Origin of the sequence: Streptomyces olindensis (genome assembly GCF_040645895.1) — a bacterium.
Lineage (GTDB): Bacteria > Actinomycetota > Actinomycetes > Streptomycetales > Streptomycetaceae > Streptomyces > Streptomyces olindensis.
Genome location: NZ_JBEYZD010000033.1, coordinates 1 through 57355, shown reverse-complemented (window position 1 = coordinate 57355; position 57355 = coordinate 1). Strand labels below are relative to the sequence as shown.

General features: G+C 71.1%; 50 protein-coding genes and 1 tRNA gene (1 of these 51 cut by a window edge). 28 read left to right on the top strand and 23 right to left on the bottom strand.

What is annotated here, in order from left to right; genetic code table 11:
• Window positions 1-39, bottom strand: the 5' portion of a protein-coding gene (locus ABZ948_RS21965) for a bifunctional DNA primase/polymerase (protein WP_359761975.1). It extends 627 nt beyond the left edge of the window; only the first 39 of its 666 coding nucleotides appear in the window; the start codon lies at window positions 37-39; the stop codon falls past the left edge of the window.
• Window positions 40-541: 502 nt separating this feature from the next.
• On the opposite strand from ABZ948_RS21965, the gene ABZ948_RS21960 reads away from it, so the two are divergent.
• The 3 genes from ABZ948_RS21960 to ABZ948_RS21950 all read left to right on the top strand — a co-directional run bounded on the left by ABZ948_RS21960 (window position 542) and on the right by ABZ948_RS21950 (window position 6693).
• Window positions 542-2053 (top strand): PP2C family protein-serine/threonine phosphatase, encoded by a 1512-nt coding sequence (locus tag ABZ948_RS21960; RefSeq protein ID WP_359761973.1) that lies wholly within the window; start codon window positions 542-544, stop codon window positions 2051-2053.
• A 76-nt stretch (window positions 2054-2129) separates the two neighbouring features.
• The gene (locus ABZ948_RS21955) at window positions 2130-3593 is read left to right on the top strand and encodes an aminopeptidase P family protein (RefSeq protein ID WP_359761972.1); all 1464 of its coding nucleotides are present in this window, start codon (window positions 2130-2132) and stop codon (window positions 3591-3593) included.
• 103 nt (window positions 3594-3696) lie between these two features.
• Entirely contained in the window at window positions 3697-6693 is a 2997-nt protein-coding gene (locus ABZ948_RS21950; RefSeq protein WP_359761970.1) for a glycine--tRNA ligase, read from the top strand.
• Window positions 6694-6809: 116 nt separating this feature from the next.
• On the opposite strand, the gene ABZ948_RS21945 is transcribed toward ABZ948_RS21950, so the two are convergent.
• Complete coding sequence (locus ABZ948_RS21945; protein WP_031115252.1) at window positions 6810-7274, bottom strand: ATP-binding protein; 465 nt, start codon at window positions 7272-7274, stop codon at window positions 6810-6812.
• 269 nt (window positions 7275-7543) lie between these two features.
• On the opposite strand from ABZ948_RS21945, the gene ABZ948_RS21940 reads away from it, so the two are divergent.
• The 9 genes from ABZ948_RS21940 (at window position 7544) to ABZ948_RS21900 (ending at window position 17377) form a co-directional block, all read left to right on the top strand.
• Window positions 7544-8347 (top strand): hypothetical protein, encoded by an 804-nt coding sequence (locus ABZ948_RS21940; RefSeq protein ID WP_359761968.1) that lies wholly within the window; start codon window positions 7544-7546, stop codon window positions 8345-8347.
• A gap of 110 nt (window positions 8348-8457) precedes the next feature.
• Window positions 8458-9201, top strand: a complete 744-nt coding sequence (locus ABZ948_RS21935; RefSeq protein ID WP_359761966.1) for a YcnI family copper-binding membrane protein — start codon at window positions 8458-8460, stop codon at window positions 9199-9201.
• A gap of 91 nt (window positions 9202-9292) precedes the next feature.
• Window positions 9293-9946 carry an SCO family protein gene (locus ABZ948_RS21930; protein ID WP_359761964.1) on the top strand — a complete coding sequence of 218 codons (654 nt, stop codon included), beginning with the start codon at window positions 9293-9295 and terminating at the stop codon, window positions 9944-9946.
• Window positions 9943-10425: a copper chaperone PCu(A)C gene (locus ABZ948_RS21925; RefSeq protein ID WP_359761962.1), complete on the top strand. Its 483-nt coding sequence runs from the start codon at window positions 9943-9945 to the stop codon at window positions 10423-10425. Before ABZ948_RS21930 ends, ABZ948_RS21925 begins: the two co-directional genes overlap by 4 nt.
• A 13-nt stretch (window positions 10426-10438) precedes the next feature.
• Window positions 10439-12493, top strand: a complete 2055-nt coding sequence (locus ABZ948_RS21920; protein ID WP_359761960.1) for a copper resistance CopC/CopD family protein — start codon at window positions 10439-10441, stop codon at window positions 12491-12493.
• A gap of 6 nt (window positions 12494-12499) precedes the next feature.
• Window positions 12500-13786 carry an iron uptake transporter deferrochelatase/peroxidase subunit gene (efeB, locus tag ABZ948_RS21915; protein WP_359761958.1) on the top strand — a complete coding sequence of 429 codons (1287 nt, stop codon included), beginning with the start codon at window positions 12500-12502 and terminating at the stop codon, window positions 13784-13786.
• A gap of 62 nt (window positions 13787-13848) precedes the next feature.
• Window positions 13849-14781 carry a prephenate dehydratase gene (gene pheA / locus ABZ948_RS21910; protein WP_359761957.1) on the top strand — a complete coding sequence of 311 codons (933 nt, stop codon included), beginning with the start codon at window positions 13849-13851 and terminating at the stop codon, window positions 14779-14781.
• Window positions 14782-15299: 518 nt separating this feature from the next.
• Window positions 15300-16577, top strand: a complete 1278-nt coding sequence (gene serS / locus ABZ948_RS21905) for a serine--tRNA ligase (RefSeq protein WP_359761955.1) — start codon at window positions 15300-15302, stop codon at window positions 16575-16577.
• The gene (locus ABZ948_RS21900) at window positions 16574-17377 is read left to right on the top strand and encodes an HAD family hydrolase (RefSeq protein ID WP_359761953.1); all 804 of its coding nucleotides are present in this window, start codon (window positions 16574-16576) and stop codon (window positions 17375-17377) included. Before serS ends, ABZ948_RS21900 begins: the two co-directional genes overlap by 4 nt.
• Before the next feature lie 21 nt (window positions 17378-17398).
• Here the strand turns inward: ABZ948_RS21900 and ABZ948_RS21895 are convergent.
• The 6 genes from ABZ948_RS21895 to ABZ948_RS21870 form a co-directional block, all read right to left on the bottom strand.
• A tRNA-Ser gene (locus ABZ948_RS21895) sits at window positions 17399-17485 on the bottom strand.
• A gap of 338 nt (window positions 17486-17823) precedes the next feature.
• Window positions 17824-18072, bottom strand: coding sequence for an SGM_3592 family protein (locus tag ABZ948_RS21890; RefSeq protein ID WP_359761951.1), 249 nt, complete (start codon window positions 18070-18072; stop codon window positions 17824-17826).
• Window positions 18073-18179: 107 nt separating this feature from the next.
• Window positions 18180-18899 carry an ABC transporter permease subunit gene (locus tag ABZ948_RS21885; RefSeq protein ID WP_031115241.1) on the bottom strand — a complete coding sequence of 240 codons (720 nt, stop codon included), beginning with the start codon at window positions 18897-18899 and terminating at the stop codon, window positions 18180-18182.
• Between the two features lie 9 nt (window positions 18900-18908).
• A complete protein-coding gene (locus tag ABZ948_RS21880) occupies window positions 18909-19820 on the bottom strand; it encodes an ABC transporter ATP-binding protein (protein ID WP_359761949.1) in 912 nt (303 codons plus the stop codon).
• A complete protein-coding gene (locus ABZ948_RS21875; protein WP_359761947.1) occupies window positions 19817-20734 on the bottom strand; it encodes an ABC transporter permease in 918 nt (305 codons plus the stop codon). Before ABZ948_RS21875 ends, ABZ948_RS21880 begins: the two co-directional genes overlap by 4 nt.
• Window positions 20724-21692 carry an ABC transporter ATP-binding protein gene (locus ABZ948_RS21870; protein WP_359762047.1) on the bottom strand — a complete coding sequence of 323 codons (969 nt, stop codon included), beginning with the start codon at window positions 21690-21692 and terminating at the stop codon, window positions 20724-20726. The genes ABZ948_RS21875 and ABZ948_RS21870 overlap by 11 nt, the downstream gene beginning before the upstream one ends.
• Window positions 21693-21860: 168 nt before the next feature.
• Here ABZ948_RS21870 and ABZ948_RS21865 point away from each other — a divergent pair, with 168 nt between their 5' ends.
• The 4 genes from ABZ948_RS21865 to ABZ948_RS21850 all read left to right on the top strand — a co-directional run bounded on the left by ABZ948_RS21865 (window position 21861) and on the right by ABZ948_RS21850 (window position 26376).
• Window positions 21861-23618 carry an SDR family oxidoreductase gene (locus ABZ948_RS21865; RefSeq protein WP_359761945.1) on the top strand — a complete coding sequence of 586 codons (1758 nt, stop codon included), beginning with the start codon at window positions 21861-21863 and terminating at the stop codon, window positions 23616-23618.
• Window positions 23619-23757: 139 nt separating this feature from the next.
• The gene (locus tag ABZ948_RS21860) at window positions 23758-24306 is read left to right on the top strand and encodes an RNA 2'-phosphotransferase (protein WP_359761943.1); all 549 of its coding nucleotides are present in this window, start codon (window positions 23758-23760) and stop codon (window positions 24304-24306) included.
• A 113-nt stretch (window positions 24307-24419) separates the two neighbouring features.
• The gene (locus ABZ948_RS21855) at window positions 24420-25322 is read left to right on the top strand and encodes an LLM class flavin-dependent oxidoreductase (protein WP_359761941.1); all 903 of its coding nucleotides are present in this window, start codon (window positions 24420-24422) and stop codon (window positions 25320-25322) included.
• A gap of 166 nt (window positions 25323-25488) precedes the next feature.
• Window positions 25489-26376, top strand: coding sequence for a Cof-type HAD-IIB family hydrolase (locus ABZ948_RS21850; RefSeq protein ID WP_359761939.1), 888 nt, complete (start codon window positions 25489-25491; stop codon window positions 26374-26376).
• Window positions 26377-26420: 44 nt separating this feature from the next.
• Here ABZ948_RS21850 and ABZ948_RS21845 read toward each other — a convergent pair whose 3' ends face one another.
• The 5 genes from ABZ948_RS21845 to hisC all read right to left on the bottom strand — a co-directional run bounded on the left by ABZ948_RS21845 (window position 26421) and on the right by hisC (window position 35150).
• Window positions 26421-27476 (bottom strand): M23 family metallopeptidase, encoded by a 1056-nt coding sequence (locus ABZ948_RS21845; protein WP_359761938.1) that lies wholly within the window; start codon window positions 27474-27476, stop codon window positions 26421-26423.
• A gap of 149 nt (window positions 27477-27625) precedes the next feature.
• The gene (cydD, locus tag ABZ948_RS21840; RefSeq protein WP_359761936.1) at window positions 27626-31168 is read right to left on the bottom strand and encodes a thiol reductant ABC exporter subunit CydD; all 3543 of its coding nucleotides are present in this window, start codon (window positions 31166-31168) and stop codon (window positions 27626-27628) included.
• A gap of 12 nt (window positions 31169-31180) precedes the next feature.
• Window positions 31181-32185, bottom strand: a complete 1005-nt coding sequence (gene cydB / locus ABZ948_RS21835) for a cytochrome d ubiquinol oxidase subunit II (protein WP_359761934.1) — start codon at window positions 32183-32185, stop codon at window positions 31181-31183.
• Between the two features lie 20 nt (window positions 32186-32205).
• Window positions 32206-33711 (bottom strand): cytochrome ubiquinol oxidase subunit I, encoded by a 1506-nt coding sequence (locus ABZ948_RS21830; protein ID WP_359761932.1) that lies wholly within the window; start codon window positions 33709-33711, stop codon window positions 32206-32208.
• Window positions 33712-34070: 359 nt separating this feature from the next.
• On the bottom strand, window positions 34071-35150 hold the full coding sequence (gene hisC / locus ABZ948_RS21825; protein ID WP_359761931.1) for a histidinol-phosphate transaminase: 1080 nt from the start codon (window positions 35148-35150) through the stop codon (window positions 34071-34073).
• Between the two features lie 431 nt (window positions 35151-35581).
• Here hisC and ABZ948_RS21820 point away from each other — a divergent pair, with 431 nt between their 5' ends.
• The 3 genes from ABZ948_RS21820 to ABZ948_RS21810 all read left to right on the top strand — a co-directional run bounded on the left by ABZ948_RS21820 (window position 35582) and on the right by ABZ948_RS21810 (window position 39129).
• Entirely contained in the window at window positions 35582-36694 is a 1113-nt protein-coding gene (locus tag ABZ948_RS21820) for a LacI family DNA-binding transcriptional regulator (protein ID WP_078650726.1), read from the top strand.
• Between the two features lie 293 nt (window positions 36695-36987).
• Window positions 36988-38079, top strand: coding sequence for a metallophosphoesterase family protein (locus tag ABZ948_RS21815; RefSeq protein ID WP_359761929.1), 1092 nt, complete (start codon window positions 36988-36990; stop codon window positions 38077-38079).
• Window positions 38080-38262: 183 nt separating this feature from the next.
• Window positions 38263-39129, top strand: coding sequence for a hypothetical protein (locus ABZ948_RS21810; protein WP_359761927.1), 867 nt, complete (start codon window positions 38263-38265; stop codon window positions 39127-39129).
• Window positions 39130-39298: 169 nt separating this feature from the next.
• On the opposite strand, the gene ABZ948_RS21805 is transcribed toward ABZ948_RS21810, so the two are convergent.
• Window positions 39299-40402, bottom strand: coding sequence for a hypothetical protein (locus ABZ948_RS21805; protein WP_359761925.1), 1104 nt, complete (start codon window positions 40400-40402; stop codon window positions 39299-39301).
• A 75-nt stretch (window positions 40403-40477) separates the two neighbouring features.
• Window positions 40478-42262, bottom strand: coding sequence for a phosphomethylpyrimidine synthase ThiC (gene thiC, locus ABZ948_RS21800; protein ID WP_359761923.1), 1785 nt, complete (start codon window positions 42260-42262; stop codon window positions 40478-40480).
• An 803-nt stretch (window positions 42263-43065) separates the two neighbouring features.
• On the opposite strand from thiC, the gene ABZ948_RS21795 reads away from it, so the two are divergent.
• Window positions 43066-44319 carry a YibE/F family protein gene (locus tag ABZ948_RS21795; RefSeq protein ID WP_435857562.1) on the top strand — a complete coding sequence of 418 codons (1254 nt, stop codon included), beginning with the start codon at window positions 43066-43068 and terminating at the stop codon, window positions 44317-44319.
• Between the two features lie 109 nt (window positions 44320-44428).
• Here the strand turns inward: ABZ948_RS21795 and ABZ948_RS21790 are convergent, their stop codons facing one another.
• The 4 genes from ABZ948_RS21790 to ABZ948_RS21775 all read right to left on the bottom strand — a co-directional run bounded on the left by ABZ948_RS21790 (window position 44429) and on the right by ABZ948_RS21775 (window position 46726).
• Complete coding sequence (locus ABZ948_RS21790) at window positions 44429-44863, bottom strand: SsgA family sporulation/cell division regulator (RefSeq protein WP_031115219.1); 435 nt, start codon at window positions 44861-44863, stop codon at window positions 44429-44431.
• A 99-nt stretch (window positions 44864-44962) separates the two neighbouring features.
• On the bottom strand, window positions 44963-45823 hold the full coding sequence (locus ABZ948_RS21785) for an IclR family transcriptional regulator (RefSeq protein WP_435857561.1): 861 nt from the start codon (window positions 45821-45823) through the stop codon (window positions 44963-44965).
• 207 nt (window positions 45824-46030) lie between these two features.
• Complete coding sequence (locus ABZ948_RS21780; protein WP_190052806.1) at window positions 46031-46243, bottom strand: DUF5326 family protein; 213 nt, start codon at window positions 46241-46243, stop codon at window positions 46031-46033.
• 165 nt (window positions 46244-46408) lie between these two features.
• Window positions 46409-46726, bottom strand: a complete 318-nt coding sequence (locus ABZ948_RS21775) for a cupin domain-containing protein (protein ID WP_359761919.1) — start codon at window positions 46724-46726, stop codon at window positions 46409-46411.
• Window positions 46727-46786: 60 nt separating this feature from the next.
• Between ABZ948_RS21775 and ABZ948_RS21770 the strand changes: the two genes are divergently transcribed.
• From ABZ948_RS21770 to ABZ948_RS21760, 3 genes are read left to right on the top strand one after another with little or no spacing between them, the layout of a single operon-like run.
• Window positions 46787-47164: a phage holin family protein gene (locus ABZ948_RS21770; protein WP_359761917.1), complete on the top strand. Its 378-nt coding sequence runs from the start codon at window positions 46787-46789 to the stop codon at window positions 47162-47164.
• Between the two features lie 6 nt (window positions 47165-47170).
• Window positions 47171-47662, top strand: coding sequence for a low molecular weight protein-tyrosine-phosphatase (locus tag ABZ948_RS21765; protein ID WP_359761915.1), 492 nt, complete (start codon window positions 47171-47173; stop codon window positions 47660-47662).
• Window positions 47659-48861, top strand: a complete 1203-nt coding sequence (locus ABZ948_RS21760) for a cystathionine gamma-lyase (RefSeq protein ID WP_359761914.1) — start codon at window positions 47659-47661, stop codon at window positions 48859-48861. The genes ABZ948_RS21765 and ABZ948_RS21760 overlap by 4 nt, the downstream gene beginning before the upstream one ends.
• On the opposite strand, the gene ABZ948_RS21755 is transcribed toward ABZ948_RS21760, so the two are convergent.
• Window positions 48779-49492, bottom strand: coding sequence for a class I SAM-dependent methyltransferase (locus ABZ948_RS21755; RefSeq protein WP_359761912.1), 714 nt, complete (start codon window positions 49490-49492; stop codon window positions 48779-48781). The two genes, ABZ948_RS21760 and ABZ948_RS21755, sit on opposite strands and share 83 nt — an antisense overlap.
• 252 nt (window positions 49493-49744) lie before the next feature.
• On the opposite strand from ABZ948_RS21755, the gene ABZ948_RS21750 reads away from it, so the two are divergent.
• Complete coding sequence (locus tag ABZ948_RS21750; protein WP_359761910.1) at window positions 49745-50650, top strand: LysR family transcriptional regulator; 906 nt, start codon at window positions 49745-49747, stop codon at window positions 50648-50650.
• 145 nt (window positions 50651-50795) lie between these two features.
• Window positions 50796-51278 (top strand): NUDIX domain-containing protein, encoded by a 483-nt coding sequence (locus ABZ948_RS21745; RefSeq protein ID WP_359761909.1) that lies wholly within the window; start codon window positions 50796-50798, stop codon window positions 51276-51278.
• Window positions 51279-51286: 8 nt separating this feature from the next.
• On the opposite strand, the gene ABZ948_RS21740 is transcribed toward ABZ948_RS21745, so the two are convergent.
• Entirely contained in the window at window positions 51287-52891 is a 1605-nt protein-coding gene (locus tag ABZ948_RS21740; RefSeq protein WP_359761907.1) for a globin domain-containing protein, read from the bottom strand.
• A 591-nt stretch (window positions 52892-53482) separates the two neighbouring features.
• On the opposite strand from ABZ948_RS21740, the gene ABZ948_RS21735 reads away from it, so the two are divergent.
• A complete protein-coding gene (locus ABZ948_RS21735; RefSeq protein WP_359761905.1) occupies window positions 53483-54352 on the top strand; it encodes a GNAT family N-acetyltransferase in 870 nt (289 codons plus the stop codon).
• 124 nt (window positions 54353-54476) lie between these two features.
• Here ABZ948_RS21735 and ABZ948_RS21730 read toward each other — a convergent pair whose 3' ends face one another.
• Both ABZ948_RS21730 and ABZ948_RS21725 read right to left on the bottom strand, forming a co-directional pair.
• The gene (locus ABZ948_RS21730) at window positions 54477-54899 is read right to left on the bottom strand and encodes a GlcG/HbpS family heme-binding protein (RefSeq protein WP_359761903.1); all 423 of its coding nucleotides are present in this window, start codon (window positions 54897-54899) and stop codon (window positions 54477-54479) included.
• A 55-nt stretch (window positions 54900-54954) separates the two neighbouring features.
• Window positions 54955-56163, bottom strand: coding sequence for an MFS transporter (locus ABZ948_RS21725; RefSeq protein ID WP_359761901.1), 1209 nt, complete (start codon window positions 56161-56163; stop codon window positions 54955-54957).
• Between the two features lie 141 nt (window positions 56164-56304).
• Between ABZ948_RS21725 and ABZ948_RS21720 the strand changes: the two genes are divergently transcribed.
• Entirely contained in the window at window positions 56305-56769 is a 465-nt protein-coding gene (locus tag ABZ948_RS21720; RefSeq protein WP_031115206.1) for a MarR family winged helix-turn-helix transcriptional regulator, read from the top strand.
• A 41-nt stretch (window positions 56770-56810) separates the two neighbouring features.
• On the top strand, window positions 56811-57263 hold the full coding sequence (locus ABZ948_RS21715; protein WP_359761898.1) for a GNAT family N-acetyltransferase: 453 nt from the start codon (window positions 56811-56813) through the stop codon (window positions 57261-57263).
• Window positions 57264-57355: the final 92 nt, after the last annotated feature.

Genomic DNA, 57355 nt, shown 5'->3' with positions numbered 1-57355 from the left:
GAACAGGAGCCTGCGTCGCCTTCCAGGGATCTCGCGCATGAGCGCTCGTCCTTTCCGTTGCACGCCTGGCAACACCGTGGTCCACATCACAACATGTGTCGATCACTTCACTGTGCGTACCTGTTGGCGCATCACACCCCTGCCTGAAGCAAGGGGAACCCCTATGGGTCGAGCAAGGGCTGCCTCCGCGGCCGTCCCGCCCATACTGCGTGTATCAAAAGCACGGGCGTGGCGTAGGGGTGGCGAAGTATGGCGTTTGCCGTCGCGCGTATTTCTCTCCGCCTCCGCCACGGGAGGATGGGGCACGGTCGTCGGTGGATAGGACGCCCGGTTCCGTCACCAGGTTCCGGGTGGTTCCCAACCACCCCTGGCCTTCACCGAGTACGTACCCATCACGACCGCTGTGACGCTCCGTCGAGCAAGCCCAGTCGACCGCAATAAGCCGTCACCTGCGGCAGTTTTAAGCCAACTTTGCATTTCCGCAAGAGGAAGGAGAGTTCTTCCCTCAGACCTCACGGACACCAGGAATCCCGGCAGGACAATGCTGGACATCTCCTCACGAGTGCGTGTACATGTGGAGACACTGCTAGCGGCGCAGAATGACATGGGGGTTTGCGATGCTTTGGAGCAGTACGCGCCGGTCGGAAGGCCGGACGCCATGAACGCCCCGCACCCTCCGAAAGTGGCTGGAATCGATTCAACGGTTCCGGCTCCCGCACACACTTGCGCGCCCGTCGCGGGTACCGCCCCGGCCGCCCCCGCAAACCCTCCCGCCCCGCCCGGCGCACTCCTCCAGGACCGTCTCGCCGGCTGGGTCTCCGATCTCACCACCCTCCACGAGCTGACCGAACGCCTGGCTCGCACGACCACGCTCGACGGGGCGCTCCAGGAACTGCTGCGGGCCGGCGCCGCCCTGGTCGGCGCCCGCCGCGGCCTCGTCGTCCTCGAACCGGGCGACGGACTCGGCCCCGACACCACCATCGGCCTGGGCCTGGCCCGCGCCGACCTCGGCCACATCGAGACCGTGCCGCGCAGCGCCCTCTCCTACGGCCGGATCCTCGAAGGGCTCCCGGGCGGCGAGGGCGGGATCGCCGACCCCGACCTGTTCGCCGAGGAGGGGCTCGACCCACGCCACCGCGAGGTCGCGGCCCGGCTGGGCTACGCCGCCAGCTACGCCCTCCCCCTGTCCACCGACAGCGTCGGCCGCCTCGGCGCCGCCGTCTGGCTCTACGACGAACCCGCCGAACCGGGCGAGCGGCCGCGCCACCTCGCCGGCCTGTACGCCCGGTACGCCGCCGAGCACCTGGCCCGGCTCCTGGAGCTGGAGCGGACGCGCACGGCCATGGCGACCATGTCGGACGAGCTGCTGCCCTCCCGGCTGCCGCGGGTGGCCGGTGTGCAGCTCGCCGCCCGGCACCGCACCGGCCCGCGCGGCGGCGGCGACTGGTACGACGCGCTGCCGCTGCCCGACGCCGCCCTCGGCCTCGCCGTCGGATCGGTCACCGGGGCAGGGCCCAGCGCGGTCGCCGCGATGGGGCGGCTGCGGGCGTCCCTGCGGGCGTACGCCGTGATGGAGGGGGAGGACCCGGTCGCGGTCCTGTCCGACCTGGAGCTGCTGCTGCGGCTGACCGAGCCGGCGCGTTCGGCCACCGCCCTGTTCGGCTACTGCGAACCGGCCGCGCGCAAGATCACGCTGGCCGGTGCCGGGCACAGCCCGCCCCTGCTGATCGGAGAGCGCCGCACCGAGTTCGTGGAGACGTCGGTCTCCGCCCCGCTGGGCATGCTCGCCTGCTGGGAGGCGCCGAGCGTGGAGATCCTCGCCGAGCCCGGGGAGACGGTCCTGCTGTACACCGACGGGCTGCTGCACCGCACCGGCGAGGCCACCGACCGGGCCTTCGCGCGGCTGCACGCTGCGGCGGCCGGAGTGCCCCGGGCGCTGCGCCGCGACCCGGGCGCGATCGCCGACCACGTCCTGCGCAGTGTGCTGCCGGACGGGCTGGACGCCGCGGACGGCGCCGAGGACGTCGTGCTGCTGGCGGCCCGCTTCGAGTAACGCTCCTCGTCATCGGCCCGAGCCCCCTTCCACGCCGCCGTAGAGTGGACGGTGGTCCAGTGCCGTATCGAGGAGGATGACCGTGGCGGAGGAGCTCACACCGGCGATCCCGGACGAGAGCGAAGAGCCGATCAAGCAGCGGAAGAACGGACTGTACCCCGGCGTGTCCGACGAGCTGGCCGAGAACATGAAGAGCGGCTGGGCCGACACCGAGCTGCGTGACCTCCAGCCCATCCCCCAGGCCGCCGAGACCGCCGCCCGCCGGGCCGCGCTGTCCGCGCGCTTCCCGGGCGAGCGTCTGGTGATCCCCGCGGGCAACCTCAAGACCCGCTCGAACGACACCGAGTACCCCTTCCGCGCCTCCGTCGAGTACGCCTGGCTCACCGGCAACCAGACCGAGGACGGCGTCCTCGTCCTGGAGCCCAAGGACGAGGGCCACGAGGCGACGATCTACCTCCTGCCGCGGTCCGACCGCGAGAACGGCGAGTTCTGGCTGGACGGCCAGGGCGAGCTGTGGGTCGGCCGCCGGCACTCCCTCACCGAGGCGGAGCAGCTGTACGGCATCCCCGCCTCCGACGTGCGCGAGCTGGCCGGGGCGCTGCGCGAGGCCACCGGGCCGGTGCGGGTCGTGCGCGGCTACGACGCCGGCGTCGAGGCCGCGCTGACCGACAAGGTCACCGCCGAGCGCGACGAGGAGCTGCGGGTCTTCCTCTCCGAGGCGCGGCTGGTCAAGGACGACTTCGAGATCGGCGAGCTGCAGAAGGCGGTCGACTCGACCGTGCGCGGCTTCGAGGACGTGGTGAAGGTCCTCGACAAGGCCCAGGCGACCTCCGAGCGGTACATCGAGGGCACGTTCTTCCTCCGCGCGCGCGTCGAGGGCAACGACGTCGGCTACGGCACGATCGCCGCGGCCGGGCCGCACGCCTGCACGCTGCACTGGGTGCGCAACGACGGGCCCGTGCGGTCGGGCGACCTGCTGCTGCTCGACGCGGGCGTGGAGACGCACACGTACTACACGGCCGACGTGACGCGCACGCTGCCGGTCAACGGGCGGTTCAACGAGATCCAGCGCAAGATCTACGACGCCGTGTACGAGGCCCAGGAGGCCGGGATCGCGGCGGTGCAGCCCGGGGCGAAGTACCGGGACTTCCACGACGCCGCGCAGCGGGTGCTGGCCGAGAAGCTCGTGGAGTGGGGGCTCGTCGAGGGCCCGGTCGAGCGGGTGCTGGAGCTGGGGCTCCAGCGGCGGTGGACGCTGCACGGGACGGGTCACATGCTGGGCATGGACGTCCACGACTGCGCCGCCGCGCGGACCGAGACCTACGTGGACGGCGTGCTCGAGCCGGGGATGTGCCTGACCGTCGAGCCGGGGCTGTACTTCCAGGCCGACGACCTGACCGTGCCGGAGGAATACCGCGGGATCGGTGTGCGGATCGAGGACGACATCCTGGTCACCGAGGACGGCAACCGGAACCTGAGTGCCGCGCTGCCGCGGCGTTCGGACGAGGTCGAGGCCTGGATGGCCTCCGTCAAGGGCTGATCCCCCCGCCGACAGCAGTCAAAAATGCGCAGGTCAGCGCTGGTTGACGTATGAGATCATGACCGACCTTGCCGGGCCGACTCGGGGAACGGGCGCGATCATCATGAAGAACGTTCAGACAGCGCTGACCATGCAGGACGCCATCCTCACCCTGCAGAAGTACTGGAGCGACAACGGCTGCATGATCACGCAGCCGTTGAACACCGAGGTCGGAGCCGGTACGGCCAACCCGGCCACGGCGCTGCGCGTGCTCGGCCCCGAGCCGTGGAGCGTCGCCTACGTCGAGCCGAGCGTGCGGCCGGACGACTCGCGCTACGGCGAGAACCCCAACCGGCTCCAGACCCACACCCAGTTCCAGGTCATCCTCAAGCCGGACCCGGGCAACCCGCAGGAGCTGTACCTGGGCAGCCTGCGGGCGCTCGGCGTCGACCTGAACGCGCACGACGTGCGATTCGTCGAGGACAACTGGGCCTCACCCGCGCTCGGCGCCTGGGGGCTGGGCTGGGAGGTCTGGCTGGACGGCATGGAGATCACCCAGTTCACCTACTTCCAGCAGGTCGGCGGTGTCGCCCTGGACCCGGTGTCGGTGGAGATCACCTACGGCCTCGAACGCATCCTGATGAACCTTCAGGGCGTGTCGCACTTCAAGGACATCCTGTACGCGCCGGGCATCACCTACGGCGAGGTGTTCGGGCAGAACGAGTACGAGATGAGCCGCTACTACCTCGACGACGCCGACATCGACACCAACCACCGGCTGTTCGAGTCGTACGCGGCCGAGGCCCGGCGCCTGCTCGACCTGGAGCTGCCGGTCCCGGCGTACACCTACGTCCTCAAGTGCAGCCACACCTTCAACGTGCTCGACGCGCGCGGCGCCATCAGCACCACCGAGCGGGCCAAGGCGTTCTCGCTGATGCGCGGGCTGACGCACGAGTCGGCGAAGCTGTGGGAGCGGCGGCGGGCCGCGCTGGAGCACCCGCTCGGGGTCGCGGCCGCGCCGGCCCCGGCCGAGCGGGCCGCGCTGCCCAAGGTGCCCGGCGTCGAGACGCTGCTGTTCGAGATCGGCGTGGAGGAGCTGCCGTACGCCGACGTGCCCGCCACCACCGAGGCCGTGCGCGAGTCGGTGACCGCCAAGCTGGCCGCGACGCGGCTGGGGCACGGCGCGATCACCGTGATGGCCACACCGCGCCGGATCGTGATCACGGTCGAGGGCGTGCAGCCGCGCGAGCGGGACACCATGCGGACCGTGCGCGGCCCCAAGGTCGCCGCCGCCTACAAGGACGGCGCGCCCACGCCAGCCCTGCTGGGCTTCGCCCGCAGTCAGGGCGCCGAGCCCGCCGACGTGCGGGTCGTCGAGGTCAAGGGTGTCGAGCACGTGGCGGTCACCCGTCACGAGCCGGGGCGCCCGGCCGTCGAGGTGCTCAGCGAGCTGCTGGCCGAGGTCGTGTCCGGGCTGCGGGCCGGGCGGAACATGCGGTGGAGCGATCCGGGGCTGTCGTTCTCGCGTCCCGTGCGCTGGCTGCTCGCGCTGCTGGGCCGTACTCCCCTGCCCGTGGTGGTCTCCTCGCTCTCCGCCGGCGACACCACCCGGGTGCAGCGCCAGGCTCCCTACCCGGAGGTCCGGGTCACCTCCGCCGAGGGCTACCCGCACTTCCTGCACATGCACGGCATCCTGCTCGACCGGGAGGCCCGGCGCGGGGCGGTGGTGCGCGGCGCGCTGGAGGCGGCGGCCGAGGTCGGCGGGCGGATCGACGTGGAGGACCAGGCCGGGCTGATCGACGAGATCACCGACATCCTGGAGTTCCCCTACGCCGTGCGGGGGTCGTTCGACGAGCGCTACCTCGAACTGCCCGCGAGCGTCCTGACCACCGTGATGCGCAAGCACCAGCGCTATCTGCCCGTGCTCGACGGCGAGCGCCTCATGCCGCACTTCGTCACCTTCGCCAACGCCCTGTGCGACGACGACGTGGTGCGGGCGGGCAACGAGGCGGTGCTGCGGGCCCGTTACGAGGACGCCGCGTTCTTCTGGCGGGCGGATCTGAAGGTGGCGCCGGAGGAGTTCCGGCGGCGGCTGGACAAGCTGACCTTCGAGGACCGGCTCGGTACGGTCGCCGACCGCGCCGACCGCATCGCAGCCCTCGCCCTCAACCTCGCCGGGCGGGCCGGGCTGCCGGAGGAGGCGGTGGAGGTCGTGCGCCGCGCCGGTGCCCTGGCGAAGTTCGACCTCGCCTCGCAGATGGTGATCGAGTTCTCCGGACTGGCCGGGGTGATGGCCGAGGAGTACGCCCGCCGGGCCGGCGAGTCCGCCGAAGTCGCCCGGGCCCTGGCGGAGATGGAGCTGCCGCGCTCCGCCGGCGGTGCCCTGCCCGCCGGTGACGCCGGTGCCGTGCTGTCGCTCGCCGACCGGTTCGACCTGGTGACGGGCATGTTCGTGATCGGGGCCGCGCCGACCGGGAGCTCCGATCCGTACGGGGTGCGGCGGGCCGCGATCGGGCTGCTCAACGTGTTGCGGAACGTGCCCGCCGTGGCGGGCGTCCGGGTGAGCGACGGGCTGCGCGCGGCGGCCGTGCGGTACGCCGCGCAGGGCGTCGAGGTGCCCTTCGAGCGGGTCGCCGAGGCCGCCGAGCTGATCACCCGGCGCTACGAGCAGCAGCTGACGGACGCCGGGCACGAGCATCGACTGGTCCAGGCCGTCCTGGTGTGGGCCGACCGGCCCGCCCAGGGCGATCGCACGCTGGCCGCGCTGGAGCGGCACATCGGCAGCGAGGCGTTCGAGGCGCTCACCGCGGCGCTGCAGAGGGTCGTGCGCATCCTGCCCGAGGAAGAGTCCCCGGCCGAAGCCGATCCGTCCCTGCTGACGGCGCCCGCCGAGCTGCGTCTCGCCGAGAGCGCGGAAGCCGTACGCCAGGCGCTGGACGGCCGTGAGGACGACCTCGACGCGCTGGTGGAGGTCTCCGCCCCGCTGGTCGAGGCGATCGGCGCCTTCTTCGACGAGGTCCTGGTGATGGACCCCGACCCGGCCGTCCGCGCGGCGCGGCTGGCGCTGCTGACGCAGGTGGCGGGGCTGGCGCGGACGACGCTGGACTGGGGCGCGCTGTAGACGGACGGGCACAGGTCGTGTTCTAGCGGACGGCACGGGCGGTGTTTCACGTGAAACACCACCCCACCGGTGGGACCCGGACCCGGACCCGGACCGGCAAGGCCACCACGGGGACGTCAGACCGCCATCAGCGGGGCGTCCTCACGCCACTTCAGGACCTTGTCGAAGCTCACCACGGCTCCGCCCCGGCCCGGCTTGTTGCCGATGTGGACGTGGTCGGCGAGCTCCTCGATGAGGCACAGCCCTCTGCCGTGCTCCGCGTCGGCGTGCGCGGGGCGGATCTGCGGGCGGGACCGGCCGGCGGAGGCCGCGGGAAACCCCGGGCCCGCGTCGGCGACCTCGATCCGGCACTTCTCGCCGTCGAGGTACGCGGTGACCCGGTACGCCTCCGAACCGGGGCCGCGCCCCGTGTCCCCGCCGTGCTCCACGGCGTTCGCGCAGGCCTCGCTGAGGGCTACGGAGAGGTCGTAGGAGATGTCCGGGTCGACGCCCGCCGTCTCCATCGTGCCGATCAGAAGGCGCCGGGCGAGCGGCACGCTCGCAGCTTCGCGCCGCAGATGGAGTGACCACCAGATGCTCATGCTCCAGCCTCCTGGCCGCGGCTCGACATACCGTTACGTATTGCCCTCACTCCCCGCGTGTAAGCGTGAAGTTGACGTGACGCCGCCCATACGGCGGATGCGCGCTGGTCCTGATCGGTGTATGTGGGGGCGGACGTCCGCGCATACGGGGGCGCGGACATCGGCGCATCAGGGGGGCGCCTGGGGCCAGAGGGTGACGTTCCGGTCGTACGGCATCTTGCGGACCTGCCGCACGAGGCCTCGGGGGCCAGTGCGATGATGAGCCCGCCATGACTGCCCCCCACGCGCGCGCGACGCGCTCCGGACACACGCTCCGGATTCTGCGGGCCGCGGTGTTCGCCGCGGTCTGCGTCGTGCTGGCCGGGGCAGGTCACGCGCTCGCCTCCTGCGACCGTATCCCGCTGTGGACGCTGGGCGCCGGGTTCCTCGGCGTGGCCGCGGTGGCGGCCCCGCTCGCCGGGCGCGCGCGCTCGCTGCCGGGAATCGCGGTGCTGCTCGCGGCCGGCCAGACGGTGCTGCACACCCTGTTCGGCCTGGGCCAGCACGGTTCGGCCGCCGCCACCGCCTCGGTGCAGCCGGGCGTGAGCGACGCCGCGCTGGTGCAGCAGGCCGCGCGGCTCGTGTGCGGCACGACGGCGGCGGCGATCAGCCCGGCGCAGGCCCACAAGATCCTCACCGACGCCCGGCTCCAGCCGGCTCCGGGCGCGCACACGACGCATCTGGACGCCGCGGCGGGCTCGCTGTGGCCGTCCCTGCCGATGCTGCTCGGTCACGTCCTCGCGGCGATCGCCGCCGGCTGGCTGCTGCGCCACGGCGACCTGGCCCTGCTGCGTCTCACCGAACTGTCGGCGCAGGGCGTCGCCGAAGGGGCGCTCGTGCGCTCCCTGCGGGCCGCCCTCGCACTGGTGCGGGCCCTGCGCGCCGGTCTCCCCGGAACGCCGGGGGCACCGCAGCGCCCCGCGCACGCCGCGCGGCCGGCGCCCGACATGCCGAGCACCGACGCGCTCCAGCACACGGTGATCCGGCGCGGTCCGCCGGCCGTCACGGTTCCCGCACTCGCCCTCGCCGCCTGACACGACGCGACCACCACTCCGCCGAGGAGGGGCCGCCGTCGTGCGGCACGCGCGCGTGCGCGCATCCCTCCGACCCGATCCCATCGACTCACAGCGGAGTGCCCCTTCCCATGAAGGCTTCCCGTATCGCCGCGGCCGGTGCCGCCGCCGGTGTCACCGTCCTCGCCCTGTCCGCCCCCGCCTTCGCGCACGTCACCGTGCAGCCCGAGGGCACGGCCGCGAAGGGCGGCTACGCGGTCGTGGACTTCAAGGTCCCCAACGAGCGCGACGACGCCTCGACCACGAAGCTCGAGGTCAACTTCCCGACCGACCACCCGCTCGCCTCCGTCATGCCGGAGCCGATGCCGGGCTGGAAGATCGAGGTCACCAAGTCCAAGCTGGACAAGCCGCTGGAGATGCACGGCGAGAAGATCACCGAGGCCGTCACCAAGGTCACCTGGACCGCCGACGGCAAGGGCATCGAGCCCGGCTACTTCGAGAAGTTCCCGCTCTCCGTCGGCCAGCTGCCCGAGGACACCGACCAGCTGGTCTTCAAGGCCCTGCAGACGTACTCCAACAAGGAGGTCGTCCGCTGGATCGAGGTGCCGCAGAAGGGCCAGGAGGAGCCCGACAACCCGGCCCCGGTGCTGGAGCTGTCCGCCGCCTCCGCGGACGGGCACCACGACAACGCGGCCGACGACTCCTCCGGCTCCGAGTCGGCCGAGAAGGCCTCCGCCGACACCGCCGCCTCCGACACCGGCTCGTCCGACAACACCGACACCACCGCCCGCGTCCTGGGCATCGTCGGCATCGTCGTCGGCGCGGCCGGTGTCGCCTACGGCGTGCTCGCCGGGCGTCGGCACACCAACGCCTGAGGCTGCTTCCGTTGCACGGCGCGTGCCGGGCTCCCGCCCCCGGCGGGTCCCCCGGCACGCGCCGGGTCACCGACATCTGGGACATTTTTCTATGCGCACCAAGACCTTCGCCGCGGCCGCTCTGCTCGCTGCCGCCTCCCTGACCCTGACCGCCTGCGGCAGCGGCGACGACAGCAACAAGCCCGTCGCCGTGGTGTCCGAGGAGGCCGGCTCCGACAAGGCCGCCACCGTCCTCGACAAGCCCTTCGAGAAGCCCGACCTGGTCCTCACCGACACACAGGGCAAGAAGTACGACCTCCGCAAGGAGACCGAGGGCAAGCCCACGCTGATCTACTTCGGCTACACCCACTGCCCCGACGTCTGCCCGCTGACGATGAACAACATCGCCGTGGCCACCAAGCAGCTGCCCAAGGCCGAGCAGGACGACCTGCGCGTGGTGTTCGTCACCACCGACCCCGAGCGGGACACTCCGGCCGAGCTCGGCAAGTGGCTCAAGGGCATCGACTCACGGTTCGTCGGCCTCACCGGCGACTTCGCGACCGTCCAGGCGGGCGCCCGCACCCTCGGCATCTCCATCGACCCGCCGCACAAGGACAAGAACGGCAAGATCGTCTCCGAGCACGGCACCCAGGTCATCGCGTTCTCGCCGAAGACCGACGGCGGCTATGTGCTCTACGGCGAGGACGCCACCGTCCAGGACTACACCAAGGACCTCCCCAAGATCGTCAAGGGGGAGAATCCGTGAGGCGGCGACTCGCTCCCGCGGCACTGGTCATAGCCGGGGCACTGGCCCTGGCGGGCTGCGGCGGCTCGGACTCGGACAGCGGCGACTCCGGCTCCTCGGGCGGGAAGGCGGAACTCTCCGTCGGCTCCGCCTACATGCCGCAGCCGGTCTCCGACGAGATGGCGGCCGGCTTCCTCACCGTCACCAACAAGGGCGGTGCGGCCGACGAGCTGACCTCGGTCACCAGCGACATCGCCGGACAGGTCACCGTGCACGAGACCACCGGCGGAGCCATGCGGGAGGTCAAGAGCCTCGAAGTCCCCGCCCACGGCCGACTGGTGCTGAAGAGCGGCGGCGACCACCTGATGTTCGAGCAGCTGAAGCGCAAGCCGAAGGAAGGCCAGACCGTCACGGTCGAGCTGCGCTTCGCCCATTCCGACCCCGTCGAGGTGGAGATGCCGGTGAAGGCCGCGACCTACACCCCGAACACCGGACACTGAGGGAGGGACCCCTGTGACGCAGACCATCGCCCCCCGCGTCCGGACCCTGGTGCTGCTGCTCCTGGCCGCGGCCTGCGCACTGCTCGCCGGAGCCGCCCCGGCCTCCGCGCACGCCGCGCTGACCGGCAGCGACCCCGGGCAGGGGGCGGTGGTCGACCAGGCCCCCGCCCGGATCACGCTCACCTTCTCCGAGCAGGTCGCGCTCTCCGACGACTCGCTGCGCGTGCTCGACCCCGAGGGCAAACGCGTCGACAACGGCAAACCGTCCGAGGTCAGCGGCACGACCTACGCCGTGCGGCTGAACTCGGGCCTGTCCGACGGCACCTACACGGTGGCCTACCAGGTCGTCTCGGCGGACAGCCACCCGGTCGCCGGTGCCTACACCTTCTCCATCGGCGCGCCCTCCAAGACGTCCGTGGCGGTCTCGGGGCAGGGCACCGACGACGGCGTCGTCGGCTGGCTGTACGGCTTCGGGCGGTACGTGTCGTACGCCGGGTTCATCGTGATGGCCGGCGGCGCCGCCTTCGTGCTCGCCTGCTGGCCGCGCGGTTCCGGGGTGCGGCCGGTGCAGCGGTTCGTCGTCTCCGGGTGGCTCGCGCTCACCGCCGCGACCCTCGCCCTGCTGCTCCTGCGCGGCTCCTTCACCGGCTCCGGGAAGGTCGCCGACGTCTTCGACCTGTCCCTGCTCGGGCAGGTGCTGCAGACCAAGACCGGTGCCGCCCTGGTCTCCCGGCTGCTGCTGCTCGCCGCCGCCGCGCTGTTCATCGCCGTGCTGTTCGGTGCCTACGACAAGCGTGACGACCCCCAGGAGAAGCGGGACCTGACCTTCGGGCTCGCCATCGGCGGCGTCGTCGTGGCCGCCGGGCTCGCCGCGAGCTGGGCGATGTCCGAGCACGCCTCCGTCGGACTCCAGGCGGGCATCGCCATGCCCGTCGACGTCGTCCACCTGCTGGCCGTCGCCGCCTGGCTCGGCGGGCTCGGCGCGCTCCTGGTCGCCCTGTACCGGGCACCCGCCGACGCGCCCGTCGACGCGTCGGCCGTACGCCGCTTCTCCCGCGTCGCCTTCGGCAGCGTGCTCGCCCTGATCGCGACCGGCACGTACCAGTCCTGGCGCCAGCTCGGCTCCTGGTCGGCCTTCACCGACACCCGCTACGGCCAGCTCCTCCTGGCGAAGATCGCCCTCGTCGTCGTCCTCGTCGGGGTCGCGTGGATCTCGCGGCGCTGGACCGGACGGCTGGCGGAGGCGGCGCCGGCGTCGGCGGAGCGGGAGAAGGTACGGGCCGGGGTGGGGGCCTCCGGGGGCACAGACCCGGACACGGGCGCCGCCGCCGATGGCGACTCCGGCACCGACGCCCACTCCGACACTCACGCCGGCACCGGCACCGGCACCGAGGCCGACACCAGCTCCGGCGAGGCACCCGCTGCGGAAACGTCCGCTGCCCAGGAATCCGCTGCCGACAAGCCCGCTCCCGACCCCGCCGACGCCGAGCGCGCCGCCCAGCTCGCCCGGCAGCGGGCCGCTCGGGAGGCCGCCCGGCAGAAGCGGCTGCGGGACGCCGACCCCAACCGCTTCGGCCTGCGCCGCTCCGTGCTGGCCGAGGCCGGCATCGCCGTCGTCCTGCTCGCCGTCACCACGGTGCTGACGCAGACCGAGCCGGGCCGTACGGAGCAGGAGGCCAGGGCGGCCACCTCGTCCTCCTCCGCGGCCGCCGACGCGGGCGCCTCCGGGGCGCTGACCCTGAACATGCCGTTCGACACCGGCGGCAAGGACGGCAAGGGCATCGTCACGGTCGACCTCGACCCCGCGCGCGTGGGCGACAACGAGCTGCACGTCTACGTGGAGCGGCCCAACGGCCGCGCCTTCGACATCCCCGAGGTGAAGGTCGAGTTCACCCTGAAAGCCAAGGACATCGGGCCCCTGCCCGTCGTCCCCGACCACATCGCTACCGGACACTGGTCGGCGAACGGAGTGCAGATCCCCATGGCCGGCGACTGGGAGGTCGACGTGACCGTGCGGACCTCCGACATCGACGAGGTGACCGTTTCCAAGAACGCGCAGATCGGCTGAACCACCATGCCTGACCAGTCCATTCCGGCGGCCCGTACCCCCGGCACCGTCCCGGGGGAGAACGAGTCGGCCTCCTCCCAGGGCATCTCCCGACGGCGGCTGCTCGGCACCGCCGGCACCACCGGGCTCGTGCTCGGCACGGCCGGCGCGGCCGTGGGATACGCCGCCGCTCCCTCCGAGGCCGCCGCTCCGCTCACCTCGCTCGGCACCGACCGGGCGATGTTTCACGGGAAACATCAGCCCGGCATCACCGAAGGCCTCCAGGCCCGCGGCCACCTCGTCGCCTTCGACCTGGCGGCGGGTGCCGGCCGCAAGGAGGCCGCCGCCCTGCTCCGCCGCTGGTCGGAGACGGCCCGGCGGCTCATGGCCGGCGAGCCGAGCGCGCACGGCGACACCGACGTGGCCCGCGACGCCGGGCCCTCGTCCCTGACGATCACCTTCGGCTTCGGCCACAGCTTCTTCGCCCGGACCGGCCTGGAGAAGCAACGTCCGGTCGCCCTCGACCCGCTGCCCGAGTTCTCCTCCGACCACCTGGACAAGAACCGCAGCAACGGCGACCTGTGGGTGCAGATCGGCGCCAACGACGCCCTGGTCGCCTTCCACGCCCTGCGCGCCCTCCAGAAGGACGCGGGCCGGGCCGCCAAGGTGCGGTGGCAGATGAACGGCTTCAACCGTTCCCCGGGCGCCACCGCCCATCCCATGACCGCCCGCAACCTGATGGGCCAGATCGACGGCACCCGCAACCCCAAGCCGAGCGAGCCCGACTTCGACCAGCGGATCTTCGTGCCGGAGAAGGGCGAACCGGCCTGGATGGCCAACGGCTCCTACGCCGTCGTCCGCCGGATCCGCATGCTCCTCGACGACTGGGAGAAGCTCTCCGTCAAGGCGCAGGAGGACGTCATCGGGCGCCGCAAATCCAACGGGGCGGCGCTGTCCGGCGGCACCGAGACGACCGCGATGGACCTGGAGAAGACGGACGCCAAGGGCAACCTGGTCGTCCCGATCAACGCCCACGCCCGCATCACCCGGCCCGACCAGAACGGCGGTGCGGCGATGCTCCGCCGCCCGTTCTCCTTCCACGACGGCATCGACGCCGACGGGGTGCCCGACGCCGGTCTGCTCTTCATCTGCTGGCAGGCCGATCCGCTGCGCGGCTTCGTGCCGGTGCAGCGCAAGCTCGACCGGGGCGACGCCTTGTCGCCGTTCATCCGGCACGAGTCGAGCGGGCTCTTCGCGGTGCCGGGCGGGGCCGCGGAAGGCGAGTACGTGGGGCAGAAGTTGCTGGAGGGGTGAGAGTTCACCCCTGTACGGGCTTGTGGGGGATAGCGCTTCCGCAAGCCCATTAGGGTGAGGTCATGCCAGCGAGCTATGCGTATCTCGGCCCCGAGGGCACCTTCACCGAAGTCGCCCTGCGCACGCTTCCCGAGGCCGCCACCCGGGAGCTCATCCCGTACGTGTCCGTCCAGTCCGCACTCGACGCGGTACGCGCCGGCGAGGCCGAGGCCGCGTTCGTGCCGATCGAGAACTCCGTCGAGGGCGGCATCACCACCACCCTCGACGAGCTCGTCGCCGGTGCCCCGCTGATGATCTACCGCGAGGTGCTGCTCTCCATCACCTTCGCGCTGCTCGTCCGCCCGGGTACGACGCTGTCGGACATCAAGACCGTCTCCGCGCACCCGGCCGCCCAGCCGCAGGTGCGCAACTGGCTGAAGAAGCACCTCCCGGACGCGCACTGGGAGTCGGCCGCGTCGAACGCGGACGCCGCCCGGCTGGTCCAGGAGGGCCAGTACGACGCCGCCTTCGCGGGTGAGTTCGCCGCCGCCCGCTACGGTCTCGAGGCCCTGGAGACCGGGATCCACGACGCCGAGAACGCCCAGACGCGGTTCGTGCTGGTCGGCCGGCCCGCCCGGCCCGCGGCGCCGACCGGCGCGGACAAGACCTCCGTCGTACTGTGGCAGCGCGACGACCACCCCGGAGGCCTGCGCGACCTGCTGGGCGAGTTCGCCACCCGCGGCATCAACCTGATGCTGCTCCAGTCCCGGCCCACCGGCGCGGGCATCGGCAACTACTGCTTCTGCATCGACGCCGAGGGCCACATCTCCGACCGCCGGGTGGCCGAAGCCCTGATGGGCCTCAAGCGGATCTGCCTCCAGGTGCGCTACCTCGGCTCCTACCCGCGCGCGGACATGCAGCCGGGGGAGGTCCGGCCGCCGCGGCCGGGGACGTCGGACGAGGAGTTCCTCGCGGCCTCGGACTGGGTCGCGCGCTGCCAGGACGGCCGCTTCTAGGCCGGTCGTACCTGCTGATAGTCGTTATCCACAGAAGTTATCCACAGGTCCGCTTCTCGACCTGGGGACAAGTCGACAACGAAGCATGAGTCAGTCGACAAATCGCCCTACAGGCCCCTGATGCGTCCATCGACGGGCAGGTCACCCTTCGTCCACTGTTTTCCCTTGCGTAACTCTTCGGGGTGACCCTTTTCCACTCGAAAGTGAGGGTAGAGCGGGTTTGTATCGGGAATTCTTGGGTGGACGGAGCCTTCCGGAGTGATCAATTCCGAAGTCCACAGATCTTCCACACAGCCTGTGGATAACTCTTCGGCGGATGTGGATCCCTGTGGACAACTCAAGCCCAAGTCCCGTTCCCCACAAGGGATTCGAGTCAATGCGACGCCTCCGGGATGCCTCGTTCCAGGGAAAGGCGTCCTCTTTATTGACACTGAGTGCAATTCACCCATAACGGTATGTAAGGCACGCCCGGAATAGTGAGTCGTGGGCGGTCACCCCACACCGGTAGCCTTGACCGCGTGATTGACCTTCGCCTGCTCCGTGAGGACCCCGACCGTGTGCGCGCGTCCCAGCGCGCCCGTGGAGAGGACGTCGCGCTCGTCGACTCCCTCCTGTCTGCCGACGAGCGGCGCAGGTCGTCCGGCGTCCGCTTCGACGAGCTGCGCGCCGAGCAGAAGGCGCTCGGCAAGCTCATCCCCAAGGCGACCGGGGACGAGAAGGCCGAGCTGCTGAAGAAGGCCGGCCAGCTCGCGGCCGACGTCAAGGCCGCCGACGCGGAGCGCGACGCCGCGGCCGCCGAGACCCAGGAGCTGCTCCAGAGGCTCGGCAACCTCGTCCACCCGGACGTGCCCGTGGGCGGCGAGGAGGACTTCGTCACGCTGGAGACGCACGGCACGATCCGCGACTTCGCAGGTGAGGGCTTCGAGCCCAAGGACCACCTGGAGCTCGGCCAGATCCTCGGCGCGATCGACGTGGAGCGCGGTGCCAAGGTCTCCGGCTCGCGCTTCTACTTCCTCACGGGTGTCGGCGCCCTGCTGGAGCTCGCCCTGGTGAACGCGGCGATGGCCCAGGCCACGGCGGCCGGCTTCACGCCGATGCTGACCCCGGCCCTGGTCCGCCCCCAGTCCATGGCGGGCACGGGCTTCCTCGGCCAGGCCGCCCAGGACGTCTACCACCTCCAGAACGACGACCTCTACCTGGTCGGCACCTCCGAGGTCGCCCTCGCGGCGTACCACATGGACGAGATCATCGACGCCGACCGCCTCCCGCTGCGCTACGCGGGCTTCTCGCCCTGCTTCCGCCGCGAGGCCGGTTCGCACGGCAAGGACACCCGGGGCATCTTCCGCGTGCACCAGTTCGACAAGGTCGAGATGTTCTCGTACGTCACTCCCGAGGACTCGCAGGCGGAGCACCAGCGCCTGCTGGAGTGGGAGAAGCAGTGGCTGACCTCGCTGGAGCTGCCGTTCCGGGTCATCGACGTGGCCTCCGCCGACCTCGGTTCCTCGGCCTCCCGCAAGTTCGACTGCGAGGCGTGGATCCCGACGCAGGGCAAGTACCGCGAGCTGACCTCGACCTCGGACTGCACGGAGTTCCAGTCCCGCCGCCTGTCGATCCGGGTCCGCGAGGGCAAGCAGGTCCGCCCGCTGGCCACGCTCAACGGCACGCTGTGCGCCGTACCGCGCACGATCGTGGCGATCCTGGAGAACCACCAGCAGGCCGACGGCTCGGTGCGCGTGCCCGAGGTGCTGCGTCCGTACCTGGGCGGGCGTGAGGTGCTGGAGCCGGTCGCCAAGTGAGCGCCGGCTTCCCCTACCGACTCGTCGCCACCGACCTCGACGGAACGCTCCTGCGCTCCGACGAGTCGGTCTCGCAGCGCACCCGTGACGCGCTCGCCGCCGCCACCGCGGCGGGCGCCGCGCACATCGTCGTCACCGGACGCGCGGTCCCCTGGACCCGGCACATCCTCGACGACCTCGGCTACGAGGGCCTGGCCGTCTGCGGTCAGGGCGCGCAGGTCTACGACGTCGGCGCCCGCCGTCTGCTGACGTCGGTCACGCTGGACCGGCAGCTCGCCGGGGTGGCGCTGGCCAAGATCGAGGCGGAGGTCGGCCCGCTGTACCTGGCGGCGAGCCGTGACGGCCTGGACGGCGAGGTGCTGGTGGGCCCGGGCTACGCGGCGCACGGCAACCTGCCCGCGACTCCCTTCACGGACGCGTCGGACCTGTGGACCGCGCCGCTGAACAAGCTGTACATCCAGCACCCGACGCTGAGCGACGACGAGCTGTGCGAGGTGGCCACGCGCACCGCCGGCGGGTTCGTCACGGTCGTCATGGCGGGCGAGGGCATCGTCGAGCTCCTGCCCCTGGGGCTGTCCAAGGCGACCGGCCTGTCCCTGGCGGCGCGCCGGCTCAAGGTGAAGGCGGCGGACACGATCGCCTTCGGTGACATGCCCAACGACATACCGATGTTCGCCTGGGCCTCCTACGGCGTCGCCATGGCGGACGCCCACGCGGAGCTGAAGGCGGTGGCCGACGAGGTGACGTCCTCGAACGAGGAGGACGGGATCGCGGTCGTGCTGGAGCGGTTGCTGGGCTGAGCCTGCGGAGCGTGTGTGCGGCGGAGGATGCACGGATCGAACGTGCGCGGGCGTTTCAGCCCGACCATGGCTTAGCAAGCCAGTGCCTTACCACTCGGCCAATCCTCCGGGTGGGCGGCCTCACGCGATGTGCGATTCGCGTGCTCGAAGCGGCCGCCCCGGGCAGCTCCCCGTGCGGGGCGGGTTCCACGGAGCGGTAGCGACTACTCCGGAACCCGCCGCGGGCTGCCCTGCGGGGAGCTGGACGTACTGCCGTGCATGGACATCGTCCCGCTCCTCTCCCAGAACGTGGCGCCGGGCCGGATGAGCCCGGCGGTGACGAGAACTACTGTGCCCCCCCGGGCGAATTGGACGCCACCGAATAAATCGCCGGCACGGCCGGACCCGGCCCGGGCCGGGGATCGCGCCCCCGACCCGGGCCGTTCGGGGATCTGCCCGGTGGCCGGCTAACGCCTGCGCCACCTGCGCCTGCGGGCCTTGCTGAAGAACCAGCCCGCGGGCGGCTCGTCGGAGCGCCAGGGCTGCGGTTCCGGTTCCTCGCGGCGCCAGCGCTCGGCGAGCATCCGGGCACGGGCGGACGGCTCGGAGGTCTCGGCGGAGCGTATGAAGTCCTCGTCCAGGACGAGGTCGTCCCAGGCTTCCTCGCCGGATCCGCTGTCGGACTGTCCGTCGTACTGAGCCTTCTCGCCCGCCATCCCCGTTCCCCTCTCCCCGGTCGTCCAACTCCCGTGCGGTTCCCTTACATATGGTTTGCCCAGTGTGCCCTGACAGAGGTGAAGCCTCCGTCAAGGCCCGGGGCACCTCACTCCTCGCCGGCGAGCGTGAGCGAGCGCAGCTTCTGACCGGCGTACCAGGTGGCCAGGACCGTCACCGCCACCAGCAGGACCGTCGCCGTGGTCAGGCCCACGTCCGAGGTCACCAGGTCCCCGCCGGACACCTTCTGGGCCACGGCCAGCGACCACTGCTGGACGCTCAGCGTGCGGGCCCCCGGCACCAGGGAGCCGAACAGGGCCTCCCAGACCAGCGCGTAGACGAGGCCGAAGACCACCGCGTGCCGGGAGACCGTGCCGAGCAGCAGGAACAGGGCCGCGTAGGCGATGGAGGCGACCAGCGCCGCCACGGTGTAGGCCACGGCGATCTGCTGGCCGTTGCCGTTCAGGATGAACCCGGCGATGAGCGTCGGCACCGCGGAGAACACCATGGTCACCGCGATCGCGACGATCAGCTTGGTGAAGATGATCGTGGGCCGTTTGATCGGCTTGGACAGCAGGTACACCACGGAGCCGTCGTCGATCTCCGGGCCGATCGCGCCGGTACCGGCGATGACGCCGATGATCGGCACCATCGTGGCCAGGGCGAGGCCGCCCAGCAGGTCGGACGCCGTCTGGTCGTCCGCTCCGGCGAGGGCGCGCACGGCCACGGCGATCACGATCAGCAGCAGCGGCAGCGCGCCGAGGATGAGGGCCCGGCGCCGGCCGAGCAGGGCCCGGTAGGTGAGCCGGGCGACTGTGGGGTCGTACATCAGGGCCTCCTACGCCGCGACCAGGTACGAGAAGACGGACTCGAGGGACTCGTCGGACGGCGAGACCGTGAGCAGCCGGATGCCGTGGTCCCTGGCGACCCTGGGCAGCAGCGCGGTGAAGCGGCCGAAGTCGACGGCCTGGACGCGCAGCGCGCCCTCGGCGACGTCGACCTCGATGCCGGACGTCGACGGGTCGGCGATCAGCGCGGCAGCGAGGGCTCGGTCGTCGCTGGAGCGCACCAGGTAGCGGTGCGGCCGGTCGGTCATCAGGCGGCGGATCTTGCGGAAGTCACCGCTGGCCGCGTGCCTCCCGGCGACGACGACCTCGATGTGCCAGGCGAGTTGCTCGACCTCTTCGAGGATGTGGGACGAGAACAGCACCGTGCGGCCCTCGTCGCCCATGCGGCGCAGCAGGTCCATCAGCTGCATGCGCTGACGGGGGTCCATGCCGTTGAACGGCTCGTCGAGCAGGAGCAGCGAGGGGTCGTGCACGAGCGCGGAGGCCATCTTCACGCGCTGGCGCATGCCCTTGGAGTACGTCTGGATCTTGCGGTCCTGCGCGTACTCCATCTCGACCGTGGCGAGCGCCTTCTGGGCCGCCTTGGCGCCGAGGCCGTGCAGTTCGGCGTTGGCGAGGACGAACTCCTTGCCGGTGAGGAAGTCGTACATCGCCTCCCGCTCGGGGACGACGCCGATGTGCCGGTAGATCTTCTCGTTGCGCCAGACGGGCTGTCCGTCGAGGGTGACCGTGCCGGTGGAGGGGGCGAGGAAGCCGCCCATCATGTTGATGAGGGTGGACTTCCCGGCGCCGTTGGGGCCGAGCAGGCCCGTGACGCCGGGGCCGATGGTCATGGTGATGTCGTTGACGGCGACCACGTTGCCGAACCAGCGGGAGACGTGGTCGATGGAGAGCGTGGTCACAGTCCCACCTTCTTGTAGCGGCGCATCAGGAGGCCGTAGCTCGCCGCGATCAGGCCGAGGGCGACGAGGACGAAGACGACGCCTTCGGCGTTGCTCGGGCCCACCCCGCCGGGGAAGGCGGAGGTCGCGCCCAGGAACGCGGACTGCACACCGTCGACGAGTGTGATCGGCGAGAACAGCCCGATCCACGGCACGGCGTCGGCGCTGCCCTGCACGTCCGCGATGGCCTGGAGGGTGGAGACGGCGCCGTAGGTGATGGTCAGCACGGCGATCACGGCCGCGATGCCGAAGCCGCGGCGCGGGGTGAAGGACGCGATGACCAGGCCGATGCCGGCGAAGAGCAGTGAGAGCAGTGCCACGGAGACGAGTCCCTGTGCGAATCCCTTGGTCTGGTCGGCGAAGTCCAGCTTGGCCAGCAGCGCGCCGACGTAGAGCACCAGCAGGGGAGCGGCCGTGAGGATGAACAGCGCCGAGGCCAGTGCCGCGAACTTGGCGCGGACGTAGTCGGCGGTCTCGATGGGCCGCGAGAAGTACAGGGGCACCGTCTTGAAACGCAGGTCGCGCGAGACGGACTGGGGTGCCTGCGAGGCGACGTAGAGGCTGATGACCGCCTGCATGACGATCGCGTAGCGCGTGTAGTCCAGCGGCAGTTCCTTGGCCTTGGTGGCGACCGCGACGGCGACCATGATGGCCGCGGGCACGCACATCACCACGAACAGCAGCATCGGCAGGACCTTGGACTTCACCGAGCGGCCGAGGCCGTAGGAGCCGCGCAGGGACTGCGAGTACAGGGAGCGGCGGGCGTAGGCGCGGCCCAGGCGGGGGCCGTCGTAGCTGCGGTAGCCGATGTTGTGGATGCGGGTCTGGTCACCCGGCGCCGGGGCGGATGTCCCCGTGGTGTGCTCAACCGCCATGGCCGACCGCCTCCTTCCGCTGCTCGTGCTGGTCACTGGCCGTGAAGACCTCGGAGATGTGGTGCCGGCGCTGCTCCATGCGCACCAGGCCGAGTCCGAGGTCGGCGATCACGTCACGGACCAGGTCGTAGGTCTCCTCGCCCTGCGCGGTCAGGAGCAGGACGTGGCCCGCGCCGGGCAGGCCGCTGCCGTCCTCGACGCTCACCCCGCGCGCGTGCAGCGCCTCGCGCACCGCGCGGGTGCCGTCCGGGTGCTCGTCGGTGTCGGTGACCTCGATCGCCAGGGTCGTGGTGGTCTGCGTGAAGTCCGTGGTGGAGCTGGAGCGCAGGAGCTTGCCGCCGTCGATGACGACGACGTGGTCGCAGGTGCGCTCCAGTTCGCCCAGGAGGTGCGAGGTGACCAGGACCGAGATGCCGAAGTCGGTGTGGATGCGGCGGATCAGGCCGAGCATCTCGTCGCGGCCGACCGGGTCGAGGCCGTTGGTCGGCTCGTCGAGGAAGACCAGCTGCGGGTCGTGGACGAGGGCCTGCGCGAGCTTCACCCGCTGCTTCATGCCGGTGGAGTAGCCGCCGATGGGACGGTAGCGCTCCTCGTACAGGCCGACGTGGCGCAGCGTGTCGGCGGTACGCTCGCGCGCCGCCGTGGGCGGCAGGCCGGACATGCGCGCCATGTGGACGACGAACTCGGTGGCCGAGACGTCCGGCGGCAGGCAGTCGTGCTCGGGCATGTAGCCGACCCGCTCGCGGATGGCGGCGCCCTTGGTGGCGACATCGAGTCCGAGCACTTCGGCGCGGCCCTCGGTGGCGGGGGACAGACCCAGCAGGATCTTGATCAGTGTGGACTTGCCGGCCCCATTGGCTCCGACGAGTCCGGTCACACCGGGCCCGACGTCCACGGAGAGCCGGTCAAGCGCGGTCACCCGGGGGAACCGCTTGCTCAGGCTTTCGGTCGCGATCACAGTCACCCCTCGAAGGTAGGGGCCGGGTGGGTGGCGGTCGTCACTCCGCAGGTCTGTATTCGGGTCAGCCTCCAGTAGTACGGGCCCTTAGGGGGCCTGGTCCTCCGGGATCACCAGGGACGGGAAGCCGCTATTGACGAACTCTCTAACAACTGCCAGATTCGCCGGATGACGTTGCTCACGGGCGCGCGGGAGCGCGGGGTGCGGACCGGCGGAGTCGAGCTGTGCGTGGCCGAGCTGGGCGATCCGGACCGGCCGACGGTCGTGCTGGTGCACGGCTATCCCGACAGCAAGGAGGTCTGGTCGGAGGTCGCCGCGCGGCTCGCCGAGCGGTTCCACGTCGTGGCGTACGACGTCCGCGGCCACGGCCGGTCGACGGCGCCGCGGCCGCTGCGGGGCGGGTTCACGCTGGAGAAGCTGACGGACGACTTCCTGGCCGTCGCTGACGCGGTGAGTCCGGACCGGCCCGTGCACCTGGTGGGGCACGACTGGGGTTCGGTGCAGGGCTGGGAGTTCGCCACCGTCAAACGCACCGAGGGCCGCGTCGCCTCCTTCACGTCGATGTCCGGGCCGTCCCTCGACCACTTCGGCCACTGGCTCGCACGGCGCGTGAAGCGGCCCACCCCGCGCCGGGTCGGCCAGCTCCTCGGGCAGGGCGCCAGGTCCTGGTACGTCTATCTGCTGCACGCGCCCGTGCTGCCCGAGCTGGCCTGGCGCGGCCCGCTCGGCAAGCGCTGGCCCCGGGTCCTGGAGCGCGTCGAGAAAGTGCCCCCGGGCGACTACCCGACCTCGTCGCTGGCGTCGGACGCCGCCCACGGTGCCTGGCTGTACCGGGACAACGTACGGCCCCGGCTGCGCGAGCCCCGCCCGGACGCGTACGCCCACGTGCCCGTGCAGCTCGTCACGCCCCTGGGCGACCGGTTCCTGTCGGAGCGGCTCCACGACGACCTGGAGCAGTGGGTTCCGCAGCTGACCCGGAGGACGGTCCGGGCGGGGCACTGGATCCCCCGTACGCGTCCCGATCAGCTGGCCGCCTGGATCACGGAGTTCGTCACGTCCGTCGAGGACGACCGGCCCCGAGCGGCGGCGAGCGGCAGGCACGCCGAGCGGTTCGGCGGGCAGCTCGTGCTGGTCACCGGCGCGGGCAGCGGCATCGGGCGGGCGACGGCGCTCGCCTTCGCCGCGGCCGGGGCGCGCGTGGTCGCCGTCGACCGGGACGCGGAGGCGGCGGCCCGCACCGCCGAGTCCTCCCGTGCGGCGGGCGCGCCGGCGGCCTGGGCGGAGACCGCGGACGTCTCCGACGAACAGGCCATGGAGCGGCTCGCCGCGAAGGTCTGCGCCGAGTACGGCGTGGTGGACGTCCTCGTGAACAACGCCGGGATCGGACTGTCCGGCTCCTTCTTCGACACCACCCCGGAGGACTGGAAGAAGGTCCTCGACATCAACCTGTGGGGGGTGATCCACGGCTGCCGCCTCTTCGGCCGGCGGATGGCCGAGCGCGGGCAGGGCGGCCACATCGTCAACGTGGCGTCGGCGGCGGCCTACCAGCCGTCCCGGGCGCTGCCCGCGTACAGCACCTCCAAGGCGGCCGTGCTGATGCTCAGCGAGTGCCTGCGGGCGGAGCTCGCCGGGCAGGGGATCGGCGTGACGGCGGTCTGCCCCGGCTTCGTCAACACCGCCATCACCTCCACGGCGCACTTCGCCGGGGTGGACGCCGAGGAGGAGAAGCGGCTCCAGCGGCGCGCCGCCCGTATCTACGGGCTGCGCAACTATCCGCCGGAGAAGGTGGCCGGGGCGATCCTGCGGGCGGTGGCACGCGACGAGGCGGTGGTCCCGGTGACGCCGGAGGCGCGGGGCGCCCGGGTGCTGTCGCGGTTCGCGCCGGGGATCCTGCGGCGGATCGCGCGCGTGAAGCCGCCGGTCTGACGGCCCAAGACAGCGGAAAGGAAGGCCAGTTGTCCACAGAATCGCCAATTCCCCTGTGGATAACACCACTTGGCTGTGGACCAAACCTGCTGATCGAAACTCGATCGCGTGATTCGCGTCTCTCCCGCACCCTGGTGGCATGGACGAGCGACGCACCGTGAAGGTGTCGAAGTACCTTTCCAAGCACCTTCGCCATCAGCCGGAACGGATCGGGCTGGCGCTCGACGAGGGCGGCTGGGTCGAGATCGACACCCTGATCGCCGCGGCCGCCGCGCACGGCTTCCGCTTCACGCGCGACGAGCTGGACCATGTCGTCGCCGCCAACGACAAGCGGCGTTTCGCCGTCGAGGGCACACGGATCCGCGCCAGCCAGGGCCACAGCGTGGCGGTCGACCTCGGGCTGCCACCGGCGACCCCGCCCGCGCACCTCTACCACGGCACCGTCGCCCGCAACCTGGACGCGATCCGGGCCGAGGGGCTCCGGCCGATGAACCGGCATGCCGTGCACCTCTCACCCGACCGCGAGACGGCGACCCGCGTGGGTGCCCGGCGCGGCCGGCCGGTCGTGCTGGGGGTGGACGCGGCGGCCATGCACCGCGACGGCCACGTCTTCCACGTCAGCGCGAACGGGGTCTGGCTGACCCAGGCGGTGCCGCCGGAGTATCTGCGCTTTCCCGGTCCTCACTGACCTGCGCTTTCCCGGTCCTCACTGACCTACCGTCCGTGGAGCCCTGGGTGACCGAGGGTGACTGTTTCACGTGAAACAGGGGTGTCCCGCAGGGGTCCCTTAGGCTCGACGTCATGAGTCTGCGTCTGAGCACCGTGATCCTCCCCTACCGCCGCTGGCACGAAGGCGGCCGTGCGGCCTGGACGCGCGCCGAGCAGCTCGGCTTCCACACCGCGTACACGTACGACCACCTGTCCTGGCGCAGCTTCCGGGACGGCCCGTGGTTCGGCGCCGTGCCCACCCTCACGGCCGCCGCGACCGTCACCGACCGGCTCCGGCTGGGCACCCTGGTGACCTCGCCGAACTTCCGGCATCCGGTGACCCTCGCCAAGGAGCTGATCTCCCTCGACGACATCTCCGGCGGACGCGTCACGCTGGGTATCGGCGCGGGCGGCTCCGGCTTCGACGCCACCGCGCTCGGCCAGGAGCCGTGGACGCCGCGGGAGCGCGCCGACCGCTTCGGCGAATTCGTTCCGCTGCTCGACCGGCTGCTCAGCGAGAGCGCGGTGTCGTACGAGGGTGACTTCTACTCGGCCCATGAGGCGCGGAACATCCCCGGCTGTGTACAGCGCCCCCGGCTGCCGTTCGCGGTGGCCGCGACCGGGCCGCGCGGGATGCGGCTCGCCGCCCGGCACGGGCAGGCGTGGGTGACCACCGGCGACCCCAAGCTGTACGAGAACGGCACTGCTGAACAGTCGATTCAGGCCATTCGCGGGCAGGCGGAGAAGCTGGCCGACATCTGCGCCGAGGTCGGCCGGGACCTGACCGACCTCGACAAGGTCCTGCTCACCGGATTCACGCCGGAGCGCGTCGGCCCGCTGCAGTCCCTGGACGCCTTCGTCGACTTCGCCGGCCGGCACGCGGAACTGGGCTTCACCGAGCTGGTGATCCACTGGCCGATCCCCGACTCGGACTTCGCCGCGGACGAGAAGGTCTTCGAGCAGATCGCGATGGAGGCGCCGGCGCAGCTGCGCTGAGCACACCGGCTTCCGCAGCGGAGCGCCTGATGAGGACTCCCGCAGGCGGACCCGCTGGTGAGGACTTCCGCGGGCGGACCCGCTGGTGAGGACTCCCGCAGGCGGACCCACTGGTGAGAGCGGTATCCACTCACCTGTGCACGGCCCCGCACGCCCGTGCACGCATATGCGGGACAATGGCCGGGTGACCTCAGCGACCCGACAGCCCGAGACCGCCGCCCGGACCCTCCCGCCGCGGCTCATCGCCACCGACCTCGACGGCACCCTGCTGCGCGACGACAAGTCGGTGTCCCCGCGCACGGTCGCCGCACTGGCCGCCGCCGAGGAGGCGGGCATCGAGGTCTTCTTCGTCACCGGCCGCCCGGCCCGCTGGATGGACGTCGTCAGCGACCACGTGCACGGCCACGGCCTGGCGATCTGCGGCAACGGCGCCGCCGTGGTCGACCTGCACGGCGGCCCCGGCGCCCACCGATTCGTGAAGGTGCGGGAGCTGGCGCGGGAGAACGCGCTGGACGCCGTACGGCTGCTGCGCGAGGCGGCGCCCGGCACGGTGTACGCGGTGGAGCAGACGTACGGCTTCTACCAGGAGCCGGCGTACCCGAAGCTGCACATGGAGATACCCGACAGCCTCGCCCCGGCCGAGGAACTGCTCTCCGCCGACCATCCGGCGGCCGCGGAGCCGGTGCTGAAGATCCTCGCCTACCACCCCGAGATCGACCCCGACGCCTTCCTCACCCTGGCCCGGCTCGCGATCGGCGACCGCGCCAACGTGACCCGCTCCAGCCCCAGCGCCCTGCTGGAGATCAGCGGCCCCGGGGTGTCCAAGGCCAGCACGCTCGCCCTGTGCTGCGCCGAACGCGGCATCTCGCACGAGGAGGTCGTCGCCTTCGGTGACATGCCGAACGACGTGGAGATGCTGACCTGGGCGGGCCGGTCGTACGCGATGGGCAACGCCCACCCGGACGTGATCGCCGCCGCCTCCGGGCGGACGGTCGCGAACAACGACGACGGGGTGGCGGTCGTGATCGAGGAGCTGCTGACCGAGCTGCCCTAGCCGCCGGTCCGCCCCCGCCCCCGCCCCCGCCCCCGCCCCCAGGGTCAGAGCGACACCCCTCGCGCCGCCAGCCACGACACCGGGTTCACCGCCGAGCCCATCTCCGGCGTGACCCGGGTCTCGAAGTGCAGGTGCGGTCCCGTGGAGTTGCCCGTGGTGCCCGACTGACCGATCCACTGGCCGGGGCTCACATGCTCGCCCTGGTCGACCGCGACGGACGCGAGGTGGGCGTACTGCGTGTAGTAGCCGCCCGCGTGCTTGAGCACGATCTCGATGCCGAAGGGCCCGCCGCAGGACACCCTCACCACCCGGCCGACGCCCACGGCCCGCACCGGTGTGCCGATCGGCACCGCGAAGTCCTGCCCGGTGTGCCGGCTCGACCACCGCGCACCGCCGCTGCCGTAGGACGCCGACAGCTCGTACGTCTCCACGGGCGCGACCCAGTCGCTGGTGAACCCGGTCTCCGGCTGGTCCAGCCGGACGGCCCCGCGACACGCCCCGGCGGCGACGGCCGCGTCCGCCTCCCCCTGGAGCCGTGAGCGTGCCTCTTCGAGCTTCTGCTCGATGTCCGCCTTCAGGGCGGCGAGTTGGGTGTTCCGCGTCTCCAGGGCCTGCCACTCGGCGGCTGCCTTGGCCTCGTCCGCCGCCAGGCGTGCCTCGGCCCGGCGGTTCTTGGAGATCGCGTTGTTCAGGGCGAGATCCGCCTGCGAGAAGGCGTGCTGACCGCGCATCAGGTCCTCGGGGCTGTCGGCCAGGATCATCCGCGCGGCCACCGGCAGGCCACCGTTGGTGCGGTACTGGGCGCGGGCGATCCGTCCCAGGTCCTCGTGCAGGTCGGCGATGTGCCGCCGCTGGGCGTCCAGGAGTTCCTCCGCCCGCTGCGCCCTGGCCCGTTGTCCGTCGGCTTCCTTGCGGCCGGCCTCGTACTGCTGGGTCGCCACCGCGGCCTCCTCGTACAGCCGCACCACCTCGGCGCTGAGGCCGCTCGCGCCGCTGCCGCTCCCGGGTTCCTTCTCCACCGCCGTGGGCCGCGCCCCGAGGATGGCCAGCGCGCACAGCAGGACCGGAACAAGGAGCCACAGGCGGCGATGTGAGCGCATGTCAGTGATCGTCGCCCAGGGCCGCGGTCCCGGTCCTGTTCATGTCGTACGGCCGGGGGACCGACTGCTCCGAACGGCTCAGCGCGACGCCTGCCCCGGCCGGGACCTGCCCGGGGCCGGGGCCACGGGCCCAGCAGGCCCCGTACGCGTCAGGACGCTCCCACGAGGGACTCAGCCGCCGCCTCCCGCTCCGCCATGTCCCGCAGCGGCCCGTCCGCGGACACCAGCTCGGTGTACGGCCCGCGCTGCACGACCCGTCCACGATCCAGCACGAGCACCTCGTCCACCGCCTCCAGGCCCGCCAGCCGGTGCGTGATGAGCAGCGTCGTACGCCCCTCCGTGGCGGCCAGCAGGTCGGCGGTGAGCGCGTCGGCGGTCGGCAGGTCCAGGTGCTCGGCGGGCTCGTCCAACACCAGGACGGGGAAATCGGCGAGCAGGGCGCGGGCCAGTGCCAGCCGCTGCCGCTGCCCTCCGGACAACCGCGCCCCGTGCTCGCCGACGAGCGTGTCGAGCCCGTCGGGCAGACTGTCGGCCCACTCCAGCAGCCGGGCCCGGCCCAGCGCGGCGCGCAGTTCGTCCTCGCCGGCGTCCTTCCGGGCGAGTAGCAGGTTCTCCCGCAGTGAGCTGTCGAAGAGGTGCGCGTCCTGCGCGCACAGTCCGACGAGCCCGCGGACGTCGTCGCCGAGCAGGGCGCGGGCGTCCACGCCGGCGAGCGTGTAGGACCCCTCCTCCGCGTCGAGGAAACGCAACAGCACCTGCGCCAGCGTCGTCTTGCCGGAGCCGGAGGGTCCGACCACGGCGATCCGGCGGCCCTCCTCCAGGGTCAGATCGAGGCCGGCGAGCGCGGGCCGCTCCTGCCCCGCGTACCGCGCGGCCAGCCCCCTGACCTGGAGCGGGAACGGCGAGGCAGGTGCCTGCCGGGGCCGCTCCGGCTCCCCCACGGGCTCCGGGGCGTCCAGCACCTCGTACACCCGCTCGGCGCTGCGGCGCACCCGCTGCCGGTACTGCACGGCCAGCGGAAGCCCGAGTACGGCCTCGAAGGCGGCCAGCGGGGTGAGGACGACCACGGCCATGGTGACACCGTCCAGCCTCCCCGCGGCGACCGCCTGCGCGCCGAGCAGGGCGGCTGCCGTGACCGTCAGGCCGGAGACCAGCGCGGTGAGCCCGTCGCCGAGGGCCGTGGCGGTGGCGGCGCGCGAGGCGATCCGGGTGAGCGCCCCGTCGGCCTCACGCGCCTGGGCGGTCCGGGCCGACAGGGCACCGGCGACGGTCAGCTCCGCGGTGCCGGTGAGCAGATCGGCCACCCGCGTCGCCAGCACCCCGCGGGCGGGCGCCAGGCGGTGCTCGGCCCGCCGGGCGACGGCACCGGTGACCAGCGGCACGCCCACACCGGCGGCCAGCAGCCCGGCCGCGAGCACGGCGCCGGCCTCGGGCAGCAGCCACGCCGTGAAGCCGACGGACGCGGCCGACACGACGACGGCCGCCCCGGCCGGCAGCAGCCACCGCAGCCAGTAGTCCTGCAGCGCGTCCACGTCCGCGACCAGCCGGGAGAGCAGATCGCCCCGGCGGGCCTCACGCAGTCCGGCGGGCGCCAGCCGCTCCAGCCTGCGGAACACCGCGACCCTGGTGTCCGCCAGCATGCGCAGCACGGCGTCGTGCGAGACCAGCCGCTCGGCATACCGGAACACGGCCCGCCCGATGCCGAAGGCCCGCGTCGCCGTCACGGCCACCATCAGGTACAGCACGGGCGGCTGCTGCGAGGCACGCGAGATCAGCCACCCCGAGGTGGCCATGAGCCCCACGGCGCTCCCGAGCGCGAGACTCCCCAGCAGCAGCGCGAGTCCGAGCCGCCCGCGCCGGGCACCGGACAGGGCACGGACGCGCGCGAGGACACCGCCGGGAGCGGGCTTGGCTCCAGGCGTGGCCGGCGCGACAGGCGTGGCCGGCGCGGCCGGTACGGATGGCGTGGCCGACGCAGTCGGCACGTCCGGCATAGGCAGCTCGGCCTCGGCGGCACGCGCTTCACGATGCGCGGCAGGAACCGACGACACCGCGGCGACCTCGGGCTGCTCCAGCCGCACCACACGGTCCGCCACGCCCAGCAACGCCGGACGGTGCACCACCAGCAGCACCGTCCGCCCTGCCGCCAGCCGCCGCACCGCCGCCACGACCTCGGCCTCGGTGGCCCCGTCCAGCGCCGCCGTGGGCTCGTCGAGCAGCAGCACGGGCCGGTCCGCGAGGAACGCCCGCGCCAGCGCGAGCCGCTGCCGCTGCCCGGCGGACAGCCCGGTCCCGTCCTCGCCGAGCCGGGTGCCGAGACCCTCGGGCAGCGCGTCCACGAACTCCAGCGCCCCGGCGTCCCGCAGCGCCCGCCGGACGGCCTCCTCGTCGGCGTCGGGCCGGGCCAGCCGTACGTTCTCGGCGATCGTCCCGGCGAACAGATGCGGCCGCTGCGGCACCCACGCCACGCGGGACCGCCACTGCTCCAGGTCCGCCTCGGCGAGGTCGACTCCCCCGACCCGTACCCGCCCCTCTGCCGCGGGCACGAACCCGAGCAGCACATGCAGCAGCGTCGACTTGCCCGCCCCGCTCGGGCCGACCAGCGCGACCGTCTCCCCGGGCTCGACGGTGAAGGACACCTCGGAGACGGCGTCCGCCGACCGCCCCGGATACCGGACGGTCACGCCCTCGAAGGACAGCGCCCCTTCCGGAAGCGCCTCGGAACCGGATGCCGGAACGGGCGTCTCCAGGACGGCGAAGATCTCCTCGGCCGCGGCGAGCCCCTCCGCCGCCGCGTGGTACTGCGCCCCGACCTGCCGCAACGGCAGATAGGCCTCGGGCGCCAGGATCAGGATGACCAGGCCGATGTACAGGTCCATCTCGCCGTGCACCAGCCGCATGCCGATCGTCACGGCGACCAGCGCGACCGAGATCGTCGCGAGCAGCTCCAGCGCGAACGAGGAGATGAAGGCGATCCGCAGCGTCCGCATGGTCGCCCGCCGGTACTCGCCGGTGATCCGCCGGATCGACTCGGCCTGGGCCTTGGCCCGCCCGAACACCTTCAGCGTCGGCAGCCCTGCGACGACGTCCAGGAAGTGCCCGGACAGCCGCGACAGCAGCCGCCACTGACGGTCCATCCGGGACTGGGTCGCCCAGCCGATCAGCACCATGAAGACCGGGATCAGGGGCAGGGTGCCCACGATGATGGCCGCGGAGACCCAGTCCTCCGTGACGATCCGCGCCAGCACCGCCACCGGCACCACCACCGCGAGGCCCAGCTGCGGCAGGTACCGCGAGAAGTAGTCGTCGAGGGCGTCCACACCCCGGGTGGCCAGGGCGACCAGCGAGCCGGTCCGCTGCCCGCTCAGCCACCCGGGGCCCAGCCGAGCGGACCGCTCCAGCAACCGCCCCCGCAACTCCGACTTCACCGCCGCACTCGCCCGGTGTGCGGCGAGCTCGGTGAGCCAGCCGACCAGCGCCCGCCCGACCGCGACGACGGCCAACAGCAGCAGGGGAGTGACGAGTTCCGACACCGTCATACGGTGCTGGAACGCGCCGACCACGATCTCGGCGATGAGCATCGCCTGGGCGATGACTAGCCCCGCCCCGACGGCCCCCAAGGCGACGACCGCCACCAGGAAACCCCGGGTGGCACGGGCGTACCGGAGCAGACGCGGATCGATTGGTTTCACGTGAAACACACCTCAGTGCACGGGATCGGCGATGTGCTGCGTGCCGATCCGCTTGCGGAACACCCAGTACGTCCAGCCCTGGTAGACCATCACCACCGGAGTGGCGATCGCCGCACACCACGTCATGATCTTCAGCGTGTACGGGCTGGACGAGGCGTTGGTGACGGTCAGGCTCCAGTCGGAGTTCAGCGTGGACGGCATGACGTTCGGGAACAGCGTCAGGAAGAGCACCGCCACCGTGGCCACGATGGTGAGCCCCGAGAGGGCGAACGCCCAGCCCTCACGTCCCGCCCGGGCCGCGACCAGCGCCATGACGAGCGACACCACGGCCGCGACGGCCGCGACGAGCGACACCCCGTCACCCCGGTCGGACTGCGTCCACCCCAGGAAGGCGAGGGCCAGCAGGGCGGTCACCAGCCCGACGCGCAGCGCCAGCGTCCGCGCGCGCTCCCGGATCTCCCCGACGGTCTTGAGGCCGACGAACACCGTCCCGTGGAAGGTGAACAGCGCCAGCGTGACCAGGCCCCCCAGGAGGGCGTACGGGTTGAGCAGGTCCAGGACGCCGCCGGTGTAGTTGAAGTCCTGGTCGATCTTCACGCCCCGCACGATGTTGCCGAAGGCCACACCCCACAGGAACGCGGGGGTCAGCGAGGTCCAGAAGATCGCCGTCTCCCAGTTGCGCTGCCAGTTCTCCTCGGGTCGCTTGGCCCGGTACTCGAAGGCGACGCCCCGGACGATGAGGCAGACCAGGATGACCAGCAGGGGGAGGTAGAAGCCGGAGAAGAGCGTGGCGTACCACTCGGGGAAGGCGGCGAAGGTCGCGCCGCCCGCCGACAGCAGCCACACCTCGTTGCCGTCCCAGACGGGTCCGATGGTGTTGATCAGCACCCGCTTCTCGGGCCGGTTCCGGGCGAGCAGCTTCGTGAGCACACCGACTCCGAAGTCGAAGCCCTCCAGGAAGAAGTAGCCGGTCCACAGGACGGCGATCAGGACGAACCAGACGTCGTGCAGTTCCATGACTGTGCAGCTCCCTCGGCCTAGTACGAGAAGGCCATCGGCTTGTCGGCGTCACGGGAGTCGCCGCCGATCTTCGTGGGCGGGTTGAGGTCGGCCTCGGTGAGCTCGGGCGGGCCCGCCTTGACGTACTTGACCAGCAGCTTGACCTCGACGACGGCGAGGATCGCGTACAGCGTGGTGAAGACGATCATCGAGGTGAGGACCTCGGCCTGGGAGACACCGGGGGAGACCGCGTCCCGGGTCTGGAACAGGCCGTAGACGACCCACGGCTGGCGGCCCATCTCGGTGAAGATCCAGCCCCAGGAGTTGGCGATCAGCGGGAAGGCCATCGTCCAGACCGCCACCAGCCAGTACAGGCGGGTGAGCCGTGGCCGGAGCGGCTTGCGGAACAGGACCAGATGCGGCACCTCGTCGTCCCCGGTCCGGAAGGCCGCCGGCAGCAGGAACTTCTTCCGGGTGAGCCACAGTCCCAGCAGGCCGATCGAGAACGACGCCATGCCGAAGCCGATCATCCAGCGGAAGCCCCAGTAGGCGACGGGGACGATGGGCTTGTAGTCACCGGGGCCGAACTTCTCCTGGAGCGCCTTGTTGGTGTCGTTGATGCCCGGCACGTACGACTCGAAGTCGCTGTGGGCCAGGAAGGACAGCAGACCGGGGATCTCCAGGGCGACCTTGTTGTGGCCCTTGTCGACGTCGCCGTAGGCGAACACCGAGAAGGGCGCCGGCTTCTCGCCGTCCCACAGTGCCTCGGCAGCGGCCATCTTCATCGGCTGCTGCTCGTACATGACCTTGCCGAGGGTGTCGCCGCTGACCGCGGTGAGGAGGCCGCCGACGGCGACGGTGACCAGGCCGAGCCGGAGCGAGGTGCGCATCACCGGGATGTGCTTCCTGCGCAGCAGGTGGAAGGCGGCGATGCCCACCATGAAGGCGCCGCCCGTCAGGAACGCCGCCGAGAAGCTGTGGAAGACCTGGTTGAGCGTGGTGTTCTGGGTCAGCACCAGCCAGAAGTCGGTGAGCTCGGCCCGGCCCTTCTCGCCGTTGATCCGGTAGCCGACCGGGTGCTGCATCCACGAGTTCGCGGCGAGGATGAAGTACGCCGACAGCAGCGTGCCGATCGAGACCATCCAGATGCAGGCCAGGTGGATCTTCTTGGGCAGCTTGTCCCAGCCGAAGATCCACAGCCCGATGAAGGTGGACTCGAAGAAGAAGGCGATCAAGGCCTCGAAGGCGAGCGGCGCACCGAAGACGTCCCCGACGAAGCGCGAGTAGTCGGACCAGTTCATGCCGAACTGGAACTCCTGCACGATGCCGGTGACCACGCCCATCGCGATGTTGATCAGGAAGAGCTTGCCCCAGAACTTCGTCGCCCGGAGGTACTTCTCCTTCTCCGTCCGCACCCAGGCGGTCTGCAGCCCGGCCGTGAGAGCGGCCAGCGAGATCGTCAGGGGGACGAACAGAAAGTGGTAGACGGTGGTGATGCCGAACTGCCATCGCGCCAGGGTCTCCGGCGCCAAAGCCAGGTCCACGTCGCCGCTCCTTACATACGCTTGTGAAAGCGTTCACATTCACAAGCCATTATGCAGCACGCACTTTCGAGCCCGGGAGGGGGTCCCCCTGTGACGTCAACCCCTTGGCGCGAACTTCAACACCTTGTTGAAGGGGCGGCCTGGAGAGGGGGAGTTTCACGTGAAACCGGCGCACTGCGAGCAACGCCGAGCCCGCGCCACGTGCGCAACGCTGCCCTGATACGCGCGACGCCGCCCCGATGTATGCGGTGCCGCCCTGATATGTGTGGCACCGCCCCGATACGCGTCGAGCCGGTCGCCGACTGAGCGGCGACCGGCTCGCACCACGGCTTCCGGGGCTTCAGAGGTCCTCGCGAGCTTCAGAGGTCCTTGCGGAACCCTTCCGCCACCTTGAGGAAGATGTCGTTCCCCTCGGCCTCCCCGACCGTCACCCGCACACCCTCACCAGGGAACGGCCGGATCACCACACCCGCCTGCTCACACGCCTCCGCGAACGCGACCGTGCGCTCCCCCAGCCGCAGCCACACGAAGTTGGCCTGGGTCTCGGGCACCGTCCAGCCCTGGGCCCGCAGCCCGTCGACGACGCGCGTGCGCTCGCACACCAGCGAGCCGACCCGGCCGAACAGCTCGTCCTCGGCCCGCAGCGAGGCGATCGCCGCCTCCTGCGCGAGCTGGCTCACCCCGAACGGCACCGCCGTCTTGCGCAGCGCCGCCGCCACCGGCTCGTGGGCGATGGCGAACCCGACCCGCAGCCCGGCCAGGCCGTACGCCTTGGAGAAGGTCCGCAGGACGCAGACGTTGGGCCGGTCCCGGTAGAGCTCGACGCCGTCCGGCACCTCGGGGTCGCGGATGAACTCGCGGTAGGCCTCGTCGAGCACCACCAGCACATCACCCGGCACCCGGTCGAGGAAGCGCTCCAGCTCCGCCCGCCGCACCACCGTGCCGGTCGGGTTGTTGGGGTTGCAGACGAAGATCAGCCGCGTCCGGTCGGTGATCGCCTCCGCCATCGCGTCGAGGTCGTGCACGTCACCGGAGGTCAGCGGCACCTGCACCGATTTCGCTCCGCTGATCTGCGTGATGATCGGGTACGCCTCGAAGGACCGCCAGGCGTAGATCACCTCGTCGCCGGGACCGGCGGTGGCCTGGATGAGCTGCTGGGCGACACCGACCGACCCGGTGCCGGTGGCCAGGTGGGACAGCGGAACGCCGAACCGCTCGGACAGCTCGTTCATCAGCGCCGTGCAGGCCATGTCCGGGTAGCGGTTGAAGTTGCACGCCGCCGCCGTCACGGTCTCCATCACACCCGGGAGCGGCGGGTAGGGGTTCTCGTTGGAGGACAGCTTGTAGGCCACCGGCCCACCGGCCGCGGCCGGCCTGCCCGGCTTGTAGGTGGGGATACCCTCCAGCTCGGCGCGCAGCTTGGGGCTCGTCTCGCTCACCGCAGTCCTCCTCGCGAAGACCGGCGGCCCATGACCGCCGCCGACATCCAATACTCCTCACCTTATGAGGATTCGGCGCCGCTGCGTATAGCCACGACAGAGCGACGCCCGCCGACCTCCGGCGCCCCGCCAACATCACGGGCATCACCGTACGAAGGCGTACGAATTCGGGGGCGCGCCGCACATATATCTATGCGCCGGTGGTGCACGCCGTGGCGCGCATCCCCCGTGCAGGTGAGTTGAGACCTCTTCGCAACCTCGGCCCCACGGCAGGCCCGTGCGGGCCGCTACACCACGTCCTGCCATGGGAACGCTCAACGTCCTTGGTTTCCATGGCAATTGAGGGTTAATGATCATGCAGAAACGTGCCTGTCAATGCGCGCATATGCGTCCGCACTACCCCGCCGCATGAGCCCTACTATCGGCTCGCCATGACAGCAGCAGGGAAGCACCAGGTGAGCCGCGCGGAAACCTCACGTCGAGGCAGTCGGCCGGGTCGGGCGGGTATCAGAGACGTGGCCGCCGCCGCCGGAGTCTCCATCACGACCGTCTCCGATGCCCTCAACGGCAAGGGCAGGCTCCCGGACGCCACCCGGCGCCACGTCCGCGAGGTCGCCGACCGGCTGGGCTACCGGCCCTCGGCCGCCGCCCGGACCCTCCGTACCGGCAAGTCGGGACTCATCGGCCTGACCGTGACGACGTACGGGGATGAACCTTTCACCTTCACCGAGTTCGCGTACTTCGCCGAGATGGCGCGCGCCGCCACCTCCGCCGCGCTCGCCCGCGGCTACGCCCTCGTCATCCTGCCCGCGACCTCCCGCCACGACGTGTGGTCCAACGTCGCCCTGGACGGCACGGTCGTCATCGACCCCTCCGACCAGGACCCGGTCGTCAGCGAGCTGGTCCGGCAGGGCCTCCCGGTCGTCTCCGACGGCCGCCCGGCCGGCTCACTGCCGGTCACGGCCTGGGTCGACAACGACCACGAGGCCGCCGTCCTCGGCATCCTCGACCACCTCGCCGACGCCGGCGCCCGCCGCATCGGCCTGCTCACCGGCACCACGACCGACACGTACACCCACCTGTCGACCACCGCCTACCTGCGCTGGTGCGAGCGGGTCGGCCAGGACCCGGTGTACGAGGCCTACCCGGCGCACGATCCGTGCGCGGGCGCCGTCGCCGCCGACCGCCTCCTCGCCCGGCCCGACCGGCCCGACGCGGTCTACGGCCTGTTCGACCCGAACGGCACCGACCTGCTCGCCGCCGCCCGCCGCTACGGGCTGCGCGTACCGGACGACCTGCTGCTGGTCTGCTGCAGCGAGTCCACCGTGTACGCCAACACCGAGCCGCCGATCACCACGCTCTCGCTGAAACCGCGCCGCATCGGCACGGCGGTGGTGCAGCTCCTCATCGACGCCATCGAGGGTGTGGAATCCGACCATCCGGTCGAGCAGGTGATACCGACGGAGCTGATCGTGCGCACGTCCTCGCAGCGACGCCCGCCGCGCACGACGGTCAGCCCGCCGCGGTCCCCCGAGGGGGCATAGATCCGGCCCGGGTACGCCCGCTGACCGGTCGGGGGAAGGTCACGCTCCTGGGGAGAAACGGGGCCGGTCCCCCGAAGAGAAGGGATCGTTCTCGCGAAGAGAAGGAAAGCGAGGACGGTCACACGGTGGTCGAAGCCCGGCTCAATCGGGGCGAAAGCCGCGGTGAACTGGAGTCTTGCTCCGATTCACCACCCCTGGGTCATCACATGGCGCGATCCGCATTCCTATGATGGGCCCACGACACCGGCGGGCCGCTACGACCAGGCAGTCCGATGCGGTGCAGATGCGGCGCGATGGTGGAGGGGTCGATGACTCAGGGGGCCGGTCAGGGACCCGAGGTGGAGCGGACGGCGACGTTGCGCGACTTCCGGGTGCCCGCGTACGTCCACGAGACCGGTCCGTACGTCCACAGCGTCCACCCCGGCGACGTCGCCCCGCCGCCCGAGGAGACCTACCCCGAGGGCTACACGCCGACCCAGCGCGACCTCCCCGTCGTCAACCGGGGCGACACTGTCCAGGTGACCGTCGACCCCGAGACCGCCGCCGCCCCGCAGTCCACCACCGGGCAGGGCCCGCTGTACGTCGTGGGCGACGTGCACGGCTACCTCGACGAACTGGTGGCCGCCCTGCAGGAGAAGGGCCTGCTCGACGCCGCGGGCAACTGGTGCGCGGGCACCGCCCGGCTCTGGTTCCTCGGCGACTTCACCGACCGCGGCCCCGATGGCATCGGCGTCATCGACCTGGTGATGCGGCTGTCCGCCGAGGCCGCCGCGGCCGGCGGCTACTGCAAGGCGCTCATGGGCAACCATGAACTGCTGCTGCTCGGCGCCAAGCGGTTCGGCGACACCCCCGTCAACTCCGGTGCCGGCACCGCCACCTTCCAGGCCGCCTGGCTGCTCAACGGCGGCCAGAAGACCGACATGGACCGCCTCCAGGACCACCACCTGCAGTGGATGTCCCGCCTGGACGCCGTCGAGGAGGTCGACGGCCACCTGCTCGTGCACTCCGACACCACCGCCTACCTCGACTACGGCCGCTCCATCGAAGAGGTCAACGACACCGTCCGCGAGACGCTCACGCGCAACGACGCGGACGAGGTCTGGGACCTGTTCCGCAAGTTCACCAAGCGGTTCTCCTTCCGCGACGAGGGCGGCGCGGACGCCGTGCGCTCCCTGCTCGATACGTACGGGGGCACCCGCATCGTTCACGGCCACAGCCCGATCCCGTATCTGGTGGGCGATGTCGGCTCCGAGGATGACGAGGAGAGCGGCGACCCCGTGATCGAGGGACCGCACGTCTACGCCGACGGTCTCGCCATCGCGATGGACGGCGGCGTGACCATGGCCGGAAAGCTGCTGGTCCAGCAACTGCCGTTGGGTACGTGAACGTTCACCGGGCAGGCGTTCCCCGTCACAGGACCGGACCGGTGAGGGGCCAATTTCGGTAAACCCCCTGTCACCGCCCACCTCCACCGCTCTACCATCGGCTTATCCGTAGCAGGCTCCCCTCCGTTTCTGCCCGACGGCTCGTCAGCATGCCGAGCCCCAAGCCCTACGGAGCATCGGGGGATGCACATGAACAGCGTTCCGCAGCACCTGCAGAGCGAGGACCGCCAGGAATACGAGCGGATCCTCGATGAGGCGCTGCGCTCCGCACCACACCGTCCGGAACTGGCCGCTGTCGGACAGCGGCTCAACCCCGAGCAACTGCGCACCATGGCACTCAACGCCACCGCGCTCATCACGGCGGCCGCGTCGACCGAATACCAGCACTACGTCAAGGTCCGCGAGGAACTGCGCCACCCGGCGCCCTCCACCTCGCCGTCCGTCCGCGAGTCCGGCTCCTCCGAGCCGGGCACGGGCGCGACGGGCCTCGCCGCCACGATGGGCGAGGTCGCCGAGACCGCCGGCGCGGGCGCCATCGCCGTCGTCGCCGTCCTCGCTCCTGTCCTGGCCGGCACCGCAGCGGCGATCTTCCTGCTCGTCGGCTACATCCTGCGGATGCTCGACCCCGGGCAGGCGTTCGCCCAGACCCTGCTCACCACGGGCTGGGTGTTCGGCGCCGTCACCGCGGTCGCGATACTCGTCGCCGCGGTGGGACTGCTGCTCACCGCCCTGCGCAACAAGCCGACGGCCGAGAGCGGTCCGTACGGCGAACTGCGGCGGGAGGTGGACCAGGCCAGGGAGGAATGGCGTGAGGCCCTGCTGGAGCGGGGCATCCTGCCCTTCCTGCGGGAGGCCCTCACCGACCCAGGTGCGGCCGCCGCGCTGCACCAGACGTCCCCGTCCACGCCGGTCAGCCGCATGCCGCACCTCGGCTACGACCGCCCGGGTTTCACCAGCCCGGACGACGGCAGCCGCGGCTCGCGGCCGAGCTTCAGCAGCCCGGACTACACCAGCCCGGACTTCGGAGGACCGGAACACCAGCCGGAGTAGCCGTCGGCGCCCTTCGCAGCGCCCGTCGGCTTGCGCTCCCCCGCGGGGAGCACCTCAGGGAGCACCTCTGGGAGCGCAAGCCGGACACCCGGCCCTGCGGCACCGGATCTGTGCGGTCGGTACACCGGTGGCTTCACATCGGTGGCTTCGGTGGCTCCCATCGGTGGCTTCACAGGCGGCGGAGGATCTGTGCCTCGACCCGTTCGACCGTGCGACGGCTGAAGGCGTGCACCAGCGCGAGGTGGTACAGCGCCGGTGCCGTCGACGCCCAGCGGTGGACGCGGTCGTCGCGCAGCAGGTACCTGACCACCGTCGTCGGCCGGAAGGGGACGAAGTCGATGGTCTGGTGCTCCCAGCGGTCGGCGACGCCCCTGCTCATGCGCGCCTGCAGATCCGTGCTCTTGAGCTCCTGCAACCTGGCGTAGAAATGCGCACTCCAGCCCCTCCTCTCCACGTCCAGCACGAAGGCCAGCAGGTCGAGCGTGTACTCGTGGGCCTCCAGGGACAGTTCCTCCCGCATGCCGCGGCGGGCCACGGCGTGCAGGTCCGGTGCGTTCCTCCCTGATGAGTCGATGTGGCGTGACAGGCCCTCGTTGACGGAGGAGTTCCAGACGCCCGGTGCCATCCGGACCCGGTCGCTGCGCTGGGTCACCACGAGCATGTCGTCCGCGGTGACGACCGCGATGTTGACCCCCAGGCTGCACTGCAGGAACGCCGGAGCCTTGAGCGGCTCGTCCGGGTCCAGATAGCGCGACCTGGGTGTCGTGCCGTCCGGGAGCCGGCGGTCCAGTTGCTGAGCTGCGAGGAAGGTGTAGTAGTCGGTCGGCCGCAGTCGCAGGTGGACTTCGGGGCGCTCCTCCAGGGCCGTACGGGAGATGTCGAGGGATTCGACCGCGTACCGGGGGCCGTTCCACAGGGGGGTGCGTCCCTCGGCCTGCAGGCGCTCGCTCTCCTCGGCGATCTCGTCCCGCCAGCCGGCCATGTCCGCCGGCAGCGTCACCTCCTCGTCGAGTACGTGTACATGGACCGTTTCAGGCGATATGGGCAACTCTCCGTCGCCCTCGACGATGAGGGCGGACGTCTGGAGCGGGCCGAGGGAGAACGCCCGCCAGGCGGGCGCCGACTCGTCGCGCCGGCCCATGCTGCGGATCGCGCTCGTCGAGCGTCTGCGCAGGCGGTACCACGCGTCCTGCAGCGGCTGCTGGAACAGCACGGCGAACAACATGCCGAGTACAGCGCCCACGACGCCGTTGACCACATCGATCCCATCCATGCCTGAGACCTTAGGGATCTTGGGGCCGGCAGGGTACGCCGTGCTGTTTCCGTTACGCGGCCGGAGGACGTCGGCTCAGTCCGCGATCGGCAGGTACACCCTGTTCCCGCTCGCCGCGAACTCCTTCGACTTCTGGGCCATGCCCTCCTCGATCTCGGTCCGGCTGCCGCCGTGTTCACGGCGGATGTCCTGCGAGATCTTCATGCTGCAGAACTTGGGACCGCACATCGAGCAGAAGTGAGCCGTCTTGGCGGGCTCCGCCGGCAGGGTCTCGTCGTGGAACTCCCGTGCCGTGTCCGGGTCGAGGGCCAGGTTGAACTGGTCCTCCCACCGGAACTCGAAACGGGCGTCGGACAGCGCGTCGTCCCACTCCTGCGCGCCCGGGTGCCCCTTGGCGAGGTCGGCGGCGTGGGCGGCGATCTTGTAGGTGATGACACCGGTCTTGACGTCGTCGCGGTTCGGCAGGCCCAGGTGCTCCTTGGGCGTGACGTAGCACAGCATGGCCGTGCCCCACCAGGCGATCATCGCGGCGCCGATGCCGGAGGTGATGTGGTCGTACGCCGGCGCGACGTCCGTGGTCAGCGGGCCGAGCGTATAGAACGGGGCTTCATCGCAGATCTCCTGCTGAAGGTCGATGTTCTCCTTGATCTTGTGCATCGGGACGTGGCCCGGGCCTTCGATCATGGTCTGTACGTTGAAACGCTTGGCGATCCGGTTGAGTTCCCCGAGCGTCCTCAACTCCGCGAACTGCGCCTCGTCGTTGGCGTCCGCGATCGACCCCGGCCGCAGCCCGTCTCCGAGGGAGTACGTGACGTCGTAGGCGGCGAGGATCTCGCAGAGCTCCTCGAAGTTCTCGTAGAGGAACGACTCCTTGTGGTGCGCGAGGCACCAGGCGGCCATGATGGAGCCGCCGCGGGAGACGATGCCGGTCTTGCGGTTCGCCGTCAGCGGCACGTACGCCAGGCGCACGCCCGCGTGGACCGTCATGTAGTCCACGCCCTGCTCGGCCTGTTCGATGACCGTGTCCTTGTAGATCTCCCAGGTCAGTTCCTCGGCGCGGCCGTCGACCTTCTCCAGGGCCTGGTAGAGCGGCACGGTGCCGATGGGGACGGGGGAGTTGCGCAGCACCCACTCGCGGGTGGTGTGGATGTTGCGGCCGGTGGACAGGTCCATGACCGTGTCGGCGCCCCAGCGGGTCGCCCAGGTCATCTTCTCGACCTCCTCCTCGATGGAGGACGTCACGGCCGAGTTGCCGATGTTGGCGTTGACCTTCACCAGGAATCGCTTGCCGATGATCATCGGCTCGATCTCGGGGTGGTTGACGTTGGCCGGCAGCACGGCCCGGCCCGCCGCGATCTCGTCGCGTACGACCTCGGGCGCGACGTTCTCCCGGATGGCCACGTACTCCATCTCGGGCGTGATCTCGCCCTGGCGGGCGTACGCGAGCTGTGTGACGGCCTTGCCGTCCCTGCTGCGACGCGGCTGGCGCGGCCGGCCGGGGAAGACGGCGTCGAGGTTGCGCAGGCCCCCGCGTGGCGAGGTGTGCTTGATGCCGTCGTCCTCGGGACGGACTGGCCGGCCCGCGTACTCCTCGGTGTCGCCGCGGGCGATGATCCAGTTCTCGCGCAGCGGCGGCAGGCCCCTGCGGACGTCGGTTTCGACGAGCGGATCGGTGTATGGGCCCGACGTGTCGTACAGCGTGACCGACTGCCCGTTGGTGAGATGCACCTGGCGGACCGGCACCCGCAGGTCGGGGCGGGTGCCCTCGACGTACGCCTTGTGCCAGCCGATGGACTTCCCGGCCTCCTCGGACTGTCCGTCCTGAACGGAGGCAGGCGTGCGTGCGTCCTTGTTGGTCATGAGACCTACTCCCTACGCCGGCATTACCCGGTAACAGGTTCGGCGGTCGACGCAGCGGTATCCGTCCGGCGACGTTTCGTGTGAAACATCACTCGACTCCGGCGATGTTTCATGTGAAACATCGCTGGGACGGAGGTCAGCGCCCTCTCAGCCCGGTGCTCCGAGCTCCCGCGTGTACAAAAGGTGCCTCCACGCTAGCGGCAATCTTGGCGCGGTGAACAGAGGGCCCCCCTCGTTCTTGCGATGATCGGTCGGTGACCACGACGCAGCGTCCCCCTTATCCACCGCCCGAGCCGCCCCGCGGATCCGGCGCCGGAAACGGCAACGGCCCGGGAGACGGCCATGATTTCGCCGCCGGGGCCGGGCACGGCCCTGCCCGGGGGCAGGGCCAGGGGTACGGGACCGGTGCGAGTTTCGGCTCCGGGGCCCGCGGTACGCGGGGTCCCGGTTCTGCCGGCGGGCAGGGTGGCGACTCTGCCGGCGGGCGGGGCTTCGGCCCTGGCGGTGGCCAAGGCTTCGACCACACCGGTGGGTACGGGCCTGGCTACGGAAGCGGCCAAGGTCCCGGCTCTGGCGATGGGCAGGGGCCGGGCTCTCGCGGTGGTCAGGGTCCCGGCCCCGCCGACGGGCAGGGACCTGGTTCCGGAGGCGGAGCCGGCGGCGGTGACGGCCACGGGCACGGATCCGGCTCGGGACCGGGCGGCGGGCACGGCTCGGGGCCGGGCGGCGGGCACGGCTCGGGGCCGGGCGGCGGGCACGGGCATTCGCACAGTCACAGCCACGGTCCGGCCACGCCCGTCTCCATGCATCTGCGCAAGGTGATCGCGGCGGTCCTGATCCCGTTCGCCGCGGCCGTGCTGGTCGGGCTCGTCGTGCTGTGGCCGGGCGGCGCCCCGCCGCACGAGCGCACCGGCGTCGGCTTCGACCGGCAGACCCAGCAGGCCACGGTCACCAAGGTCGTCGAGGTGAGCTGCAAGGAGGCCGGTGCCTCGGGCGTCCCGCCCACCGGCGACACCTCCACCGCCGAGGGCTCCTCCGCGGTGCAGCAGGAGAACGGCACCTGCAAGCGGGCGACGATCCGGGTCGACAGCGGCGACGACAAGGGCCGTACCTTCACCGAGATCGTCCAGCCGGACCAGTCCCGCCAGCTGCACGAGGGTCAGAAGGTCGTGGTCGCCTACGAGCCCTCCGCGCCGAAGGACCTGCAGTACTCGGTCACCGACGTCAACCGCCGACTGCCCATGGCGCTGCTCGCCGGCATCTTCGCCCTCGCCGTCGTGGTCGTCGGGCGGCTGCGGGGCGTCATGGCCCTGGTCGCGCTGGCGATCAGCTTCCTGGTGCTGAACTTCTTCATCCTGCCGGCGATCCTGCAGGGGTCGAACCCGCTGGTCGTGGCGGTGGTGGGCGCGAGCGCCATCATGCTCATCGCGCTGTATCTGTGTCATGGCCTGTCCGCGAGAACATCCGTGGCGGTGATCGGCACCCTCATCTCGCTGCTGCTGATCGGTGTCCTCGGCTCGGTGTTCATCGACTGGGCGGCACTCACCGGCAACACCGACGACAACACCGGTCTGATCCACGGCCTCTACCCGACGATCGACATGAGCGGCTTGCTGCTCGCCGGCATCATCATCGGTTCGCTCGGTGTGCTCGACGACGTGACGGTCACGCAGACGTCGGCGGTCTGGGAGCTGCACGAGGCCAACCCGTCGATGGGCTGGCGCGGGCTCTACCGCGCGGGGATCCGGATCGGCCGCGACCACATCGCCTCGGTCGTCAACACGCTGGTCCTCGCCTACGCGGGTGCCGCGCTGCCGCTGCTGCTGCTGTTCTCCATCGCGCAGAGCAGCGTGGGGACGGTCGCCAACAGCGAGCTGGTCGCGGAGGAGATCGTGCGAACGCTGGTCGGCTCCATCGGTCTGGTCGCCTCGGTGCCGGTCACCACGGCCCTGGCCGCGCTCGTCGTCTCGGCCGACCGCTCGGGAGCGGAGCCGGCCGCGGAGGCCTCGGCGGTCCCGGCCCGCGGGGGGAAGGGCGGCCGGCGCCGCAAGCGCTGACGCCTCTCCGCCGAGCACGCCTTACCCGCACCACCCCAGGGAGAAGCGTTCCTGCACAGCCGGCCGGCATCCGGTGAAGCGTTACTCCACCGTGCCGCCGGTTGATGCCTCACCCGGCGCCCTGTTCCGCCAGGATGCGGTCCAGGGCCTCGTCGAGGTGGGCGTCGAAGTCGGCGAGCGAGCCCTCCTGGCCGAGGGGCACCAGCTTGTCGGTGCGGTCGAGGAACGCGACGAGCGGTGCCGTCGAGGACCTGAACAACGCCTGATCGCTTCCCACCTGAAGCCGGATCAGCACCTCCCCGAGCGCGTCCGGCTCGACGGGAGTCACCCGCACATCGCCCTCACCGCACGGGCGACCGACTCCGTCGATCAGCAACTCCCGCCCGAAAGCCCACGTCACCGGAGCGTCGCCGGGCAAGTGGAAGGTCAGCCGGACGGCATAGGGATCACTGGTCTCATAGCGCAGCTCCACCGGAATGCGGAAGGAGAGCTCCTCGGACACGAGAAAGCTCATCATGACCTCTGCCTGTACGGACTCGCGCATCGCTAACCCCGTCATTCGCCGTGGACTGGCCGGGAACGAACCTCTGACACTTGGTGGAATCTTGCTGAACGTACACAGCAGATCACAAGGAGTGAGTTTTCACATACTGATAGAGAGCGCGAGCGACCCGAGCCGGCGCCCGATCTCGCTCTGCAACTGACGGGCCGCGGGCAGCAGCCGGTCCTCCTGGTGAGCGGGCAGCGAGATGGCCATCGTCGCGGCAGTGCTGCCGAGGGTGAGCGGGATCGCCGCGCAGACCGCGCCCAAGGCGTACTCCTGACGCTCGGTCACCGGCTCCATCCGCCGCACCCGCTCCAATCGCCGGAGCAGGCTGTGGTTGTCCCGCACCGTGTACGGAGTGAGGGGCTGCACCGGGTAGCGGTCGAGGTGGTCGCGCCGGGCGTCCTCGTCCAGCTGGGACAGCAGGCACTGCCCGATGGCATGCGCGTGCCCGGTCTCCCGGAAGTCGGCCCACTCCTCCACCGCCGGGTTGCCCGGGGTGTCGGAGACGCACATGACCTCGATCTCGCCCTCGCGGTAGGCCGCGTAGTACACCGGGACGCCGAGCAGGTCCCGCCAGTGCGCGAGTGCGTCGACGACCGTGCTGCGACGTTTCTGCCGTGCCCCGCTGCTGCTCAGCCGCTCGGCCGCGTCACCGAGGAAGAACAGCCCTTTGTCGCGGCGCAGATAGCCCTCGTGCACGAGAGTGCGCAGCAGGTGGTAGGTCGTGGGCAGCGCCAGCCCGGTCTCCCGGGCCAGTTGCTTGGCGGGGGCGCCGTATTCGTGCTCGGCGACGGTCTCCAGCAGGCGCATCGCGCGCTGGACGGATCCGATGAGGGTCGCCGGAGGCGGAGACGGGGCCGAGGGCGCGGCGGGAGGCGGGGGCTCGGGGGGTGCCGCCGAGCGGGGTTGCGCGGGGACGGTGTGGAGGTGGACAGGGGCGGTGTCAGCCGGAGCCAAGGGTCACTCCCGAAACGCGAGGGGGCAGCCCGTGCCGATGGACACGGGTGGGGGTGTACGCCGCTCGCGGGGGATGTCCCCGCGTCGAGTTCCGGACTCTATTCGTCTGCCACCGCGCGCAGACGGCCCCGCGGGGAAACTTCCCTCGGGCGAGGGAACCGGTGATTCCAGGTGTTTCCCGCTACCCCCACCGGTTTCCCACCGGTCTCACCAGTCGCTGCGCGACGAGGAGCCGGCGGTGAACTTCCGTACGACGTAGATCAGTCCGCCGACCAGCGCCACGAAGACCAGCACCTTGAAGAGCAGTCCGATGACGAAGCCCACCACGCTGGCTATCAGCCCGCCGAACACGACGAGGGCGATGACCGGCACCGCGACCCACTTCACCCACCACGGCAGTCCCGCGAAGATCTCTCGCATCGCCCTCGTCCTTACCTCTCCACCCGTTCGAGTGCCGGGTCCTGTCGGTCCTTCGGGATCTCTGATGTCCTGCACTCGATGCTAGGTCCGGCAGGGGGCCACGCGGGGGCCTCGCACCCCTTGTCCTCCCCTGACCGATCCCCTAGGGAACCCGGAGGCGGCTCCTCACCTCTCGGGGGGAGAGAAGACCACCAGCACCCTGAGGTCCTCGGTGATGTGGTGGAACTTGTGGGCGACACCCGCCGGTACGTACACCACGCTGCCGCGCGCCACCTGGGTGGTCTCCAGCCCGACGGTGATCGCGGCACGGCCGCTCACAACGAAGTAGACCTCGTCCTGATTGTGCGGCTTCTGTGGATCCTGCTCGCCCGCGTCCAGGGCGTACAGGCCGACCGACATGTTCTGCTCCCGGAGAAACTGCAGGTAGGCGCCCTCGTTGGCGGCGCGCTCCGCCTCCAGTTCATCCAGCCGGAATGCCTTCATCGCCTCGTCCGCCCCTGCCTCTTGTGCCCATGCCCGATCAGGTCTGCCACGATCAGACACATGAAGAATTTCGTAGTCAAGACGATCGCCAACGCGGGTGCCCTGGCGGTCGCCGTATGGCTGCTCGACAAGATCACCCTGACCGGTGACAGCACGGGCAAGAAGGTCGGCACCCTGATAGTGGTCGCGCTGCTCTTCGGCCTGGTGAACTTCCTGGTCAAGCCGGTCGTCAAGCTCCTCAGCCTGCCGCTGCTGATCCTGACGCTCGGACTGTTCACCCTGGTCGTCAACGCGCTGATGCTGCTGCTCACGTCGTGGCTGGCCGACAAGCTCGACCTGAGCTTCCACGTGGAGGGCTTCTGGACGGCCGTCGTGGGCGGTCTGATCATCTCGGTCGTCTCCTGGGCGCTGCACGTCGTCCTGCCGGACGGGGACTGAGGGCGCATGACGTACCGCGTCTGCTTCGTCTGCACGGGCAACATCTGCCGCTCCCCGATGGCCGAGGTCGTCTTCCGCGCGCGCGTGGCGGAGGCCGGTCTCGACGGTCTGGTGGAGGTCGACAGCGCCGGCACGGGCGGCTGGCACGAGGGCGACGGCGCCGACCCGCGCACGGTGGCCGTCCTGGAGGAGAACGGCTACGCCTGCGGCCACACGGCCCGGCAGTTCCAGCCGTCCTGGTTCGCCCGCCTCGACCTGGTCGTCGCCCTCGACTCCGGCCACCTCAGGGCGCTGCGGCGCCTCGCGCCGACGGAACAGGACGCGCAGAAGGTGCGCCTGCTGCGCTCCTACGACCCCGCCGCCGGGGACGACCTCGACGTGCCGGACCCCTACTACGGGGGTGTGGACGGCTTCGACGAGTGCCTTGAGATGGTGGAGGCCGCGAGCACCGGTCTGCTCGCGGCGGTGCGCGAGGACGTGGAGGGACGGGCGGCATGAGTGAATCCGCGACGAGTGACACGGGCGGATCGACGGGCGATGCCGGTCAGGTGACAGGCGGCGTGGGCCGCGTTGCCGCCGGCGCCGGTGACGGTACGCGTGCGGTGCGGGCCGGGCTGCCCGAGGCGGTCAAGTACGAGCCCACCCTGCCCGGGCCCGTGTTCGCCGCCCATTACCACCTGCCGGGCGACCCGACCGGCCCCTACACCTACGGTCGCGACGAGAACCCGACGTGGACGCTGCTGGAGCGCGCCGTCGGCGAACTGGAGGCGCCCGGCCAGGACGCCGAGACGCTCGTCTTCGCCTCGGGCATGGCCGCGATCTCGGCGGTGCTCTTCTCCCAGCTGCGCGCCGGGGACGTCTGCGTCCTGCCGGACGACGGCTACCAGGTGCTGCCCCTCGTCCGTGCCCAGTTGGAGGCGTACGGCATCGAGGTGCGGACCGCGCCGACCGGCGGCGACGCCCAGCTCGACGTCCTCGCCGGCGCGAAGCTGCTGTGGATCGAGACGCCGTCGAACCCCGGGCTCGACGTGTGCGACATCCGGCGGCTCACCGAGGCGGCACACGCGCGTGGTGCCATGGTGGCCGTCGACAACACCCTCGCGACACCGCTCGGCCAGCGCCCCCTGGAGCTCGGCGCCGACTTCGCGGTGGCGAGCGGGACCAAGCAGCTGACCGGCCACGGCGACGTCCTGCTGGGCTACGTCGTCGGCCGGAGCGCCGAGGCCATGGCCGCCGTACGCCGCTGGCGCAAGATCGTCGGTGCGATCCCCGGACCCATGGAGGCCTGGCTCGCACACCGTTCGATCGCGACGCTCCAGATGCGGGTCGACCGGCAGAGCGCGACCGCCCTGGCCGTCGCCGAGGCACTGCGCGAGCGGCCCGAGGTGAGCGGGCTGCGCTACCCGGGGCTCCCCGACGATCCCGCGCACAAGATCGCCTCACAGCAGATGAGGCGCTATGGGTCCGTGGTGTCGTTCACGCTGCCCACGCGCGCGCGGGCCGACCGCTTCCTCGAGGCGCTGCGGCTCGTGGACGACGCGACGAGCTTCGGCGGAGTGCGGTCCACGGCCGAACGGCGGGGCCGCTGGGGCGGAGACGCGGTGCCGGAGGGCTTCATCCGCCTGTCGGTCGGCGCCGAGGATCCGGAGGACCTGGTAGCGGATCTGCTGCGGGCGCTGGACGCGTCGGCGGACTGACGGCCTCGCCCGGCGGGCGCGAGGCGCGCTCCTTCCGGAGCGCCACGGAGTTCCACCGCACCGCTTCCCGGCCGAGCCGGTCGTCTCCCTCGTCCACGAGCCGCAGCGGCGTCAGCCCGGCTTCGGATCCGTGGCCGGCGACCTCCTCCGGCGGGATGTCGAACATGCGCCGGTCCGCGGGCGGCTCACCGCGGCGCAGAGTGATCAGCAAGGTGCCGCCCGGCGCCAGCAGCCCGGCCAGGCGCCGCATCGCGACGGGGCGTTCCTCCGGCCGGAGATGCATCCACACCGCGGACAGCAGGACCATGTCGTAGGGTCCCTGGACGCCGTGCAACGCGGGGAGCGCGTCCGCCCGCCACGTCACCCCGCTGCCCCGGTGCAGCCGCTGGGCCACGCGCCGGAGCTCCGTCACCGGTTCCACCGCGTCGACCGTGAATCCCCGCCCGGCGAGCGCCGCCGCGTCCCGGCCGGTCCCCGCGCCGACGTCCAGCACCCGCGCGGGCGGCTCCGGCAGCAGGTCCAGCAGCGCCCCGTGCACCGACTCGAACGACAGGCTCTCGTACACCGTCGCCAGCCGCTCCGCCGACTCGGCGTAGTAGGCCTGTACTCCCGCACCCGACGTTGGCTCCATGCCTGAACCGTACGACGCGGCACTGACAGCGCTTGCGCGGGCGGCTGGATCGGCATACGAAAGACGGACGGTCCGAACCTCCCCCCTCGTGGCTCGGACCGTCCCCCGGTTCCGCGCGCAAGAACCGCGCGACCAAGGCTAGTTGACTCTCTGTCAGTGTCCAATCACAGTAGCGACAGAGACCTATCGACTTATTTATAGTTGGGCGCGGCCGGGGGCCGGGGGCGGGGGCCGATGAGGGGAGTGTGTGCGGTGGATCTGGCCTTGCTGCGGACCTTCGTGACCGTGCACCGGGCCGGCTCCTTCACCCGCGCCGCCGCCCTGCTCGGCCTGTCCCAGCCGGCCGTCACCTCGCAGATCCGCACGCTCGAACGGCAACTGGGCCGCCCGTTGTTCCTGCGGCAGGCCCGCGGCGTGACTCCGACGAGCATCGGCGACGAACTCGCCCACAAGGCCGCACCGCATCTCGACGCCCTGGTGGAGATCACCGAGACCGGCCTCGACGACGACTCCTCCTTACGGACGCTGCACCTCGCCGGGCCCTTGGAGTTCACCGCCGAACGAGCCCTGCCCGCGCTCACGCAGCTGACCGGCGAGGACGGTCAGGGATTCGCCCTGCGCACCTCTTTCGGGAACGCCGAGGAAACGCTGGAAGGGCTTTCCGCCGGGCATCACGATCTGGCCATCAGCACGGCCCGGCCACGCGGCGCCCTGCTCACGGCGACTGCGCTGTGCGACGAGGAGCACGTCTTGATCGCCGCCCCGCGCTGGGCCGAACAACTCGGCGCCGGGGAGCCGGACAGCAAGCCGGAACCGGCTCTGGAGCAGGTGCCCGTGGTGGAGGTGCACGAGTCGCTGCCCTTCGTCTCCCGCTACTGGGCCTCCGTCTTCGACTCCCGCCCGGCCGCCCCGGGCGCGGTCATCGTCCCCGACCTGCGCGCGGTCCTGGCCTGTGCGATCGCGGGCGCGGGGCTGGCGGTGCTGCCGCGCTACCTGTGCGCGACGGCGTTGGAGCGGGGGGACGTCGTCGCCCTGCACGAGCCGGCGGTGCCACCGCTGCGGACGTACTTCCTGGTGGTCCGCACCGGAACCATGGCCATGCCGCACATCGCGCGGGCCCATGAGTGGCTGCAGCGGGCCGCGGCCGACTGGTGCTGAGGCCGCTCTGCGGCGGGCGACAGGCTGCGCGGACAGAGCTTGCGACGGGGGTGTGGGGGCGCCCGGGGCGGTGTCTCACTCTGGGAGTTCGGCCGGTGACATTTCGCGATGTTTCACGTGGAACCAGCCGGGCCACATTTCACCCATGACCGTCCGACCCGTGGTCAAGCGCACCGCCCGCGCCGTTCTGCTGGACGGTGACGACCTGATCCTGATCAAGCGCACCAAGCCGGGCGTGGACCCCTACTGGCTCACTCCCGGCGGCGGGGTCGAGCCCGGCGACTCGACTGTCGTCGACGCCCTGCACCGCGAGGTGTACGAGGAGCTCGGCGCGAAGATCACCGACGTGGTGCCCTGCTTCGTGGACACCGTGGAGCACATCGGGGAGGACGGCGGCGCGACCGGCGTGAAGGTGCAGCACTTCTTCGTCTGCCGCCTCGAGTCCATGGACCCGTCCCTCCGGCACGGCCCCGAAGTGGACGAGCCCATCGGCGAGTACGAGATCGTGCGGGTGCCCTTCACCCGGGTCGGTATCGCCTCCGTCCACCTCGTCCCGCTGTCGCTGCGGCACTACCTGGACGGCAACATCGAAGGCGTACGGGCCATGCACGCCCCCGACCTCGGCTGAGCAGCGGGTCAGGGCCCGGCCGCGACCAGTTCCTCCACCGAGTCGTGCCGTATGCGGTCCGACGGGATGCCGATGTCCCGCAGGGCGTCGACGCCGCTGCGGATCATCCCGGGCGGGCCCGAGAGGTAGGCGTCGTACTCGTTCCACGGCCCGTAGGCGCGTATGGCGTCCGGGAGCTGCTGGTGTGCCTGCTGGTCGATGATCGCGCGGACGGAGAGCCAGGGGTGGCTCTGCTGGAGGCGGAGCATGGTGTCGATGTCGTACAGGTCGTGGTCCGTGCGGGCGCCGTAGAAGACCTCGACCGGCCGGCGTTCGCCGTGCTCGGCGACGTCCTCGACCAGTGCCTTGATGGGCGCTATGCCGGTGCCGCCGCCCAGGCAGAGCAGGCCGCTGTCGGTGGTGTGGTCCACGGTCATGGACCCGGCGGGCGGACCGAGCCGGATGATGTCACCGGGGCGGGCGCGGTGCACCAGGGCATTGGAGACCCAGCCGGCCGGCACGGCCTTCACATGGAACGACAGCAGCCCGTCCGAGCGGGGCGCCGAGGCGAAGGAGTAGTGCCGCCATATACGGGGCCACCAGGGCGTCTCCAGGCTGGTGTACTGCCCGGCGAGGAAGGGGTACGGCTGGTCGGGCCGGACGGTGACGACCGCGACGTCCGGGGTGCGGAGGTCGTGCGTGACGACCTCGGCGTACCACCAGGCCGGGGCCCGCAGCTCGTCCGCGGCCGCCGCGTCGATCATGATCTGGGAGATCGTGGTGTAGGTGCGGACCCACGCCGCTTCCATCTCCTCGTTCCAGACACCGGCGGCGTACTTGGCCAGCGCGCCGATGAGGCATTCGCCGACGGCCGGGTAGTGCTCGGCCCGTGTTCCGTACTTCCGGTGCCCTCGGCCCAGGTTCTGCAGGTAGTCGACGAGGACGTCGGTGTTGTCGATGTGCTCGGCAGCCGTGAGCAGTGCTCTGAGCAGGCGGTCCCGCTGGGTGTCCATCGCGGCCGGGAACAGCGGCCGCAGGTCGGGGTGGCGCACGAAGAGCAGGGCGTAGAAGTACGACGTGACCTTGTCGGCCACGGGCGCGACCTCGGCCATGGCACGGCGGATGAGGACGGCGTCCGGCGACGCTTCCTCGGCCGGGGCGGAGGCGGCAGGGCTCGGGGGCGTTGCCGGGGCGGGTCGCTGGGCCGGAACACGCGGCTCGGCCGCGGCATGTGCGTCAGGCGCGGTGGTGGCACCGGCGAAGGGCTCCGAAGCCGGAGCGAAGGCCGTGGGCGCGGGGCGCGGCGATGACGCCGCGGCGGCTCTCGCGCCCGCAGGAGAAGGGGCAGGCGGTGTGGCCACGGGGGTCGGCGTGGGTATCGCGTCCGGGGACTCGCCTTCCTGGTCCGGCCCGGTGCTCGTGCTGCCGGTCGTCGCGTCGGACGGCGCGGCTGTGCCGTCCGCCGACGGCGCGGGATCAGGAGCCGGCCTGCCCACCGGGCGTATCGCCGCCGGTCGACGCCCCTCTGCCGTACCGGGCTCGCTGCCCGGCGTCGGCTTCTTGCGGGGCGTGAACCAGCCGCCCCCGCCGCCAGAAGTGCCGTTGTCGGCCGACGTGGTGGTCGGAGCGTCCATGGTGTGCCTCGCCTCGAGCATCTTTCGGTCGGTCTGCGCACTTCCCCAGTCGGAAGGTGCCTGCTTTCCCCCGTGGACGGACTGCGTTCCCGTCCTGTGTCGTGGCCAATGCCGCCACATTTAACCCGTATTTCGGCTCCGTACGGACAAGTAGGGGAGAGTGTGACATTGACCGCAGTCCACCCACCGAGCTTCCCACTCGCCTCGACGGCTCAGTCGCATAACCGGAAACGCGGGTCTTCGATCTCTCCGTCCCGTTAGGCTGCATTGCCCTGCACTCGGCCCGCACGGGCGGGTCACCTCACCCCTGACGCGAACCGGAGTCGACCCTACCGGCCACCGCCGCGCACACAAGTCCCCCCTTCCCTCGTCACGAATGCGGGCACGCGGCGAATCGTCAGTTCCGTCAACTACTGGACAAGAACCGCTGGTTCCTCGTCTCGATCGGACATCGGCTGTTCTTACGTGTTTCACGTGAAACGACCAGCACCTGTCCAGGCGCTGTGCATGCGGCGACAACTGGCCAAAAGCTCGTACGTCTCCGCTGAAAGCGGTGGACGGCAGGGGTCCCTGTCGGACAGCCTGACCTGCGTGTCGACTCCTTCCCTTGCCTCCCTGCCCATCCGCCGTCTGACGCTCCGCGATCTCGCCGCCTGCGCCGACCTGTCCGAGGACCGGGGGTGGCCCCGGGAGGAGCACAAGTGGGGTTTCCTTCTCACAGCCGGGAAGGGCTACGGCATCGACGACCCTGATGGCGGCGGCCTGGTGACCGCCTGCGTCGTCACCGAGTACGGGCCTCAGGAGCACCCCGCCCTCGCGGCGATCGGCATGGTCCTCGTGGCCGAACGGCACGCTCGGCAGGGCGTGGGGCGCCGGCTGATGCGCCAGGTCGTCTCCGGGATGGGAGCCACACCGCTCACCCTGCACGCGACGCCGTACGGCCGCCCCCTCTACGAGGAACTCGGCTTCAAGGTCATCGGCCGGGCCGAGATGGTGTCCGGCCGCTTCACTCCCGGCGGGCCGGAGCCGAAGGTCGCCACCCGGGCCGCGACCGCCGAGGATCTCTCCGAGATTCTCCGGCTCGACGAGCAGGCGTTCGGAACCGACCGCACGCACATCGTCACCCGGCTGCCCGCCTTCGCCGACCAACTGCGCGTGGCGGAGGAGCGCGGGCGGATCGTGGGGTACGCGGCCGCCTGGCCCAACATGGAGACCCACGTGGTGGGTCCGCTCATCGCACGCGACACGTCGGTGGCCCAGGCGCTCATCGCCTCCCTCGCCGCCCACACCGACCGACCGCTGCGCACCGACATCGATGTGCGGCACGAAGAGCTGCTCGCATGGGTGAAGGAGCGTGGTCTGGCGCCCATCGCCTTCAACGCGGTGATGGCGTACGGGATCACCGAACTGCCCGGGGACTGGAGCCGACGGTTCGCGCCGGTGACGGTCGCGGCGGGCTGACGGGCTCCGACACGACGACGCCGGCTCCCCACAGGATGGGGAGCCGGCGTCGTCGTGTCGCTGGAGGAGCAGGTTCAAAGTCTCACTGGAGGAGCCGGGTCAGAGTCGCACTGGAGGAGCCAGGTCAGGCGAGGGTCTCCACGGCGGCCGTGGCGAAGGCGTGGTCCTGCTCCGGCGCGCCACCGCCGACACCGATCGCGCCGATCAGCCTGCCCTCTCGGTGTACCGGCACACCGCCGGCGATGAACAGCAGTGGCCGGTCGAGCGCGGTGGGCAGCGTGTGGAAGAGGCCCCCGGGCTGCACGGCGTCGACGAGATCAGCGGTGGGGGTGTCCAGCTGGAGCGCCGTGTAGGCCTTGCGGGTGCTGGTCTCGCCGGAGATCAGCACGGCGCGGTCGTCACGCCAGAAGGCCAGCAGGTGCCCGCCCGCGTCCAGGACGGTGACACTGACGGTCACGCCCGCGGCTTCGGCGGCACGGCTCGCGGCGGCGACGAGGGCGTCGGCGTCCTGGGTGGTCAGCGGGGCGACAGCGGTGGTGGTGCTCATGGGGTGGTTCTCCTGAAGGACGTGCGAGTTAGGTCGGTCGGGGTGGCCCGACCGCTCAGTGGTGGACAGCGGCCCGCTGCTCTGCGGGAGCGGAGCCGGTGACGACGGTGCTGGGCGCATCGGCGCGGCGCTCCAGGGCGGCCGAGAGAACGGCCAGGAGCAGGGCGCCGGCGGCGAGGGCGGCACCGACCCAGTTGGGGGCCGTGTAACCGAGTCCCGCCGCGATCACGAGCCCGCCGAGCCAGGCGGACAGGGCGTTGCCGAGGTTGAAGGCGCCGATGTTCACGGCGGAGGCCAGGGTCGGAGCGCCGTGCGCCTGGTCGAGGACCCGCTTCTGCAGCGGCGGCACGCTGGCGAAGCCCAGGGCACCGATGAGCGCGATCGTGACGGCCGACAGAAGCTTGTCGTGCGCGGTGAGCGTGAACAGCGCGAGCACCACGGCCAGGGCGCCGAGGGAGACGTACAGCATGGGCATCAGGGCCCGGTCGGCGAACTTGCCGCCGAGGAGGTTGCCGCCGACCATGCCGAGGCCGAAGAGGACCAGCAGCCAGGTGACGGAGCCGTCGGCGAAGCCGGCGACGTGGGTCATCATCGGCGCGATGTAGGTGATGGCGGCGAACACACCGCCGAAGCCGAGGACGGTCATGGCCATCGCGAGCAGCACCTGCACGTTCTTGAAGGCGGCCAGCTCGTGCCGCAGGCGCACGCCTTCCGGCTTGGGCATGTCGGGGACGAGCCGGGCGATGCCGAGGAGGCCGACGACGCCGAGAGCGGCGACGATGCCGAAGGTCACCCGCCAGCCCACGGACTGCCCGACGAGCGTGCCCAGCGGGACACCGACGACATTGGCCACGGTCAGCCCGGTGAACATCATCGCGATGGCCCCGGCCTTCTTGTCCGGGGCGACCAGGTCGGCGGCGACGACCGAGCCGATGCCGAAGAAGGCGCCGTGGGCCAGTGAGGCGACGATCCGGCCGATCAGCATCACGGCGAAGGCCGGGGCGAGCGCCGAGAGCAGGTTGCCTGCGATGAACAGGCCCATCAGCAGCATCAGCATCCGCTTCCGGGAGACCTTGGTGCCCAGCACGGTCATCAGCGGGGCGCCGAACATGACGCCGAGGGCGTAGCCGGTGACCAGATATCCGGCGGTGGGGATGGAGACCCCGTAGTCGCCCGCGACCTCGGGCAGCAAGCCCATGATCACGAACTCTGTCGTTCCGATCCCGAAGGCCCCGATCGCGAGGGCCAGAAGCGCGAGAGGCATGGAGGGGTTACCTTCCCAGACGATTGCAGGAGCGCTTTGCGTGCGTTCACAATAATTGCAGACGCGGGCTATATGCAACCGCCGACAATTGCAGCGCTGCTCTATCCTGGGTGTCAGCCGCTCCGGGACGGAGGAACCCCAATGACAGCGACGGACCCCGCGCTCACCGCCCTCGCCCAGGGCTGGTGCGCTCTCTCCCTGCTGCACGGGAGGATCGAGACGCACATCGAGCGCGCCCTCCAGGCGAAGCACGACCTGAGCGCGCGCGAGTACTCCCTGCTGGACGTGCTCAGCCGGCAGCACGACGGTGACGGGGGGCATCTGCAGATGAAGCAGGTCGCCGACGCGGTCGTCCTCAGCCAGAGCGCCACCACGCGTCTGGTGACCCGGCTCGAGGACCGCGGGCTCCTGGAGCGCTACCTGTGCCCCACCGACCGCCGGGGCATCTACACGAACGTCACCGAAGCCGGTCTGGAGCTGCTGGAGGCGGCGCGGCCGACCAATGACGCCGCTCTGCGCGAGGCCCTCGACGAGGCGGCGAAGAACCCGGAGCTGGCCCCGCTGGTCCGAGTCGTGGAAACGCTGAAGGCCCCGGTGCCCGCCTGACTCGCCCCCCGGCATCGGCCGGCTCTGCGTAGGGTGCGCCCATGGGAGATCTTGAGATACGCGCCGCCGTCGCCGACGACGTCCCGGCGATCGTGGGGATGCTCGCCGACGACCCCTTGGGGGCGCAGCGCGAGTCACCGGGCGACCTCGCCCCCTATCTGGCCGCGCTGGAGCGGCTCAGCGCCGACCCGAACCAGCACCTGGTCGTGGCGGTACGCGAGGGCCGCGTGGTCGGTACGCTCCAGCTCACGATCATCCCGGGGCTGTCGCGACGCGGTGCGACCCGGTCGATCATCGAAGGAGTCCGCATCCATGCCGACGAGCGCGGCAGCGGACTCGGGGCACAGCTCATCGAGTGGGCAATCGGCACATCCCGGCAGCAGGGCTGCCAGTTGGTCCAGCTGACCTCCGACAAGACGCGCGCCGACGCGCACCGCTTCTACGAGCGGCTCGGCTTCACGGCCTCCCACACGGGCTTCAAGCTCCCGTTGTGACCAGCTTGAAGGGGCGGCCTGTTTCACGTGAAACAGGCCGCCCCGTCATGTCACCGCCGAGCCGATCCCCCCCCCGCCCACGGGATCCACGC

Coding starts and splice junctions, on each gene's coding strand:
- ABZ948_RS21730 (WP_359761903.1), bottom strand. CDS start 54,899: ATGAGCACCACCACCGCTGTCGCCCCGCTGACCACCCAGGACGCCGAC.
- ABZ948_RS21945 (WP_031115252.1), bottom strand. CDS start 7,274: ATGAGCATCTGGTGGTCACTCCATCTGCGGCGCGAAGCTGCGAGCGTG.
- ABZ948_RS21950 (WP_359761970.1), top strand. CDS start 3,697: ATGAAGAACGTTCAGACAGCGCTGACCATGCAGGACGCCATCCTCACC.
- ABZ948_RS21935 (WP_359761966.1), top strand. CDS start 8,458: ATGAAGGCTTCCCGTATCGCCGCGGCCGGTGCCGCCGCCGGTGTCACC.
- ABZ948_RS21805 (WP_359761925.1), bottom strand. CDS start 40,402: ATGGATGGGATCGATGTGGTCAACGGCGTCGTGGGCGCTGTACTCGGC.
- ABZ948_RS21820 (WP_078650726.1), top strand. CDS start 35,582: ATGACAGCAGCAGGGAAGCACCAGGTGAGCCGCGCGGAAACCTCACGT.
- ABZ948_RS21795 (WP_435857562.1), top strand. CDS start 43,066: ATGCATCTGCGCAAGGTGATCGCGGCGGTCCTGATCCCGTTCGCCGCG.
- ABZ948_RS21740 (WP_359761907.1), bottom strand. CDS start 52,891: ATGGACGCTCCGACCACCACGTCGGCCGACAACGGCACTTCTGGCGGC.
- ABZ948_RS21960 (WP_359761973.1), top strand. CDS start 542: ATGCTGGACATCTCCTCACGAGTGCGTGTACATGTGGAGACACTGCTA.
- cydB (WP_359761934.1), bottom strand. CDS start 32,185: ATGGAACTGCACGACGTCTGGTTCGTCCTGATCGCCGTCCTGTGGACC.
- ABZ948_RS21955 (WP_359761972.1), top strand. CDS start 2,130: ATGACCGTGGCGGAGGAGCTCACACCGGCGATCCCGGACGAGAGCGAA.
- ABZ948_RS21855 (WP_359761941.1), top strand. CDS start 24,420: ATGAGTCTGCGTCTGAGCACCGTGATCCTCCCCTACCGCCGCTGGCAC.
- ABZ948_RS21930 (WP_359761964.1), top strand. CDS start 9,293: ATGCGCACCAAGACCTTCGCCGCGGCCGCTCTGCTCGCTGCCGCCTCC.
- ABZ948_RS21775 (WP_359761919.1), bottom strand. CDS start 46,726: ATGAAGGCATTCCGGCTGGATGAACTGGAGGCGGAGCGCGCCGCCAAC.
- ABZ948_RS21815 (WP_359761929.1), top strand. CDS start 36,988: ATGGTGGAGGGGTCGATGACTCAGGGGGCCGGTCAGGGACCCGAGGTG.
- ABZ948_RS21860 (WP_359761943.1), top strand. CDS start 23,758: ATGGACGAGCGACGCACCGTGAAGGTGTCGAAGTACCTTTCCAAGCAC.
- ABZ948_RS21770 (WP_359761917.1), top strand. CDS start 46,787: ATGAAGAATTTCGTAGTCAAGACGATCGCCAACGCGGGTGCCCTGGCG.
- ABZ948_RS21760 (WP_359761914.1), top strand. CDS start 47,659: ATGAGTGAATCCGCGACGAGTGACACGGGCGGATCGACGGGCGATGCC.
- ABZ948_RS21715 (WP_359761898.1), top strand. CDS start 56,811: ATGGGAGATCTTGAGATACGCGCCGCCGTCGCCGACGACGTCCCGGCG.
- ABZ948_RS21765 (WP_359761915.1), top strand. CDS start 47,171: ATGACGTACCGCGTCTGCTTCGTCTGCACGGGCAACATCTGCCGCTCC.
- ABZ948_RS21865 (WP_359761945.1), top strand. CDS start 21,861: ATGACGTTGCTCACGGGCGCGCGGGAGCGCGGGGTGCGGACCGGCGGA.
- ABZ948_RS21720 (WP_031115206.1), top strand. CDS start 56,305: ATGACAGCGACGGACCCCGCGCTCACCGCCCTCGCCCAGGGCTGGTGC.
- ABZ948_RS21940 (WP_359761968.1), top strand. CDS start 7,544: ATGACTGCCCCCCACGCGCGCGCGACGCGCTCCGGACACACGCTCCGG.
- pheA (WP_359761957.1), top strand. CDS start 13,849: ATGCCAGCGAGCTATGCGTATCTCGGCCCCGAGGGCACCTTCACCGAA.
- ABZ948_RS21755 (WP_359761912.1), bottom strand. CDS start 49,492: ATGGAGCCAACGTCGGGTGCGGGAGTACAGGCCTACTACGCCGAGTCG.
- ABZ948_RS21890 (WP_359761951.1), bottom strand. CDS start 18,072: ATGGCGGGCGAGAAGGCTCAGTACGACGGACAGTCCGACAGCGGATCC.
- ABZ948_RS21850 (WP_359761939.1), top strand. CDS start 25,489: ATGCGGGACAATGGCCGGGTGACCTCAGCGACCCGACAGCCCGAGACC.
- thiC (WP_359761923.1), bottom strand. CDS start 42,262: ATGACCAACAAGGACGCACGCACGCCTGCCTCCGTTCAGGACGGACAG.
- ABZ948_RS21810 (WP_359761927.1), top strand. CDS start 38,263: ATGCACATGAACAGCGTTCCGCAGCACCTGCAGAGCGAGGACCGCCAG.
- ABZ948_RS21885 (WP_031115241.1), bottom strand. CDS start 18,899: ATGTACGACCCCACAGTCGCCCGGCTCACCTACCGGGCCCTGCTCGGC.
- ABZ948_RS21780 (WP_190052806.1), bottom strand. CDS start 46,243: ATGCGAGAGATCTTCGCGGGACTGCCGTGGTGGGTGAAGTGGGTCGCG.
- ABZ948_RS21875 (WP_359761947.1), bottom strand. CDS start 20,734: ATGGCGGTTGAGCACACCACGGGGACATCCGCCCCGGCGCCGGGTGAC.
- ABZ948_RS21790 (WP_031115219.1), bottom strand. CDS start 44,863: ATGCGCGAGTCCGTACAGGCAGAGGTCATGATGAGCTTTCTCGTGTCC.
- ABZ948_RS21845 (WP_359761938.1), bottom strand. CDS start 27,476: ATGCGCTCACATCGCCGCCTGTGGCTCCTTGTTCCGGTCCTGCTGTGC.
- ABZ948_RS21725 (WP_359761901.1), bottom strand. CDS start 56,163: ATGCCTCTCGCGCTTCTGGCCCTCGCGATCGGGGCCTTCGGGATCGGA.
- efeB (WP_359761958.1), top strand. CDS start 12,500: ATGCCTGACCAGTCCATTCCGGCGGCCCGTACCCCCGGCACCGTCCCG.
- ABZ948_RS21745 (WP_359761909.1), top strand. CDS start 50,796: ATGACCGTCCGACCCGTGGTCAAGCGCACCGCCCGCGCCGTTCTGCTG.